The organism is Nonomuraea sp. H19 (assembly GCF_052068215.1).
Taxonomy (GTDB): domain Bacteria; phylum Actinomycetota; class Actinomycetes; order Streptosporangiales; family Streptosporangiaceae; genus Nonomuraea.
The window spans coordinates 394,855-449,424 of record NZ_JBQHCV010000007.1 but is presented as its reverse complement, the minus strand read 5'-3'; the positions used below and the strand labels follow the sequence as shown (position 1 = coordinate 449,424).

The following is a 54,570-nucleotide window of genomic DNA, read 5'->3' as shown; positions in this document are numbered from 1 at the left end:
GCACGCAGGGTGTCGTCCGAGCCGACCACCTCGAACGTGACGTCCGCCCCCTCGCCGCCGGCCAGGTCGGCGAGGTCCGCGCCGGTCTCGGCGGCTCCCAGGCGCAGAGCCATCTCGCGGCGAGCCGGGGACCGGTCGGCGGCGACGATGCGCCCGGCGCCGTACCGTGCGGCGAGCTGGGTCACGAGCAGCCCGATCGGGCCCAGGCCGAGAACGGCGACGCTCTCGCCGGGGCGGATCCCGGCCCGGCGCACCGCGTGCAGGGCGACGGCGGCCGGCTCGAACACCGCCGCCTGCTCCAAGGAGACCGGCTCGGGCAGCCGGTGCAGCATGTACGCGGGCACGGTGGCGCGCTCGGCCAGCCCGCCGTGCCCCATGAGCCCGGCGAACCCGAAGTGCCGGCAGATGTTGTACTCCCCTGCTAGACACCGTGGGCAGCGACCGCACCGGTAATGCGGCTCCACCGCCACCCGGTCCCCTGGGGCGAGGCCGGTGACACCGCTGCCGATCTCGGTGACGGTGCCGCAGAACTCGTGCCCCAGGATGAGCGGGGCGGCCACGCCGGACTCCGGGTGTGCCTCGCCCACGGGGACGGCGTGCGGCCCGTCGGCGTATTCATGAAGGTCGCTGCCGCAGATTCCGCAGTAGGCCACCTCGATCGTCACCTCGCCGGGGCCGGGTGGCGTCACCGGGACGTCCTCGACGCGGACGTCCTTGGCCCCGTACCAGAGCGCCGCCCTCATGCGGCCGCCCGGCGGCGCAGCACGGCGGGAGCCGTCTCCTTCAGCGCGAAGCACAGCGCCACCACGACCAGCGCGCCACCTGCGGCGATGAACATCGCGGCCTGCAGCCCCCACCGGTCGGACGCCCAGCCCGCGACCATCGGCCCGAGAAAGCCTCCGGCCAGCTCGCCCACACCCATGATCACGCCGAGCGCCGTGGCCAGCGCGCCGCGCGGCACCGTCTCGGCCGGGATCGTGGCCATGAACAGCGTGAAGCAGCCGAGCCCGGTATAGGTGACCACCATGATCGCGCCGAGCAGCACGGGGCTCTCGACGTAGACCACGGCGAGCGGGCAGCACACCGCGAGTACTGTGAACCCGATCAGCGCCGGTTTGCGTCCGATCCGGTCGGAAATGCCTGGAGTCGCGAATCCCCACAGCACCCACGCCACCCCCAGACAGGTCATGACGCCACTCATCGTGCCGGGGCTGAAGCCCTTGACCGAGGTCAGATACGTCGGGGTGAAGGTGATGATGGTGACGAACCAGGTGAGGTAGCAGCAGGCGATGAGCATGCACACGACGATGTTGCGCAGCTTGAGCACCTCGCCCAGCGGCACCTTGACCGCTGCCGCCTTCTCCTGGGGCGCCTCGGCCGGCGTTCGCGGAGACCGCTCGCGCACGAACTTCCAGATGAGCGCGGCCATGACCAGCCCAGGGATGATCGTGACGTAGAAGGCGACGCGCCAGTCGTATGTCTCCGCGATCCAAACCACGACCAGCGGCGCCAGGATACCGCCGAGCAGTCCTGCCGACGAGCCCTGCAGCAGGCCCATGTTGAGGCCCCGGCGGCTCTCCCGGGACGCCTCGACCATCAGAGACTGCGCCATCGGCAGCACCGCGCCCTCGGCCGTGCCCATCAGCGCCCGCGCCACGAGCAACCCGGCGAATCCGCCCATGAGCCCGGACGAGGCGGAGAACAGCGAGAACAGCACCACGGTCACGATCAGAATCGGCTTGCGCCGGCCGAGCGCGTCGGACAGGCGGCCGGCGAACATGCCGGCCAGTGCCCAGGTGAGCGCGAGCACGCCGGACAGGGTGCCGAGTTCGGCGTTGGACAGGCCGAAGTCTTTGTCCATGTACGGCGCCAGGAACGACAGCGCCTGGCGGTCGAAGAAGACGAACCCGAAGGACAGGAAGAGGATGACGAGCAGGCGGATTTCGTACCGGTCGGCCGCGCGGGCGTCCGGCGCTGCAGTGGTGTCAGTCATGACGGTCTCACTTCAAGGGGGGTGCGCCGCGGCTCAGCGGAACAGGGAATTGACGTAGTCGGCGCCGATCCCGACCTTCTCGTAGTGCTCGCGGCACATCTTGATGTAGTCGTGCACGTCGAAGAAGCCGTCGGGCTCGCCGTGCTCGTCCAGCCAGATGAGCGGGCCCTTGACGATGAAGAACGTCTTCATCGGCTCGTCGCTGTCGTAGGCGATCAGCGTGTGCCCCTCGCCCGGGGCCTCGTAGACGAAGTCGCCCGCGGTCGCCGTCCAGGGCCGCTCCAGGTAGCCCCACTTGCCGGAGATCGTGTACGCGAACACCTCGTGCGGGTGGTAGTGCCGGTTGACCAGCCCCGCCTCCTTGGCCCGCAGGATGTCGGCCCAGCTGTTGTCCTTGACGTTGATCCACAACGGTCGGGAGCCGACTGTCTCGGTGAACGGCACGTAGTAGCGGTCGTCGTCCGTGGCGACCTTGGACAGGTAGACCTCGGGCAGAGCGTCGGGGCGGAAGGAGTTCTCGATCGGCTTGAGGTCCTTCCAGAACTCTCCGGTAGGCATGTCGGGCATGTGAATGGCCCCTTTCGTTGCTTGTTTCCCGGAAGTGAATCCTGGAGGGGCCGGTGCCGTCTTTCCCGTGGAAGACCTGGCCGCTTGCAGATTCCGGACATCCGCCGGCGGCGGGCACGATTGGGCTCGCGCCCGCCCGGCACGGTCGCGACGTTCGGGTAGGCCGGCATCGAGGTCCTTCACGCATGCCAACGCGACTGCTGACCACCGGTGGTCAGCTGGTCGAGCTCCGGGCGCACCTCTCCCAGCCCTCGTGCCACGCGCAGCGCGTGCGGTTCTCCACGCCGGATGCCGCGATCGTCATCCGGACGGCCGACAAGCCCACAAGCCGAGGCTTTGTCTGGACGCTGCCGCTGACCTGTGAGGATTTCGCCGGCAAGGAGAAGGTCGGCTACCTGTCCTACTACTCTTTCTTGGCCGCGGATGCCCCGGCTTTTATTTCGCATCCACGCCGACGACTATGAGGCACTTCCGGACGAAAGCCAGCTGTGGTGCGTCTATTGCGCCATCGCGAGTATCACCAAGAATTCATCACCCAGCAACGACTCGACCGCGCCCTGCGGGCGGTCGGCGACCTGAGCGTACAGCTGGTGGGCCAGGCCCGCCAGAGCATCGCTTATGTCCACGCCTTGTGTGCGGCGCTCCGCGGTTTACAGCGTCCTGCGGACACCAAAGATCACTACACCGTGGCGCAGGCCGACCAAAATGCCGCAATAGATCGAATAGCAGTGGGTCCGGAGCATGCGTGACTCACACCTCTTCAGAACCAGATCCTGCCGACCGGGCTGCCCATCGGCACCTCTCAAGAAGCCCTCGACTGCGCCTGCGATCTCTTGTGGCAGAGGGGCCGGTAGTTGTTGACTGTGTTCTGGTCGCGACCATGTAGGCCATAAGCGAGCCCGTCTTGCCGCTCGCCTTCTTGACGATGCGCTTGCCGGCCGGGGTGTGGCCGACCGTCACCGACGCGATCCAGCGTTGCCGCTTTTCGTCCCAATGTACCGATCAGCTCGCCTTAGATCGCCAGAACCTTGGCCTTGGCGCGTTCGTACTCCTCCGGAGTGAGTTCCCCGTGGTTTTTGAGGTCGGCCAGCCGTGTGAGTTCATCGGCCTGGCCGGTGGTTCGGTCGGCAGCCCGGCGTTCGGCGGCCTCGTAGTAACGGGACTCGCGTTCGCGCATCGCGGCGACCTCGCGCCGGCCCATCCCCTTTCCGCGCACGATCAGGTAGACGAAGACACCCAGCAGCGGCAGAACGATGACGAAGATCGACCAGCCGGCCTTGGCCCAGCCACTCACCGTGTCGTCGCGGAAAAGGTCGCCGAAGACCTGGAAGAGAAGCATCAGCCACACAACCCAGAGGAAGAACCACATCATGGTGGCGAAGATGTTGAGCAGCGGATAGTCGTCCATTTCGGTTGTCCCTCCTGTGGTCGAGCGTGCCAGGAGCGGCCGACCCCCGCCGTCATCGGAGAGCGGTCGAGTCCGCGGCCCGGCGGTTGTACATCGTCAAGGCCCAGATGACCAAGACGTCCAGCACGATGATCAGCAGGGTCCAGATCGGGTAGTACGGCAGGAACAGGAAATTCGCGACGGCGCTCAGCGCGGCGAGGACGATGCCGACCGCGCGTGCCCAGGGCTGGCCGGAGAACACGGCCAGGCCGGCCAGGAAGACGAGGATGCCGACGGCGAGGTGGACCCACCCCCACGCGCTCACGTCCCATCTGAAGACGTAGTCTCCGCGGAAGACGTAGACGTCGTCCCGGGAAATGGCGGTGATCCCGGCGAGTGAGCTGAACACACCGATCAGCGTCATGATGCTTCCGGCGAAGTAGGCCAATCCCGTCACCCAGCCGGACGTGCGATGGTTTGTTACGTGGGACATATCGGTGCTTCCATCCTTGAGTCAAGCCATGCGCGACGTACTCATTTCCTGCCCCTACCCGCAGGTCAACCACCAAATCAGAGATGGAACCGCCCCGAGTCCGGGCGATCAAACCATGGCCCGCGTGATCGTGATATTGACGACATCAGGTCGGAGGCCCACAGTAGATCGCGGTTCAAGGCACTCACCATCAGGACGATCTGAATGGCGTCAGTGGTCATGATCTGGTCACGTTTCCCTGTTCTGGCGTTCATTACCGGGAGGGCTGGCTAGACGGTCACTTTCGGGAGATTGGGTCGCCCGGCGACGGCTCAGCAGCGCTGCGATGGGGAGGGTTGCGGCCAGCCCGCTCAGCAGCACGGCTGCGAGCGCTCCCAGGATGGCAGGCTCGTTGCCGAAGGCGATGCCGACGGCGGCGAGCGCCGGCCCCGCGTTGCGCACGGCCGCGACTCCCCCCATGGTGGTACGGCGTGCCCACGGTCCGGTGGCCAGCGCAGTGCCTAGAGCGAAGGCAACGATGGCGAAGACGAAGCCCGCGAGCAGGCTGAGAGAGCCGATCAGTTCGACGACGTCACGCCAGTTGCCCAGGAGCATGCCCGCCAGCACGATGAGGAACGTCACGTTCGACGTTTTGGCGGCCGCAGGATGCCAGGACAGCGCTGTGAGCGGCGCGTAGTGGCGCACGACCAATCCCACGGCGAACGGGACGAGTTGCAGGACCATGACGGTCAGCATCAGTGCGGGGACGTCGAGCGCGACTCCGCCGCCCACGTTCGCCGCCTGGAGGATGACGTTCACGGTCGGGCCGAAGGTGATGCTGCCGACGGCGGAGAGCAGCACTTGCATGGCCGCGCCCGCGGCCACGTCCCCGTTCTGCACCATGCCGAGTTTCGCCCCGAACGGCCCACCAGGTGAGGATGCGATCAGAAGCAGCGCGATGAAGGACGCCGAGGGCAGGCCGAACAGCGCGGCAACGCCCCAGCCGAGCAGCGGGACGGCGACCAGGTTGGCCAGAAGCACCAGCAGGAGCAGCAAGACGTTCGAGAACACGGCGCGTAGGGCCGGCAGCGTCGCTCCGAGACCGGCTGCGAACATGGTGGTCGCTATGAAAATCACGGTGACGGCGTTGAACAGCAGCTGCAAGGTGTTCATGAGGCTCCCCGGTCGTCGTGCCAGAGCCGCGTCGTCATGCTCAGTCGGTGAGGTCGCCGAGCCAGCGCAGCGCGGCCAGCCCTGGCATGAAGCAGTATTCGCCACCACGCGTGACGACGAAGCGCGGCAGTGAGAGCAGGCGCCGCCGTACGGGACGCCGGGGAATGGTGAAGTCGCCGGTGCCGTCGTGGGAGCCGGCGAGGGGGTCTTTTGCGCCGCCGGAGCCGAAGAAGACGCCGTCGTTCATCCATTCGGACTGGACGAACTCGAACTGCCGCCCGAGATGGGCCCCGACGAAGGCGAACATCAGTCCCCGATCGACCCCGTCGTCTTCGAGGACTCCTTCGGGCAGCGGTGGGCCGTATGCCGTTCCGCGTCTGATCATGCGGTGCAGTCTGGGCTCTCCGGCCACCGACGAGTCGCGAGGGTTGCCGCGGCGGATGTGACTGCCCCCGGGAGTCGTGAAGCCGCCCGGATCGTCCTGATGGAACAGGAACGCGTTGTTGCGGCTCGAGTCCGCACCAAGTCCGGGTTGGTCTTGGGACGGGCTGAGCGCCAGCGGTGCGCCGCTGCGCCAGCGCCCCATGATCTTCGCTGCCAGCAGTTCCTCGTCGTCGGGACTGGTGGAATTGTCCTTCAGGTAGCGGCGGAAGAGGGCGACGCGCTGGTGGAGTTTGCGGAAAACCACGTAGGTGCCGTTGCGTCCGAGCACGTCGGGCTGCGGGGTCTGGATGCCGCCGAGCTCGTCGCGGTAGCCGAGCACGAACTCGCCGGCCTTGAGTGGTGTCTCCAACGGGTTCGAACCGGCTATGCCGCTGCCTTCGACGGCAGGATGGCTGATGCCGTCGCGGTAGCCGAAGGGCTCAGTCTCGGTGGGCAGCGCGTGGCAGTTCTGGCGCCAGATCGCCGTCACGCCGGTCAGGGCGTCATAGGCGGGGCGGGCATGATCGATGGCCGCCTCCAGTTGCGTGCTGTCAGGCGCGAGCGCCACCAGCACGACGTGGACGTCAGACGTGCCAAGCGGGGACTCCCAGTTCTCGGGGCTGCTCTCGCCGATGTCGCCCAGCGCGTTGGCCCGTGCGGCCATGCCTTGCCGGAATTCCCAGGCGAAGGTGTCCAGCCATTCCTGAGCGACACCGAGTGCTTTGAGACCGTGGTACGTGAGGGCGATGCTGACCCAGGTCTCACCCAGCGGGCTCACCGTGTCGGCGGCCGAGGTCGCCACGGCGCTCGCGCGCCGCATCAGCTCCCGCCCGTGCTCGCGGTCGTCGATACGGAACAGGATGTAGGTCGCCGCGTACGGTGTCGGCCGGGGGCTGAGAACTCCGCGCTGGATGTCGTCGAGTTGGAGCTTGACGTGGGTTCGCTCGCTCACCGGAACCCGCCTTCCTGTAGTGCTACTTCGCCGAGACGATGTTGTTCCAGAAGGTGCGCAGGCTCTCATCGACGCCGAACAGCGAGCTGAAGATCGTGGTGTCGGCGAAGATCACGTCACCGGCCCGGTCACCACTCGGTGGCATCCACAGAAACATGTTGAACTCGGTGTTCCCGGCTTCGGTGAACGGGTGCGGCGGTCTTGACATGTCGATCGGCTGCCTGCCCAGCACGTGGATCACGTTCGGGTCGTCAGTGGTCACGGCATAGTGCGGCAGGTGCATGTGGAAGTTGAAACTGGACACGCCTTCCAGCCACCCCTTGGTGTCCAGATCCCTCGCGATGGACAGGGGGGCGCTCCTGTTGCCCTCCGCCACCGCGGGACGGAGCCCGTAGCGGTTCTCGACGGGCACCCCCAGGCCGGCCATCAGCGATCGGGTGTATCTTCCGAAACGTTGCCGGCGGGGCACCAGCGCGTCGCCGTGATGGTGATACTCCATGTCGCGCACCGCCATGTCGTCCGATGCGCCGACGTCGTGGTGCGGCCCGAGAGCAAGGCAGGTTCCTTCGCGGGTGAGCCATTCGCGCACCGCCTCGATCTCCGCCGGCGTGGCGTCCTGCCCGGTGATCATGTGGTCCAGCCCCCACACGAACAGGGTGTCGGTGTCCGCCAGCACCCGCTCGTCCAGCGGCGTAGGGAAACCCGCCTGATCGACGCGTTGATACACGGGCACGGCGTATCCGGTGGCCTCTTCGACGAACTGCTGGAAGGGCAGCCAGCCCCAGAAGAACAGCTCCAGCCCGCCCGCGATGCCTTGCTGGAACCGCAGCGGATCCGACCATTTCGGGTCCTCGTAGGCCGGCCACGTCACGCGGCGCACTTCGGTCATCGTGGAGAACCGGTTGTCCAGCTCGGCCACGTCCCTTCCCGCCTCGGCCGGATAGCTCCAAGCCACGTAGATGCTCAACCGACGCCGACCGGGGCTGTACGGGCGCGGCGCATGGTTCTGGTTGTAAGTGCGCGCGGTTCTGGACTCGCTCATCTCGCCTCCAGGTAGCGCTGGCGGATGTCACTGCATCTGATCGAGCATCTCCGACAGAGCGCTCTTGATCCGTAGAGCTTTCTTGATCTCGTCGACGGTGAAGTACGGGTACTCGCCGTACTCGATGAAGCTCGGGCAATGGTGCTCGCGGACGAATCTGACGAACGCCTCCGGGTTGGTCTTCCAATCCTCGGGGAAGCCCTCGAGGTTCTCGAAAGCCGTGTTCACTCCCGCCCGGGTGAAGATTGCGATGGCGTCTTCGGTGTACTTGTCGAAGTCGGTGTCGAAGATCCCCTGATACATGAAGCGCGTGTCGTCGTCGAAGAGCACCCAGCGCAGGTAATGCAGCTTCAGCGGTGCGAGCAGGCGTGGGTCGTCCTCCAGCGCCTTGGCGAGCGCGTAGCCGTAGTCGCGGATCGCATCGGCTCGGCCAGGTTTGACCTTCGCGATGATGGTGAACCCGTAACAGGCCGGAGTCTTCGGGTAGACAGGGCCGTACTTCCCCTGCTCCAGATGGTCGGTCTCCTTCGGGATGACGACCGCCTGCGGCCTGATCTCCATGCCGATCCCCCTTCGTCGTCCTGGCCCAGGGGGGAGGCTAAAGTGGCCTGACCAGGACAATTATCTCATAGTGCGGTGGTGTGTGGCAGCCTGTGCACCCACGACCGTAGAAGCCGCTTGCCAGCGCCCGCACTACAAGCTTCATGACGCCTCGTGCTGAAATCCGACCGCGTCCAGTTCGAGGCGGCGGATGGCGATGTAGGCGGCGCACCCCACGATGGCGGCATAGGTGGGGAAGGAAAGGGGGATCCGGGCGAGGTCTTCGACCCGCATCCGAGCGGTCATCGCCGCAGCGGCCAACTGGGTGGTCTCCACGGCACGCTCGCTGACGACATGGCAGCCGAGGATCTGGTTGCTGGTCGATGAGCTTGCAGGGCAACGGCGAGCCATCGGTTTCGATCACACGACCGACCCTCCGTACGGGTAATTCGGCCAGGCTGGTCAGCGATGCCGTTGGATTATTCGAGGATTATTATCGGGATCCCAGCAGCCACACTTGTGAATTCAGGTGCAGCGCTTTTCGCAAAATTTTAAGGTCGAGGAGGCAATACTGTGTCAATGACCCTGGACATGCGCGCCGACGTACTGATCCGTGACGAACACGGCCACGTCCTTCTTGTGGACCCGGCATACAAACCTGACTGGGATCTTCCGGCGGCATGGCGGAAGCCGACGAGGCGCCCGCCGCAGCAGCCCAGCGAGAGCTCAAGGAGGAGCTCGGCCTCGACCCTGAGATCGGCCGCTTGCTGGTCGTGGACTGGGTACCACCCCATGGACCGTGGGACCACTCCCTGATGTTCATCTTCGACGGCGGGATCCTGAGACACCAGCAACTCGCAGAGCTGAATGTCATCGACCGCGAACTCTCCATCCTCCGCCTCGCCGATCCGGCCGAGATGCCTGAACTACTGCGGCTATGTATGGCGCCGGGTTCACGCCGCACTCCACGCGCTCTCCGCCAAACTGGCGGTGTATTGCGGCGGAAATCCCTCGGGGGTTGACGGCTCTGGGCTTGTCGTGCAGCCATTGATCAGGAGTACGGAGTGCGCTCCCGCCGTAGCGACGCGACGTTCCCGTCACTTTCGGCAGTGTCAACTTTCACCCCCCGGGCAGAGCTGTTCGGCGATGACGACGGCATCCTGGTGACCGCATGCCTGAGCGCCCCGAGCATCACATTGCCAGGGCGCGGTGAATCGCTCCGACCTGACCGGGACCAGGCTCGGCACCCTGCTGGACGGTACTACGGCCAAGGCGATCATCACCGATTCAACGTCGTCACCTGGACAGCCTTCCGAGGGGCCACGCGAGCGCTGGTTATCGGGCTAGCGGGAGGGGATGGGTGGCGCCGGTCACGCGGCGGCGTACAGTGGCGCTCTGGTCGAGATCGGGGCGGAGCCGGACTCCGTGGCCGGGGGCGGTTCCCGGGCTCAGCCGGCCGGCGGAGATGTCCGGCAGGCCGGTGACAAGCTGCGGGTACCAGCTGGAGTAGTAGGCCCTGGTGGTCTCCTGGATGAACACGTGTGGCAGATGGACGGCCAGGTGCGCCGAGGCGGCCAGCACCACGGGCCCGCTGCAGTCGTGCAGCGCGAGGGGCATTTCGGCCGCGAGCGTGCGCTCGGCCAGAGCCAGGACTTCGCTGATCCCGCCACACCAGCCGAGGTCGGCGATGAGGACGTCCACCCCGCGCCGATCGAGCAGAGGGGCCACGGCCGTGCGGCCACCCAGCGTCTCACCGGCGGCGATCGGAACCGGGCTGGTCGCTCGCAGTTCGCCGAGCTCGGCGTAGCGATCCGGCCGTATCGGGTCCTCGACCCACAGAGGGTCGAACTCCGCGAGCGCCGCCAGAATGACCCGTGCCGCGGAAGGCTCCCACAAGCCGTGCAGTTCCACGAGGAGGCGCATGCGATCACCGACGGCGTCGCGCACCTTGCGCAAGGGGCCGAGTCCGGCATCGAGGTCGGCCCGGCTGATCTCGCGTCCCGCCGAACGTTCGGCGTAGACGTCGAAGGGCCAGATCTTCATGGCCGACACCCCCTCGGACAGGAGATCCTCGGCCAGTCGGTCGGCGTGGTGGAGGAAGCCGTAGAGGTCCTCGTGGCGACCCTCGCCGGCCACTCCCCAGTTGGCCGACTTCTGGCCGCTGGGGTGGCGCATGTAGTGCGGGCCCGCGCAGGTGTTGTAGATCTGCACGTCGCTCCTGACCCGGCCGCCGAGTAGTTCGGTCAGCGGCAGGCCGGCCTCCTGACCCATCGCGTCCCACAGTGCCAGGTCAACGGCCGACAGCGCGCGGACCTCGGCGCCGCTGCCCAGGTAGCCGACATAGCCCTCCAGCTCCGTCAGCAGCGCCCGCAGCTCGTCCGCGTCCCGCGGCATGGCGCGTCCGACCAGGGCGGGCGCCAGGACCTCGTGGAGGTGCGCCTCGGCCGCGGCGGTCCCGTAGTAGGTCTCGCCCAGCCCGACGATTCCCGAATCGAGGTGCACCTGAACCAGTAGCAGGTTGGGCAGTTCCTCGACGACGAGTGTCTCGATGCCTTCGATGCTCATGGATGTCTTCATACCGGCCAGACTGGTCTGACCGCAACTGTTGGTTGATGCCCTGGCATGCTTGACGAAACTTCCCGTTTACCTAGATGGTGGTCAGACCGGTTAGCCCGCAAAGGAGTCTGCGATGCCGTTGACGACACGTACGATCGCCGGCCTGGCCCTCATAGCTGCCACCGTGACGGCCTGCGCCCCTGGCGCCGCACCCGTCGAAGCCCCCGACGCGGGCAAGGCCGTGTCCAGTGCGCTACCGACCGAGCCGGTCACGTTGACACTGAGCCACTTTGAGGAAGGCGGCCAGGGAAAGGCGATCGAGCAGCTGGCCGCCAAGTACCAGCAGCTTCACCCCAACATCACGATCAAACCGACGTACACGGCCTTCGCCGACTACGGCAAGAACATCAAGCTGCAGATGTCCTCGGAATCGGCGCCCGACATCGCCCAGGCCGGCCAGGCGCAGACGATGCAGGGCCCGCTGGTCCAGGCGGGCCTGCTCCGGCCGCTGGATGAGTACGCCAAGCTGTACGGCTGGAGCGAGCGGTTCAAGCCGGGCCTGCTCGACCAGGCCCGGTTCTCCAAGGACGGCAAGACCTTCGGCACCGGCGAGCTGTACGGCATAGCCTTGGGCGGCAACCTGGTCGGCATCTACTACAACCGGGACAAGCTCGCCAAGCTCGGCATCACCACTCCCTTCAAGGATCTGGCCGCCTTCCAGGACGCGCTGGCCAAGGCCAAGGCGGCGGGCGAGACACCGATCCAGCTCGGCAACCTGGAGGCCTGGCCGGGCAATCACGTGCTGTCCGACCTGATCGCCCAGTACGAGCCGCACGAGAACGGGCTCAACTGGGTCTACGGCCGCAAGGGCGCCACCTTCGACAGTCCCGGTGTGCAGCAGGCCACCAAGACCCTCGCGGAATGGGCCAAGGCCGGCTACATCGACTCCTCCGCCAACGGCACTTCCGACAGCGACGGCGTCGGCAAGTTCGTCAAGGGCAAGGGCGTCTTCATGGTCTCCGGCAGCTGGAACCGGTCGCGTATCGACGAGAACATGGACGGCAAGGCAGGATTCACCGCGATGCCGCCGGTCAAGGCCGGTGACCCGGTCCGCGCGACGGGCGCGACCACCTCGCCGTTCAGCATCTCCGCCAAGACCAAGTACCCCGACGTTGCCGCCAACTTCATCGACTTCATGACCCGGCCGGAGAACGCGGCCACGCTCTTCCAGGGCGGTTACCTGCCCGTCGCCGAGCGTGACGCGGGCAAGCCCAAGGCGGGCAGTGCCCAGGAGGGTTTGGTGGAGACCTGGCAGCAGGTTCTCGCCGACGACGGGCTGGCGCTCTACCTCGACTGGGCGACCCCGTCGATGGGCGACACCCTCTTCCCCGCGGTCCAGCAGCTGATCGCCGGTAAGACGACGCCGGACAAGCTCATCTCCACGGTCCAGGAGAACTGGGCCGACGAACGCGGCAACGGCTAGGGCGATATGAGGGCCAACTCCAGAGTCGCCTACCTCTACATCCTGCCCGGTTTCCTGGTCTTCGCGCTGTTCGTTCTGGTGCCGCTGGGGCACACAGCCTGGCTGTCGCTGTACGACTGGGACGGCATCACCCTCGGCACCTGGACCGGGCTGGACAACTACACCGAGCAGCTGGCCGATCCCGACGTCCGCACCGCTTTCAGCCACTCGATGGTGTTCCTGTTCTTCTTCGCCGCGCTGCCCGTCGGCCTGGGACTGGTGCTGGCCTCGGTACTGTCGCGGTTCCGGCTGCGCGGGCTGGGCTTCTTCCGCACCGTGATCTTCCTGCCCCAGGTGGTGACCGCGGTGGTGGTCGGCATCTCGTGGCGGTGGATGTACGCCGACGAGGGGACCATCAACCAGCTGCTGTCCGCGGTCGGCCTGGACGGGCTGGCCCGCGCCTGGCTGGGTGACTTCACCTGGGCGCTGCCCGCGCTCGGGCTGGTCGGCACCTGGGTGATGTCCGGGCTGTGCATGGTGTTGTTCCTGGCCGGCATCAGCAAGATTGACGCCAGTCTGTACGAGGCGGCCCGCGTGGACGGAGCCGGTCCAGTCAGGGAGTTCTTCGCGGTGACCTTGCCAGGACTCAAGCAGGAGATGGCCGTGGGGCTCACGCTCACCACGATCGCCGCGCTGCGCTCCTTCGACCTGGTCTACGTCACCACCGGTGGCGGCCCCGGCAACGCCACCAACGTCCCCGGTTTCGAGATCTACAAGCTGGCCTTCCGCCAGGGGGCCGTGGGCGAAGCCTGTGCGGTCGCCGTGATGCTCACCGTGCTCATCTTCACCGTGGTCCTGTTGATCACCCGGTTGCTGCGGGAGAAGCTGTGAACGCCCGTTTCGAACGGCTCGGCGCCTACACCTTCCTGTGCCTGTTCGCCCTTGCCGTATTGCTCCCCCTGTTCAGCATCCTCTCGGTCGCCCTGCAGCTCCAGGGGGCGCCGGTCACCGGCCTGAGCTGGCCGGACGATCCGCAGTGGGGCAACTTCGCGCGGGCGTGGACCACCGGCTCCTTCGGCGACCTCATCACCTCGAGCGTGATCGTCGCGGTGGTGGTGGTCCCGGTCGCGACGCTGCTGTCTGTGATGACCGGGTATGCCTTCGGCACCATGCGGTTCCGTGGCAGCACGCCGCTGTTCTACGTGATGCTGATCGGCATCGTCATGCCGTACGAGGCCACCGTCGTGCCGCTTTACTACGACCTGCGCCAGTTCGGTCTCACCGACAACTACCTGGGCCTGATGCTGCCCGAGATCGGGTTGTCGGTGTCGTTCGGCACGTTCTGGATGCGGGCCTTCTTCCTTTCCACGCCCCGCGCGCTCATCGAGGCGGCCCGCATGGACGGCGCCAACTCCTTCACCGTCCTGTTCCGTATCTTGCTGCCTGTCGCCCGGCCCGCCGTCACCACGCTCATGGTCCTGTTCTTCGTCTGGAGCTGGAACGAGTTCCTGCTGTCGCTGGTGCTGCTGCAGGATCCGGCCGTCCGCACCGCGCCCGCCGGCCTCGGTCTGTTCGTCGGCCAGCGCACCACCGACGTCGCCGGACTGTCGGCCGGGGCCCTCATCGTCACCGTCCCCGTCGTCATCGTCTACCTCTTCCTGCAACGCCATGTGATCCGCGGCATGCTGCAGGGCGCCGTCAAGGGCTGACCCTTTCGAGGAGAAGGAAGGCTCCGTACGTGTCCCACACCATCGACTTCCGGTTCGCGCCCCCCTCGCGCTGGACAGCGATCTGCCTGCCCGACGACCCGCACAAGACCCTGGTCCGCGAGGACGGCGCCCTGCTCTACGGCTTCACACAGACGCACCTCGCGGCCTGGCACTTCGCCACCGTCGTGGAGTTCTCCGCCCAGACCGCCGACCGGCCCCTGTCGGTGACCCAGCGCACCGAGTCCGCCGCACGCCCCATCGTGGTCACCACCATGCGCTACCCCCGGCTGGAGCTCACGCTGACCGCCTTCGCCCACGAGCACGACGGCTTCCGCGCCGATGTCGTGATGTGGGAGCTGACGCACATCGGCGACGACGGCGAGGTGCTCACCGGACTGCACATCGACCACCACGACCGCGACGCGGTGCTGACGGGTGGCACGACACCGTTCCACGTCGCCTACTCGGTGGCGCCCGAGCAGGCTCCTGCCCAGCCGACCTGGCCGGACGACACCGCCGAACAAGACGGCACGCCGCTCGGCCCTGTCGCCCTGGTCCACCGGCCGCAACGGCTCCATCTCGCCCACCCGACCGGATTCCGCCCCGCCACCGGCCTTGACGTCACCCCCGAGATCCTGCGACCAGGCGGGCGTACCGGCGGGGCGCTGGTCCTGCCGCAGCCGGCCGTGGCCGAGACGCCCGCCATCGCGGACCTGGCCTGGGCCGAGGCCGCCCTGACCCGTGCCCGCGCCTTCTGGGACGAGCTTCCAGCGCTACGGCTGCCGATCACCGTGCCCGACCCGGCCCTGCAGGACCTGCTGGTGGCCTGCGTGCGCAACCTGCTGCAAGCGCGGGAGATCCGCGACGGACTGCCGGTGCCGCAGGTCGGCGCCACGGTCTACCGCGGCTTGTGGATCGTCGACGGCCATTTCATCCTGGAGACGGCCCGCTACCTCGGCTTTGCCGCCGACGCCGATGCCGGTGTGCGGGTCCTCCTGCGCCGGGCCAGACCCGACGGCTCCATCACCGGGTTGGAGCTGGCACCGCACATCAAGGAGACCGCGATCGCGATCGCCACGCTGGTGCGGCAGTCGGAGCTCAGCGCCGACCCGCGCGGCGCGCTCAGCTCGCACTGGCCGGTGGTGCTGCGCGCCATCGACCACATCGCCTGCCTGCGCCGCCAGGCGGACGCGTTGCCCACCGGCCACTCGCTGCACGGCCTGATGCCGCCGGCGTTCGCCGACGGGGGAGTGGCAGGCGTACGGGCGGAGTACACCACCACGCTGTGGACGCTCGCGGGGCTGCGCGCCGCGGTCAGGGGAGCGACGATGCTCGGCCGCGCATCCGATCGCGACGCGATTCACGCGCAGTACCTTCAGCTGCGCGCCAACTTCGACACGGCGGCCCGCCGACACCGCGAGGAAGGACTCGCGTACCTGCCCATGATCCACCCGGAAAGCGGTTCGCATCACTACCACGCGGGTCCCGTCGATGCCGACGTGGCCGCATGGCATCGGATCCGGCCCGGCAGCGCCACGTGGGCGCTGTGCCAGGCCATCTGGCCGGGCGAGGTGTTCGAGCCCGGCCACCACGTGGTCACCGACCTGCTGGAGCTGTTCGACGCGCTCGATGACGAGCAGGGGATTCCTGCCGAGACCGGCTGGCTGCCCTACCGCGCCGTCTGGCCCTACGCCGCCTCGTTCGCCGCGCACGCGTGGCTCTACGCCGGCCGTGCCGACAAGGCGGTCGACTACCTCTACGCCTTCGCCAACCATGCCGCGCCCACCCGCGTATGGCGGGAGGAGCAGTCACTGACCGCCACCGGCAACGGGCAGCTGTGGGGGGACATGCCGCACAACTGGGCCTCGGCCGAATTCGTGCGGCTGGTCAGGCATCTGCTGCTGTTCGAGCGGGACGACACACTCGAACTGCTGCCTGCCGTACCGGCTGGGTGGTTCGGGGCCGGTCAGACCATCGAGCTGGAGCGCAGCACCACCCGCTTCGGGCCGGTCAGCCTGCACGTCACGACCGAGCACACGGACGTGGTCACGGTCACCGTCCGCTACACTCGCCAGGGCGGCGCCCACCCGGCACCGGACCGGCTCTCCCTGAGCCTGCCCCTTCCCGAGGGGGCCGCGGAGCGGCCCACCGAGATCACCGTCGACGGCCGCGCGGTGCCGCCCGCCGACGGGTGGATCCCGCTGGCCACAGTCGACGACGTCACCGTCCGTATGACATACCGTCGGCTATCATGATCAGGGACGTTTGCCCCCGGCGGGGGCGGGAAATAGCATCCGGTCTGACCGCAGGGTGCTGTCGGGAGGATCACCGGTGACGATTGACGCCGTTCCGCGTGACATGTTGTCCACATATCTCGAGGACGCTCTGCTCACCGGGAAGATCAGCCCGGGCAGCCGGCTTCCCTCCGAGCGGCTGCTGGCCCAGCGTTTCGGGCTCAGCCGCCCCTCCGTCCGTGAAGTCATCAAGGAACTGCAGGAGCGTGGGCTGGTCCGGGTCATTCCCGGGCGCGGCACGTTCGTCCGCGAGCCGAGCAGCGTCGACAGCATCCGCCCGCTGGAGGCCTATTACCGCCGGCGCAACGCCACCCCGCGCGAGGTGACCGACGCGCGGATCATGCTGGAGACCCACGCCGCCGTGCTGGCCGCGCGAAACGCGACCGAGGACGATCTGACCGCGCTGCGCAAGATGCTGAGCGCCTTCGAGATGGCCGGCAACGTCGTGGAGAAGGCCCGCGCCGACATCGCCTTCCACATCCTCATCGCGCGGGCCGCCCGCAACTCCGTGCTGGAGGTGATGTTCCTGTCGATCGCTGGGCTCACCTTCGAATACATGCTGCGCAGCCTCGCCGACCCCACGATCGTCCGCGAGGGCGCCCCATACCACGACGACATCCTGGCGGCGATCGCCGACCGCGACACCGAACGGGCTCGCCGCGCCATGGAGGGTCACCTGTCAGTGGCGCACTACCACTACGGCGAAGACCTTGACCAGGGGCTCGACACGCTCGCCCGCCGCGAGCTCACCCGGCTGATGGGGCCGGGTGTGTCACTCGACGGCATCATCGAATCGGTGCTGAGCGCGCTCGACGGGCCGGGCGACGACCTGCTGCGACTGGAGCCCAACTCCCGTCAGCGCTAGTCAGTCCTGGTTGAACAGCGAGCAGCCCCCGTCGGCCAGCAGGGTCGTGCCGGTGATGTAGTCGGCGTCGGGCGAGCACAGGAACGCGGCCACCCTGGCCACCTGCTCGACGGATTGCGGAACTCCCAGCGGAATGGCCTGGGCGGCCCGCGCGGCGTAGGCGGGCTCGTTGTCGAACTGCCACTTGGCCAGGCCCGCGGCCACGATTCCCGGCGCGAGGGCGTTGACGAGGATGCCGTGCGGAGCCAGCTCCTTGGCCATCGACCGGGCGAGCATCGCCACGCCGGCCTTCGACGCGCTGTAGGCCGCGATCTCCGGCCACGGCACCGTGCCGACCCAGGATCCCGTCAGCACGATGCGCCCGCCAGATCCTTGGGCCACCATGCGCCGTGCGGACGCCTGGGCCGTGTGGAAGCAGCCGGTGAGATTGATCGCCAGCTGCTGTTCCCAATGCTCGACAGAGATCTCCAGGAACGGGGCGGATTTGACGACGCCGGCGTTGGCGATTGCGATATCGAGATGTCCGACCTCGTCGATTGCGGCGTCCAGGGACGGCCGATCGCGCACGTCGGCCTGCACATAGCCCACCTTGCCGTGCGCGGATGCGGTGGCGATCCACGGGCGGGCCTCCGCCGGCGACTTCACGTCCAGGAGCGTGACGCGAGCTCCCCTGCGAGTCAGCTCGGCGGCCATCGCGGCACCGATGTCTCCTGCGCCACCGGTGATCAACGCGGAGCGTCCCTCTAGTACGGGCATGATCCATGCTCCTTTGGTTTGACCGGTCAAACCAGAATCCTATGCCGGAGAGGAGGTGTTCCCCTCGAGGCCAGCCGGTGAGAGGCGCAGACTCCGCGGGATTGCTGACCGCGGCGGACGTGGAGTTCATCGATCCGGGACGTGGGCGAGGTCCTGCTGACGCGGGACGATGAAGCATGACACGCCCAGCTTGCTGTTTCGCTTGGCGGCTCGCGGCGTCGCGCGGGCAGGTGAGCGGCCGCGGAAGCAAGCCGTCCCACCCGCCTGCCCGACGTGGTCAGCGTTGCGGTTGCTCGGCGAGATGGTCCAGCTCGCCGGCCACGTCCGGAATGGTCCGAACGCCGATCGGCGGGTTGTCCGCCGTCTGGTGCAGGCCGGGGTTGCCCGCCTCCACCGCGAACGACGCACGAGTCGAGATGGGTGCCCCCGGCCGCGTAACGTAGGGCACGATCCGGTAGTCGACGGTCAACGTCTCCGGAGTCGCCGTGGCGCGCACGTAGCCCCGCTGAACGTTGTGGAACTTCAGGTGCGGATTGGCGGCGAGGAACGTCTGCCCCAGCCCGTCCTGGTCGGCGCCGTCCTTGCCGGAGGCGATCGAGGTCCCGGCGAACTCCACGCCCATGACCGGAGAGTTCGGGTCGTCGAAGTCGGGCTTGAGCTCAGCCGCCAGGCTGCGGTGGATGTCACCGGACAGCACCACCGGATTGCGCACGTTGTGCTCCACCATCCCCGACAGCAGCCGGGCGCGGGCGGAGGCGTAGCCGTCCCACAGATCCATGCCGAAGGCCTGCACGTCGGGACTGGCGTCGTGGTCGAGCGGCGCCATGAGCAGTTGCTGCGCCAGCACGTTCCACGTCGTACGCGAGCGCGCGAGGCCGTCGAGCAGCCACTCCTCCTGCCTGGCGCCCAGCATCGTCCGGTTCGGGTCCAGCCGGTCCGCGCATCCGACGTCCAATCCGTCGCCGCACGGCTGGTCGTCGCGATACTGGCGGGTGTCGAGCACGTTGAAGGTCGCCAGCCTGCCGAAGGACGCGCGCCGATAGAGCCGCATGTCAGGCCCTCCGGGCATGGAGGAGCGGCGCAGCGGCAGGTGCTCGTAGTACGCCTGGAAGGCGGCGGCCCGCCGTTGCAGGAAGACCTGCGGGTCCTGGTCGGGCTCGGTGTCGATCTGGGAGATGTCCTTGGCCCAGTTGTTCTCCACGTCGTGGTCGTCGACCGTCACCATCCAGGGGAACGCCGCGTGCGCGGCCTGCAGGTCAGGGTCGGTCCGGTAGAGGGCGTGCCGGTTGCGGTACTCCGTCAGGGTGAAGGTCTCCTTCAGGTACTGCTCGGGCAGGCTGAGCCCGCGCACCCCGCCGGTGGCGCCCACGCCGTACTCGTAGATGTAGTCGCCGAGGTGGAAGACCACGTCCAGGTCCTCCTGGGCCAGGTGCCGGTAGGCGGTGTAGAAGCCCTCATACCAGCACTGACAGGAGACGAAGGCGAACGCCAGGGCGCTCACGTCCGCCCCCGGCGGAGGCGCGGTCTTGGTCCGGCCGACCGGGCTGATCTCGCCGCCCGCGCGGAACCGATAGAAGTACTCCCTGCCGGGACGCAGGCCGTGCAGCTCAACGTGCACGCTGTGCCCACGCTCCGGTCTGGCCAGGCTGATCCCCTCGCGAACGACACGCCGGAACCGGTCATCGGCGGCGACCTGCCACTGTACCTGTACGGCCTGATCTGGCATACCGCCGCGGCCGTCCACGGCGAGCGGCTCAGGAGCCAGCCTGGTCCACAGCACGACCCCGTCGGGCGCCGGATCGCCCGACGCCACCCCAAGGGTGAACGGGGTGCTCGCGGCAGCCGCCGTTCCCGTCCCCGCCCAGCCCGGTATTGCTGCGGCCGAGCCCGCTACCAGCGTCGCTGTGAGGAATCCTCGACGGCTGTACCTGTTCATGCGCGAGCTCCTGTCGATCATGGGCCTACCCCACCATGACTGCAGAAGCCGAAAGTGATCAAGAGGTTGAAATATCGTTGCTTTGTGCTAAACGATCCTCCGAGCTGGCCGACGGTGACCGGTTACCACTGATGCGTCACGGACTCCGACTCCTGATCAGTGGCTGCACGACAAGCCCAGAGCCGTCGACCCCCGAGGGGTTCCGGGCGAGACCACTTCAGGGCTGGGCACGCTGCCAGAACAAGGGAGTCAGCCCACGCCGGTCGGCAGGCTTGAGCAGCTGAGCCAAGGCGGGATCGGCAAGGACGCCTTGCAGCATCAGGGTGTCGATGTAGACGAGCGCCGCCTGGAGGATCCGCAGGCACAAGACGGTCATCATCAGCTCCTCGTGCCGATTCGTGCGATGCCCGAGAGATGCGGCGCAGCTTCGTCTCGCTGCTCTCCGACTCTGGCGTCCCCCTTGAGGACATCGCCCGCCTCGTCGGCCACAGCAGCACGACCGTCACGAGGTCGCGCTCTCCCTCGAGGTGGCGGAGGAGGGCGCTACCGCCGGATGGCCACTCAGCGGCTTGCCCGGGCTTGCCAGCCGCATGGTCCGACTCGTGCGGCGTTGCGATGCTCTGTCGGGGCGCCCCTTCGGCCTGATCGCCGGCCTAGCCGCTGAATTCCCTGCCGAAGTCGTAGGTTCGCCAGCGGTCGGGCCGGACCCGCACGGTGACCATCGTCCGCACGTAGTCCCTGATGCCGGCGAAGAACCGCTCGCCCGCCTCAGGGCCGAGGTAGCGGATCGACCACCTGCGGTACTCGTCCGCGTCGGTCGGCTCGTAGCCCACGACGGTCCCTTCGAGGGAGACGTACTTGTACGGCATCGCCTCCTGCTGGGCCGTGAATCCGATCTGGCCCGCCTCGCGGATCAGCGCCATCTTGACGCTGTCGGAGCTCGTGGCGAACGTGAGCTCGCCGCCGGGCTCGTAGCCGTACCAGATGGGCACCGCCATGGGCGGCCGCCCGCCGGAACCGGCCACGCTCAGCACTCCGATGTGCGTGTCCGCGAGAAAGCTCTCCCGTTCGGCCGTGGTCATCTTTGTTGACATGATCTGTTCCTTTGTCCGTTCGTCTGTGGAAGCGGGAAGTCAGAGCCTGACCAGCATCTTGCCGACGTTGCCGCCGCGCATCATGTCCAAGAAGGCGGCGGGTGCCCGCTCGATGCCCTCGGCCACGGTCAGCTCGGTGTGCAGGGAGCCGTCGGCCAGCCAGCCGGCCGCCTTTCCGATCCATTCGGGGAACAGGTGGAAGTAGGAGTTGATCAGCATGCCGCGCAGGGTGGCGTCCTTGGCGGCCAGGGTGAACAGGTTGCTCGGCCCGGGGACCGGCTCGGCGGCGTTGTAGGAGCTGATCGCGCCCACCATCGCGATCCTGCCGCCGTGACGCAGTGCGTCGATGGCCGCCACCAGGTGGTCGCCGCCGACGTGGTCGACGTAGACGTCGATGCCGTCGGGGGCGGCCTTGGCCAGTTGCTCGGCGACCGAACCGGCACGGTAGTCGATCGCGGCGTCGTAGCCGAAGTCCTGCACGAGCTTCTTGGCCTTCAGCGTCCCGCCTGCGGAGCCGATCACTCGGGAGGCGCCGAGCTTGCGGGCGAGTTGCCCGGCGATGCTGCCCACCGCCCCGGCCGCCGCCGAAATGAGGACGACGTCGCCCTCCCGTACGGGGGCGACCTGGGTCAGGGCCGCGTAGGCGGTCAGCCCGGTGGTGCCCAGCGCGCCCAGCCACGCCTCGGCGGGGGCCAGGGCGAGGTCGGCGACGGTCGCGGCCGCGGCGTCCACCGCGGCGTACTCGCGCCAGCCCAGGAAGTGCACGACGGTCGTCCCCACCGGGATGTCGGCCGAGCGCGAGGCCACGACCTCGCCGATCGCCGAGCCGTCCAGGGGTGCGTCGAGCTGGAACGGCGGCAGGTAGGACTCGGCATCATGCATCCTCTCGCGCATGTAGGGATCGACCGACATCCAGGTGTTGCGGACCAGGACCTGGCCCTCGGCCAGGTCGGGCAGCGCGGTGGTGACCAGATCGAAGTCCTGCGGGCGCGGCTCGCCGAAGGGGCGGGCGGCCAGGTGGATCTCACGGTTCACGGTCATGGTGATGCTCCTCGTTCGTGTGGTGCTCTCTGCTTCGGGCTCCACTCTGGACAGGGGCGCGCACGATCGGCTGGGGGTTCGCTGCGGGGACTGTGACCTGGCGAAGGGCGTCTCTTCTGGAGGACTGGGCTGGGCGATTCCCACGTCGATCACGACGGCGGTCGCGGCGACCGCGGCGGTCGTGCTGGCGGCCCTGCCGCCGGATCCCTCACCTCCGCCCGCGGCCCAACCGGCCCAGAAAATTTCACCCCAACCAAAACCCACCCCCAAGCCCAAGAAGACCCGGAAACCCACGCCAACACCCACCCGGAAGCCCACCCCGAGAGCGGTCCCGGGCACCCGGATCACCTACGCCGGCCGTTGCGCCGGCGCGATCAGCGGCCGGATCGCGGCGCCGCGCTGCACCGACGAACGGACAGCGTGGCGCACCAACGGAGACCCTCAAGGCTTCCAGCTCGTCAACATCATCAGCGGACTGTGTTCGACAGCGGGAGAGAAGTACGACGACGTCTCCTTCAACGGCGGCGGTATACGTGCGGTCCGGCTCTCGCGCTGCTCCGACGCCCCCGACCAGCGCTGGCACACACCCACTTTCTCCGATGGAGGGCGCGCCCCGTCGGTGGAACGGGATTCCGGACAGGCCGATCGCTTCCTTGCCCGGCCCCCGGCTGAGCCACGAGAACGATTGACAGTCAGGTATGACTGTGAAACGGTTCGCGCATGGCGTCGGGTGTGCGGGCCGCGCAGCGTGAGGCAACACGGCAGCGGATCGTTCAGGTCGCGGTGGAGTTGTTGATCGAGCGCGGACTGGCGGCGACGACAACCGTCGAGGTGCAGCGCGCAGGTGGGTTCAGCCGAGGTGCGTTGCTGCATCACTTCCCGACGCGCGAGGCGATGCTGGGTGCCACGATCCGGCTGCTGATGGAGCGCAATGAGGCGGCGGTGCGGCGGGCCGAGGCCGACGTGCCGGCCGGCCTTGATCGTGTGGAGCGCGCGATCCGGGTGCTGTGCGCGTCGATGGTGCGCCCGGCGTTCGTCGCCGAGTTGGAGTTGTGGGCGGCCGCGCGTACGGATCCGGCGTTGCGGGAGGTGCTGCGCCGTGAGGAGTCGCGGGCGCGTGTGGATCTTCACCGGGTGGTCGGCGAGGTGTTCGGCGAGGATCTGTCGTCCGGCGAGCGTTACCCCATGGTGGCGTCGCTGACTGTGCAGTTCCTGCGTGGCCTGGCCATTTCCGATGTGCTGCGCGGTGAGGGGCGCACTACCGAGCGGCTGATCGCCGACTGGGTCGCGGTTGCCCGGGCCATCCTGGAGGGGAGCAACCCGTGAGTGATGTCATCGGCTATGAGGTGCGGGAGCGCAAGGCCTATCTGACGTTGAACCGGCCCGATCGGCTGAACGCGATCACGGCGGAAGTGGCACGCAGGCTGAAGGAACTGGTCGATCGGGCCAACGACGATCCGGCGGTGCATGTGATCGTGCTCCAGGGCGCGGGGCGTGCGTTCAGCGCGGGTTACGACCTCAAGCAGTACGCCGAGCACGGCGATCTGACGCAGCCGCCGGTGTGGGATCCGATCAGGGATTACCAGCACATGAAGCGCAACACCGACGACTTCTTCAGTCTGTGGCGTTCACTGAAGCCGACCATCGCGAAGGTGCACGGCTACGCGGTGGCCGGGGGCAGTGATATCGCGTTGTCCTGCGATCTGGTGGTGATGGCCGAGGACGCCCGGGTCGGTTACATGCCGGCGCGGGTGTGGGGCTGTCCGACCACCGCGATGTGGGTCTACCGGCTCGGTGCCGAGCGGGCCAAGCGGATGCTGCTGACGGGGGACACCATCGACGGAACCACCGCCGCCGCATGGGGTCTGGTGCTGCAGGCGGTCCCGGCCGCCGAACTGGACACCGCGGTGGAGGCGTTGGCCGACCGCATCGCCGGGGTCCCGGTCAACCAGCTGGTCATGCAGAAGCTGATGATCAACCAGGCCTACGACAACATGGGCCTGCACGGCACCCAGATCCTGGCCACCCTGTTCGACGGGATCACCCGGCACTCCCCTGAGGGCCGTTGGTTCCAGGAATTCGCCGCACAACACGGATTCCCCGCCGCGGTGCGATGGCGCGACTCCGGCAGGCCGATCCCCGACGGCGGCGGCCCCATCCCCACCACAGCCGAAATCGACGAGGAGTGAACCCATGGACCTCGCGTACTGGCCCGCCGACACCAGCCGGCCCGTCCTGGAACTGTCCACAGGGGACCTGTTGCGCGAAGCCGCCAGGGACGCCGGGGACCAGACCGCCCTCATCGAAGTGGCGCCACCCGGCACGCCGTCGCCGGCCGGTGCCGAACGCACGGACCGCCGATGGACTTACCGGCAACTGCTGGCCGACGCCGAGCAATGCGGACACTGGCTGCTGACCCGGTTCGGACCGGGCGAGCGGATCACCGTCTGGGCGCCCAACATCCCCGAGTGGATCATCCTGCAATACGGCGCGGCGCTGGCCGGTGTGATCGTCGTGACCGCCAACCCGGCGCTACGGGCGGCAGAACTGCGCTACGTCCTTGAGCAGTCCCGCTCAGCGGGGCTGTTTCACACCGCCGGGTTTCGCGGTAGCGACATGACCGCGATCGCGCGGGAAGCGACACCGGGACTGCCCGAGCTACGCGCCACATTCTGCTTCGAAAACTGGCAGGACACCGTACGCACCCACCAGGCAGCCGGCTCCCTGCCGATCGTGCGGCCCAGCGACCCCGCCCAGATCCAGTACACCTCCGGCACCACCGGATTCCCCAAGGGCGCGTTGCTGCACCACCGCGGGCTGGTCACCAACGCCCGGTTCATGATCGACAGGACACAGCTTCCGGACCGGGGCACCATGGTCTCGGCGATGCCGTTGTTCCACACCGCCGGCTGCGCGATGGGCGTGCTCGGCTCGGCGCACCAGCGAGCCGCCTACGTCCTGTGCCAGCTGTTCGACCCCGTGCTCGTGCTGACCGCGGCCCAAAACCACCACGCGGACCTGCTGGCAGGGGTTCCCACCATGCTCATCGCGATGCTCAGCCACCCCGCGTTCGACCAGTTCGACCTGTCCCGCCTGTCGCGGGTGCTGTCCGGCGGCAGTCCCGTTCCACCCGAACTCGTGCACCGGGTCGAGCGCCGTTTCGGCGTCCAGTTCACCACGGTGTACGGCCAGACCGAACTGTCGCCGGTGGTCACGCAGACCAGACCGGACGACTCGCCCGACGACAAAGCCGCCACCGTCGGGCGGCCGCTGCCGCAACTCGAGGTCGCCGTCCGCGACCCGGTCACCGGCGACACCGTGCCCGTCGGCCGGCAAGGGGAGATCTGCGCCCGCGGCTACCAGCGCATGCTGGGCTACTTCGACATGCCCGAACGCACCGCCGAAACCATCGACGCGGATGGCTGGCTGCACACCGGCGACCTGGGCACCATGGACGACCGCGGCTACCTCCGCATCACCGGCAGGCTCAAAGACATGATCATTCGCGGCGGGGAGAACATCTACGCAACCGAAATCGAGCAGGTCCTGTTCACCCACTCCGGCATCCGCGACGTCACCGTGCTCGGCCTGCCCGATCCCACCTGGGGCGAGATCGTTGCCGCGGTACTCATACCCGCCCACCCCGACCAGATCCCGGCAGTCGCCGAGCTCCACCAGCTCTGCCGTGCGCACCTGGCACCCCACAAGACGCCCACCCGCTGGTTCCACACCGCCGAACTACCACTGACCGGCTCCGGGAAGATCCAGAAATTCCGCCTCCGCGACCAGATCGACCAGGCCGAAGTCGAGGAACTGCGCAGCGAGCCCTGAGGGCTGCGCCGAAGCACACACCGTGACACGCTCAGCCGGCGTAGCTGAGGTTGCAGAAGTTCACCCAGCCCTTGACGCCGGTGGCGGAGTTGCGGCCGTAATACCAAAGATCCTGGCTTTCGCCGCCCTGGCAGACGTAGCGTTCGCCGTTCAAATCCCGCTCGGCTACGAACTCCTGGTTGCGATATCCCAGGCCCATGCGGACCGAACGCGGGTTCGGCTGACTCCAAAGGATCACTCCGTCGTACAAGAAGGTGAAGCGCTCCTGAGCCGTCATGGCATCCGCAGTGGTGGACGGCGTGACGGCGAGGGTCACGACGGCTGCCAGCGCGAGGAGGCCGGATGCGAGGGTACGCAGGATGCTCCTTGATCGTGGTCACGCGATGAGGGCTAGCAGGCCCGTGTGGACGAGTAGGCGATCTCGCCGTTGAGCCCACCCTGGTAGCCGGGGGCGATGGTGTCGGCGAGTTGTACGTAGTTCGGATAGGTGTACAGGCAGAACGTGCGGCTCGTCCGGTTCCAGGCCGCGAGGGGATTGAGCACGCCGAACGGCTCGAGATCCGGCGCGCCGGACCGGAACGCGGCGATGGTGCCGTTCCCGTCGCGTTCGGAGAACAGGCATAGGTGGTCGTTCGGGCATCTGCCGAAGCCGTCGGCGGCGCGTGCCGGAGTTGTGAGGGTGAGCGGCGTGAACGCGAGAGTGAAGGCCAGCACGGTTCTACGGATGCTGAACATGTGATCGCTCCCAGCGACTAGAATAATTGCTTAGCGTAATCACGATGCAACCCGAAGTCGCCGGGCGCTATCGATTTATTGAGGGCTCGCCGGGTGCTGACATCAGGGGTCGAGGAGAATACGCGCAGGACTGAAACGGTAAGGCGGGAGATCAAGCCGGCCCATATGGAGGATGACCTTCCGCTCATCAGCCCATTTGCTTCTTTCGGGCGTCAACTCTCTGCATACGCGACTTTTGAGGAGTTTCGGTGACGGATCGTTCGGACTCGATCGAATCGATGGAGCAGCTCGCTGTGGTCTGGCGTGCCATGGTGCTCGACCGGGATTCGAATGCGGATGTGCGCGACCTTCCGGGCATCGCCGTTCGCTGGGCCGACTGCCGGTTCGCTTTCTGGAACTGCATCACGTTGACCGATGTCGGCGCGGACGCGATGCTCGTCGAGCAACGTCTGAGCCAGGCCGCGGACATCATGCGCTCGAAGAAGCATCCGGGCTTCCTGTGGATCTTCGAGGACCTTCTCGATGGCGAGGCACGCGCAGCGCTGGGGGCAGCGGCCGAGCAGGCAGGCCTGGAGCACGCCTTCCCCGGCACCGGCATGGCCGCAGACCTGCTCCCCATCCCCGAGCCGGTCCACCCCGACCTGACGTTCGTGCGCGTAACCACTGACGAACAGCTGCGAGCCTATGCAGACCTCAACTCGCGCGCCTACGGGTTCCCGCTGGAGGACGGCCGCGACGGACTCGCCGCCTCCACGCTGTGGAAGAACCGGGTGTACGCCTACCTGGGCATGCGGGACGATGTTCCGGTGACGTGTGCTGGGACGGTGGAAGCAACAGGCCGCCTCTTCGTCGTGCTCGTCGCCACAGACCCGCAGTGGCAGCGCAGAGGTTACGGCGAGGCGGTGACGCGGAAGGCCGTGTACGAGGGCGCCCGGGCCACCGGACTGACCCGCGCCACCTTGCACGCGACCGTCGCCGGGGCGTTTGTGTACCCGCGTATCGGCTTCAAGCCGAACTCACCGATGCAGTTCTACAGCCTGAAGGGCTGATCCCACCGGCACGGCTGCCGTATACGGCAGCTTCGGGCCGATCACCGTCGCCCCCCGGCCTGCCGGTGGACGTCCAGCGACCTCCGTCGCCGACTCGCGTAGTCCTCAAGGTCAGCCACGGCGGGACTCGAGGAAGGCCAGCGGTTGCCCTAGGGACCAGGGGCGGCCGCCGGCGTTCTCGCGTCACCCGAGTCGGGGATCAGTCGCTCAGGTCAGGGAGCAATCGTGGCGTGAGGGCGGCGTGATGGGCCGACTCGTCGCATCGGCCTGGCCCTGCTCGGTGGCGTCGTGCTGGCTGGCCGCCCAGGAGGCGAGCAGGGACAGGTTGTCGTGTGAGGCCGTTTCCGGTTCGGCGGTGTAGGTGATCATCGTCAAGCCGGGTTCGGCGGCCGGCCGGAGAAGCTCGTAGCGCAGTTCGAGCGCGCCCACGACCGGCTGCTGCTGGAAGTGTTTGACGCCTCGGCCGTAGGCGCGCACGTCGTGGCGGGCCCACAGCTGGCGGAAGGTGTCGCTGCGGATGGACAGCTCGCCGACGAGGTCGGTGAGGGCACGGTCATAGGGCGTGGCGCCGGCGGCGGCGCGCAGGTGGGCGGGGAGGTCGTCGGCGACCTGGTCCCAGTCGTGCCAGAACTGCCGGGCGCGCGTCGAGGAAGGTGAACCGGGCGATGTCGGCGCTGGGCGGGGACCGATGTAGAGCACGCTGTACAGGGCGCGGGCAAGAGGGTTGGTGGCGATCACGTCGAGGGTGCGGGTGCGGGCACCCCGACGAGGGCGTCCAGGACCGTCTGCAGCTGCGGGGGATCGCCGGTGATGACCGGCGCCGCCGTCCTGCTCGCCGCCGCGCTGATCGTCTGGGCCCTCGCACGGCCGGCGCCGGCCCGCGCCTGAGACCACCGCTCACAGCGCGGTACCCGTCTCCTCGGCCAGCGTCTGCAGGAGGCGGTCTTGGAACGCCTCGTCGTGGACGGCGCGGTGCGGCTGCAGCCGCTGGTGGTGGTACCAGTACCCGCCGGTGGTCAGAGCCTCGGGCTCGTCGCTCGATGCGAGCCATTCCTGCTTGCGATGGCCGAGCTCGAGATCGTCCGGCGCGTTCGGTCCGCCCATCTTCGTCGGCACTCAGCCCGGATCGACGGCGTTGCTCAGCAGCCCGGGGCGCAGGCGCGCCATCGCGGCCGCGAGCGTGGTGACGAAGAGCTTGCTGTCGGCGTACGAGCCCGCGCTCTCGCCCCGCCAGTCGACCCCGGCGAGCGAGGGACGGCCACTGAAATGCGAGCCGCTGCTCAGGTACACCAGTCGGCGCGGCCCGCGCAGCAGGGCCGTGAGCAGGTATGGTGCGACGATGTTGACCGGCATGACCGCCCGTCCGCTCCACCCGCCGGCGTCGTGGATGACCGCGTCGAGCGGCTTGGCGTCGTTCAACTCCGCGGCGATGCGCCGTACGGCGTCACGCTCGGTGAAGTCGCCCACCACGATGTGCGCCCCTCGCTCGGCCAGCGCGTCCAGGCCCGCTGCGCGCTCCTGGTTGCGGGCGTGCACCACCACGTCGTGCCCCGCGGACAACAGTGAGTCCGCCGCGGCACGTCCAAGGCCGTCCGCGGAACCGGTCACCAGGATCCGGCTCACGAGCGCACCGTCCCTCGGACGATCGAGGTCAGGACGGTCCGGCCGGGCGACACGGCTGCGGGCCCGAGTGCCGCGCGCACCGTTGCCGGCAGTGTGCGCACGCCGGCAGGTGCATCGAGCGGTGCATCGAGAGATCCGCGGAGGGTCGGCTTGTCCCGCTCGTCGACCCGGACGTCTCCGGCACCGTGGATGACTGCTCCCCGCATGGGAGTGTCTCCTTCCGTTCTTCGGCCGCCCGCCTGGGCTTGGACAGGCTTCAGGGCGGCGTGTCTTGCCGCCGAGCGGGGAGCCGCTCTGCGGGCTTGCCGCACGGGACGAGCCGCGACGGCTCCTCCCGCGGGGGCTCAGGCTGAGAAGACCTGCTTCGCGGTCATGATCGCCGTCATGGCCTTCGGCCAGCCGGCGGGACGAGCGCGGCGACGGTGATGGTGATGGTGAAGCCCGGCGAGGTGGGGCGGGTCGCAGAGATGCCGGAGGGTGAGTGGTGCTTGATTGCTGCTGGTTCCGAGGCGGTGGGCCACTGGTCAAGGGGCTTGATTGTCAGCTGAGATGGTCCTTCGGGACTCGTGCGCGCCCGGCTCCTGCAGGGCTCCCAGGAGAGTGAGCGCTTCGGCGCTCGGGCTGCCCGGCTCGGCGCTGAGCACGACGAGCTGCTGGTCGCGGGCGTCCGGCACGAGCAGCTTCTCGTAGTGCAGTTCCAGCGGTCCCACCTGGGGGTGGTGCAGGCGCAGCGGGCCGCGGGCGGGGGCGCGGACGTCCTGGCGGGCCCACAGCCGCCGGAACGGCTCGCTGCGGACCGACAGCTCGCCGACGAGTTCCGTCAGCCGGGGGTCGTCCACGTCGGGGCCCACCTGGCGGCGCAGGCAGGCGACCAGCCCCGCCAGATCGTGTTCCCCGGCGCCGTGGGTCTGCGCCAGTCCCGGCTCCAGGAACATGGCCCGCACCACGTTGGTGCCCGGTGCGTACGCCGGCGACAGCGCTTGGGCCAGGCCGTTGGCGGCCAGGACGTCCATCAGCCGGCCCTGGACGTAGGCCGGGGCGCCGAAGGCGGACTCGAGCAGCCGCCGCAGGCCGGGCACCACCCGCTCCGGGGTCCGCCGCGGGCGGCGGCGCGGCTGCTGCTCCTGCTTGGCCAGGCGATGCAGGTGGTCCCGCGCCGCCTCGTCCAGTCCCAGCGCGCCGGCCAGGGCGTCCAGGACCTGCGGCGAAGGGCGCCGGTCGCGTCCCTGCTCCAGTCGCAGGTAGTAGTCGGCGCTGATGCCGGCGAGCAGAGCGAGCTCCTCGCGCCGCAGCCCGGGCACCCGGCGACGGCCCTGACCGGCGGGCAGCCCGGCGTCCTGCGGACGCAGCAGCTCGCGGCGGGCGCGCAGGTAGTCGCCCAGGACGGTGTGCTCCCGGCTCGTCATGCGCCCCAGCTTATGAGCCCGCGGAGGTGTTCAGCCTGGTCCTGCCACCCCCAGGATCGGCGGAACCCTGGCAAGCCGGCCCGGTCGCCGCCAAGGTTCAGGTCCATGTTCACATTCAGCATGCGAGGACGTCACCATGGCTGAGCGGAGCCTGCACGGCACGACGGTGATCATCACCGGGGCAAGCTCCGGCATCGGCGCCGCGGCGGCGCGCCGGCTGGCCGCCCGCGGCGCCACCGTGGCCGTGGTCGGCCGCTCGCCCGAGGCCACCCGCGCCGTGGCGGAAAGCGCGGGCGCGCACGCCCACCTGGCCGACTTCGGCCGCCTCGACGACGTCCGCCGCCTCGCCGGGGAACTACTGGAGCGCTATCCCCGCATCGACGCCCTGGCCAACAACGCCGGCGCCCTGTTCTCCTCCCGCGCCTTGACCTCCGACGGGCACGAGCGCACCTTCCAGATCAACCACCTGGCGCCGTTCCTGCTCACCGCCCTGCTGCTGGAACGGCTGCGGCAGTCGCCGGACGCGCGCGTCATCAACACCGGCAGCGACGCCTACCGGCACGCCAAAATCGACCTGGACGACCTCACCACCGCCCACCGCCGCTACCGGATGATGCGCGTGTACGGCATGACCAAGCTCGCCACACTGCTGTTCACCCGGGAACTGGCCCGGCGCGCCGCGGGCACGACCGTGACCACCGCCGCCTTCCACCCGGGCCTGACCGCCACCAACGCCTTCCGGGACAACCGGCTGGCAGCGCTGCTCATGCACTCCCGGTTCAGTCCCGCGATCACGCCCGAGCAGGGGGCCGAGCCGCTGGAGCACCTGGTCACCACCGACGACCCGGCAGGCGTCAACGGGCGGTTCCTCAACCGGCTCGACATCGAGGACCCGCGCGGCCCACAGGCGCGCGACGCGGCGCTGACCCTGCGACTGTGGGAGGTGTCCACGCGGCTGACGAATGCGCCGGATCTCGGATATACCGGACAACCTGGTCACCGCTGTTCCCGGGCGGAGAAGGCCGCGGCATTTTTCAGAACTCCTGGCTGAATCGCCGGTTACGCCCCGCCACAGCTTTCCCTTCCGGTTCTCCGTCGACCTTAGTCGGGGACCTGTCCGGAAGATCAGGGGCACCTCATGGCCGCGATCCCCGCACAGGACGGACGATCGCGCATGAGACCGCCGTAACCGCTTCGCCGGATTTCTCGACCGGTATCGTCCTCTGCGTCTAGCATGATCGGGTAGATGGGCGCGGAGAGGTGTTGCATGGCTGATCCCAGCGAGCACGATGACGTGCGCGGAGCCGGTGAAGCCGCGGTTGGGCTGATCAGTGCTGCGGTGGGCCGCGACGGCCTGCTGGAGGGCCTGCGCCTCGACCCCCGGGCGCTGCGCCTGGGCTCGCACGACCTGGCCGAGCAGATCGTCATCGCCGTGCGGGCGGCCCAGCACGATCTCCTCGATCAGATCGGCGACGGCGGCGCGGAGCCGAGTGCGCCGGCGGGGATGGAACCCGAGACCCTGATGCGACGGCTGGACGAACTGGAGATCCAGGCCGAACGTGACTTCGCGCGGTTGACGTCGTCGCTGGATGAGACGCTGCGCCGGTTGGAGGAAAGGTGAACGGGGAGCCGTACCACCAGGTGCTGGTGATCGACGCCTACGGCCGGTTCTCCTCCGGACGCTGCTTCGGAACGCTGGCCCATGAGCATGCGGACTTCGTCGCGGGGCTGCGAAGCGAATGGGGCGATGAGACTCCGTTGCCGTATGAGGAGTTCGCCGTTCCGTACCTGAGATTGAGACGCCATCTGCTGGACGAGTGTGAGCGGCTCGGCGAGGACCTGCGTCGCGTCGGCGACGGCCAGGTCGTGATGGCCGAGCGGAACGTGCATACCGAGTTCGTCAACACGATGAGTTTTCTCGACATGATGAGCGACCTGCCGGCGGGACCGGCTCAGACATGAGCCTGATGACTGAGCCGGCGGTCGTCATCGGTCTCGGCCTCCTCGGCATCCCTCCGCTGCCCGACACCGCCTTGCTCGACAAGCACATCGGCGAGCTGGAGCGGGCGGCCGCCCATCATCGGCTGCTGGCCCACGCGGGCGGGCACGCCTACCGGCTGGCCGACACCAACCAGGGGCCGGCCACGGACGCCTTGCACGCCTACATGACCAGTCCCGACGGCGCCCTGCCCCAGGCGTCCGACCTTGCCGACCGCCTCGCCACCGCGTCCGGCGGCCTGCGCGTCTCGAAAGCCATCATCGAGTGGGTCGGAGGGCTGCTGGCGGGGGTCGCGGTCGCCGCCGGCATCGTGGTCGCGTTCGCTCCGCACCTGCTCCCTGAGCTCGCGGTCAAGGCCGCGCGGTTCAGCGCCATGCTCGGCAACGCCCTGAGCCGTGTCGGGCGCATCTTCGCCGGCCTGTTCAAGACGTCCAAGGCGCGCCGGGTCGATGCCGGGCAGGCCACCGGATTCCTGCGCAGGCCTGGCCGTACGGCACAGACCACGTGGGAGCCCGACTACCTGGCGGTTGCCGCGGACAGGAACACGCCCGTGGACGACATCCTGGCCGAGGAGGCGCGTCGGCCGGGCAACCGTTGGCGCACCGAGAGCACTCCGGTGTACCACGGCTCTCCGGCCTCCCCTGACCGGATCTTCGAGCAAGGCATCCGCCCGTATTATCCGGGCGAGCGGGTCTACACCTCCCTGGACCAGGAGGTAGCAGAGGGCTATGCCAGGAGCGGCTACACCTATCGGGTTCGCGCTTCCGGCGGCTTCGCCAGGGGCGATGCCCAGGAAACGGTCACCTTCCCCGGCGGAGTTCATCGCCGCTTCGTGGAGGGCGCCCACGAGCACCGAACCGATGACTTCATCCCCAATCCGCATTTCGATCCCACCTAGCTACTTGCTCCTGAAGAAGTCCTCGAGGTAAGCACTGTGATCGCCGTCCACGCACGTCACGGCCGACGGCGGGCCCCCGTTCGATGAGGAGTGCGAGGCCGCCGCACCGCACGCAGGAGATGAGCGGCTGACCGAAGGCGCGCCTGATGAGGCGGGCCAGGTCATCCAGCAGGTGTTCGCCTCCGCCAAGGCGCCAGCGGAAGCCGAACCGCTACGGCACACCTCGTGTTACGGCACGTCCGGGACCAAGCAGGAACCAGGCGGTGCCGTTGGTGGACCGCATGGGCACTGGCCCGGCGCCGGGGCCGGGTCAGGCGGTGCGGCGGGAGCGGGCCAGAGCCAGCCCACCGAGGACCACGGCGATCGGCCCGACCACCAGGTCCACGTAGCCCCCTACTATTCCGTAGCCGGTGCCGGGACCACCGTCGGCGGCGGCCACGACCAGCGCGCCGATGACCGTGCAGGCCAGCCCCGCCGCCAGCGCCACGATGGCCCCCCTTCTCCCGGTGCCGGTGCCGATACGGCCGGCGGAGCGGGCCAGAGCCAGCCCGCCGATGACGATGCCGGCCAGCCCCAGCAGCGCGGCCACCGCGGACCAGAGACGCCCAGCGGTCAAGGCGTAAGCACCGACGGGCTGGACCAAAACGTGCGCGGCTGCCGGTGTGGCGAGCCCCACGATTCCGAGCAGGGCGGTTGCGGCGGTGGCTAGCAAGTGACGGACGGACATGAGGATCCTTTCTGTCGAATGACGGGCGTCGGCAGCGTGTGCTGCGCGGTGGATCGCCTATGCCGGTCGAGGTGCCGGTGACGAGCGCGAGCGCCTGGGAGGGTTTCACGGCATCGCATCGATAGGGGGCGAGGACGACCTCCGCGCCCCTCCGCAGGACGGTCCTGTGAAAGGCGCGGTGATGCCGTTCAGTCGTGCGTGCCGGAGATGAAAGCCGAGTCGATGCTGCCATCGGTCAACAGTTGTCGCAGCGCGCGCTGCATGGTCTCGGAGTCGTTGAGGCGCGGGAACGGCTCGCCGGCGGGGGCGTCGACGCCCAGGAACCGGCAGAGCGGCTCCCAGCCCTCGCGGACGTCGAACACCAGGAGGCGATCCGCGGGCAGGCTCTTCTGGACAATGGCCACGTGACGGTGGAACGCCGCCACCGCGATCTCTTCGTCGGGCATGCCCCGCTGGAAGTCCCAGGTGTCGCCGAAGGTGGACTCTCCGATGAGATCGAGAACCGGGCGGAGCCTCTCCATCGTCCTGAGTACCGCGGCCCCCGCTTCAGGCAGATCCGGCGGCACGTCCCGGCGGGTGGCGATCAGAGCCTGCATGCTGACATACCAGCGATGCGGATCGCGGACGGTCAGGACGACCTTCGCGTCCGGGTAGACCTCCGCCTGCTCGCGCCAGAAGAAACTGGCCGGCCAGTCCTGGGTGGATCGGTAGCCGTCGAGCACGCTGTCCCAGTCCAGCGGCAGGCCGGAGGCGGCGGGCAGCCACCGGCCGACGTGGTCGGGATTGCTCCCGATTTCGGCCATGTGGTAGCAGGGACCGAATCCCAGCCTTTCCAGCGCGGCCTTCATCGATCTGGTTCCGGTACGCGGGAATCCCGCGCCGATCACGTGCAACACGTCAGCCTCCTGCTGCTGCGGCCGCGGCGTTCACCTTTCGGCAGACGTTGACCGCGGCCTTGACGTAGGTGTCGGACTAGTAAGGCAGCCGCACTTGTCGATGTAGAGCTGCCTGCATGTACGTACATACGGCCAAGATCACGAGAAGCGGCCGCCGTGCGATGATCGAGGGTGTACGGTCATCAGGACCTCGATCGCGCGCTTGTATTCGCTGCGGTCAGCCGCTCAGCTCGGTGCGGCGGGAGCGGGCCAGAGCCAGCCCGCCGAGGACCGCACCGACCAGGCCAAGCACCAGGGCCAAGGCGCCGCCGAATACTCCGTTGCCGGTGCCGAGACCACCGTCGGCGACAGCCAGCTTCACCGCGCCGTTGAGCCCGCCGGTCAGCCCCACCACCAGGGCCACGATGGCTCCCCTCCTCCCGCCGTCGCCGATGCGACGGACGGAGCGCAGCGCCAGCCAGCCGATGACCACGCCGCCGAGCGCCACCAGTGCGGCCACGCTGGCCCAGATTCGCTCAGGGGTCCCGAGGAAAGTATCGACACCCTGGCCCGCGCATTCTGCCGGCGTCGTACAGACTGGCGAGGCCGCCTGCGCGGCAAGCGCAAACAGGACGGACATTGAGGATCCTTTCGGTCGCATGACGGGCGCCCGCAGCGTGTGCAGGGCGGTGACTCGGCCTATGCCGGCCGAGGCTCCGGTGACGAGCGCCAAAGGGGTTATACGGAATCGATCATTGCGCGTCGAGGCATCCGCAGCCTCCGACAGCGGTTGGCAGCGTCTACGCAGTTCTGCGTAGACGACTCGTGCCCCGGTACGCCCGTCGTCGTAGGCGGCCGCGCGTCGGCGAGCTGCCCGAGCGCAAGAACGGAGACCTGGACGCCGTCGCGGAAATGCCAGTACGCCATCCACGCGATCTCCGCTCGCAGGCTCGAAGGGGCCGTGCATCTTCAAGACCCGCCCGCGACTGCAGGAGATGCGCGCAGCCCAGTCCTGGATGCCAGGGCCGATCGCAGGTGATGACACCTGATCAGGGCGAATGATCAGGTGTCACCGGGGGATTTCGCTGTTGGTCAGCACCAGCAGCGCGCGTAGCGGCATGGTGGCCTGAACTACGTCCACGGAGCTTGGTGATAACTGAAGAACTCGCCAGTTCTTCAGTTATCACCGGGACCTGAGCCAGCCTCTTCTCCGTCATCAACAAGCGCGGATGGTGACCCTCTGTCATCGTCGCAGTCAGGCCGGGCCCCTTTTCACCTGCGAGAACAGGGCGGAGCTATCTCATTGGTGGTTGGTCCTTGTCCCTCATGTGATCTCGTGGCACGCCTGGATCAGATAATCGTGACCTGGCCGTCGATGACCTTTACTGGGATTTCGATCAGCGGTGCGCGCGCCGGCCCTCCGGTCACCTGTCCGTTCTCATCGAAGGTGGAGCCGTGGCAAGGGCAACGAAACCCGGGTCCGACGTAGGAGATCGGGCAACCCTGATGGGTACAGGTGGCGTTGACCGCCAGGAACGTGTCCGGGGCTGGGCGCAGGAGATAGGCAGGTGCCCCATTTGGCGCGGTGAAGCTCTTCGACGATCCGACGGCGATGTCGGCGGTGGCAGCGATCACCGGCCCGCTCCCCGCCCCTGGGCTTGCTGAGTCCCTCGGCGAGACCACGGGGCGCCGTGCGAGTGCCAGCGCGCTCCCCGCGGCCACTCCGACAGCGGTCGTCGCTGCCGCGATCAGACCGCCCCGCAGCACGGTACGTCGCTCGACGTCGTCCTGTACGACCACACCTTCGTCCGGCGTGCTGCGCATCGGCAGACCGAGCTTGTGACGCACCCTCGCACGCAGCCAGGCGGTCAATGACAACACCCCGGCATCGCCCATCATCAGCAGTGGGGTCCATGCGAAAGCGAAAACGATGTCGGCCCCGTAATAGTACGGTCGGGTCGTCCAGCTCACCGTCAGGAAGAAGCTGACCGACAGGAGGACGCCGCCGAGGGCGGCGAGCCGGGTGAACAGTCCGAGGAGGGCACCGAGTCCGACCGCGATCTCCCCGAAGGCGATCGTCAGGCCTGTGACGATCGAGTGGTCGGCGGCCAGCGATACCAGTGGGCCGATCGGGGACGTCTCGGCGGCGTCCAGCATCTGGGCGTGGACTCCAAGCGGCGCGGTGTCATCCAAGTAGTGCGTGTCGAAGAGCTTGGAAAGACCGGCGTACACAAGGGTGCCACCGAGAAAGGCGCGCAGCGGCAGCAGTGCCCAGAGCGGTGACTGCATGGGGGAAACCCCGTGCATCCGAGTCATTCGGCAGCTGAGGTGATCATGAAGCCGGTGCACATTTCGTCGCTTGAGCCGTCGCCCCAGACCACGTATCGCGGTGGGAGCTTGCTCAGCGCCGGCAGTTGCTGCCGCAGGGTGGCGTCGTGGGTACAGGTGACCCGCAGCGTATCTCCTGGCTTGACGTCGACAGGGGTGGGCAATGGCCGGGTTTTCTGATTGTCGAAGTCGAAGTCGGGGACGTCGAGCAAGGTCTGAGCCCGGGCGGTGCCGGGATTGAGTTCGACCTTGATCGAGCGCCCGAGCATGTGCATGTGTCCCAACGCCGCGTACACCGTCATGGGCTGTCGTATCGGATAGTCGCAGTGCTGGGTGTTGCCGGGCACCGGCTTGCCGTTGCCGCAGAGTTCCAGCAGTTGCTGCGCAATACCCCCGACTCTGTCACCGAAGCGCTTGGTGACATCCGCGACCGACGCGGCGCGGTCGCACAGCACACCGGACTCACCACTGGCGCAGGGCAGTTCGATCGGTGCCTGCAGGGGGAGTGTGCGTAGCGGTTGGGTGGCCGCTGTGCCGTCGGTCAGTCGCAACCGGACGCTGGACTGGTCCGTTTCACCCGTGCGGCCGTCGGTGGCCAGCAGGTTGTAATGCGCCTGAACGACTATCAGGCTGCCGGGCTTGATGGGGAAGCCGACATCCTGCTTAAGGACGGTCTCCGTGCCGTTGGGGGTCCAGGCGCTGGCATAGGTCCCCGATACCTGGCCCAACCCGGTATCGCCGAAACAGGTCCAGCCCGGGCCCGGCGTCTCGGCGTCCTTGGCGTGCGCCCGTGTTGCGGCCTCGGGTGCGACCACCTGGACAACGGCGTGGTGCACGATCTTCGCGTTCTGGGGCTGGAACAGGGCTCCGGTCAGGAACATCGGCTTGGTCACGTGTGGATCGATCAGCAGGCACCGGTAGTCATCGGTGCCGCCGTTGGGAGCGGACGGCGTATAGGACTCCGGCATGGTCAGGTCTAGGAACCGCTCGCCGGTTCGCAACGGCTGCGATGCCGCAGGCGAGGAGGTGCCATGGCCAGTGTGCGGTGCGTCCGCCTCAGAATCTGCGGAGTCCGGCGCACAGGCGGTGAGCCCCATCGCCATGGCCGCCGAACACGCTGCCAGGGCAATCATTCGCCGGTGCTTCATCCGTTTCCTCATGATGACCTTTCGTGTCTGGCAGTGTTTCCAGGAGATTCCTGGCTTCATGGGCACGCCCATCCCGGCAAAGAACTGTGCTGCGACGGCCAGCGGCAGCGTCGCCAGGCTGGTGAAAGCTCTACGCACGACACGCCCCTTCAAGTTGTCCGGATTCACGACCTGTGCCGGCTCGGCGATGGCATCCAGCTGACGGGCCGTACTCATGGAGGTGTTCGTAGATCTTTCGCGGATTCCATCGTCGCGTTGTCGAGCGGCCGCGGCCTCCAACAGCGGATGGCAGCGTCTACGCAGTTCTGCGTAGAGACCTCGTGCCTGGCTACATCCGTCGTCGTAGGCGGTCGCGCCTCTGGGCGGAGTGTTCTCGCGCGCGGGAACCGTAGGATCGCGGCATGAAACACCGCGCCGTGTCGTTGCGCCTGCCCGTGCCGGCACAGGAGGTGTTGCTCGCGCTCTTCATCACCGTGATGCAGGTTCAGGGCACGATCGTCCGCAATGCCGGCGAGGTGGTTCAACGTCCCCTCACCGACCTCGGCAACCTGGGATATGTCCTGCTGATCGTGAGTGGCGTGGTCGTCGCCGTCCGCCGCCGGTGGCCGGTGCCGGTGTTCGTCACCACCGCGCTCGCCAGCTTGGTGTACTACGGCCTCGACTTCCCGGACGGGCCCGGCTGGATCGGGCTCTTCGTCGCCCTGTACACCCTCGCCGCCTACGGTGACGGGCGCCGGTCGCTGGTGATCGCCGGCGTGGGCACCTCGGTGCTCGCCATCGGCTGGCTGGTCGCCGCGACCGACATCGAGCCACGCGCCGCCATCGGCTGGGTGTTCTTCCGGATCGGTGCGTCGGTCATGAGCGCGGCCCTTGGCGAGTCCGTCCGGTCCCGACAGGTCATCGCGGCCGAAGCTCAGGAGCGCGCTGAGTTGGCTGAACGGACTCGCGAGGAGGAAGCGCGGGCGCGTGTGGACGCCGAACGGCTCCGCATCGCGCGCGAGGTCCACGACACTGTCGCGCACGCCATAGCGATCATCAACGTCCAGTCCGGTGTCACCGCGCACGTGCTCGACAAGCGGCCGGAAGTGGCGCGCGAGGCGCTGCGAGCCATCGAGCAGACCAGTTCCCGGGCGCTGCAAGAGATGCGGGCCATCCTCGGCGTACTCCGTGGCGACGACGGTGACGACAACGAGGGGCGGGTGCCGTACCCCGGGCTCGGGCAGATCGATGAGCTGACCGCCAAGGCGCGCGAGGCCGGAGTCGACATCGAGCTCAAGGAGACCTCGCCCGCGGCGCCGTTGCCCAGTGCGGTGGGAAGTGCCGCCTACCGCATCCTTCAGGAATCGATCACCAACGTGATCCGCCACGTCGGCCCGACTCGGGTGACGGTGGCGCTGAACCCCGGGATCGAGGCCTTGGAGATCCGCGTGACCGATGAGGGCCGCCGTGCCGCCCCAGGCGATGACCCCGCGGACCCGCACCTACCGGCTCAGCGTCCGGCCAGCACCGGCAGCTCGGCCAGGCCCGGCCGCGGGATCCCCGGAATGCGCGAACGCTGTCAACTGCTGGGCGGAGAACTCGACGCCAGGCCGCTCCCGGGTGGCGGGTTCGAAGTCAGGGCACGGCTGCCCCTCGCGCCGACCGGGTCGCGCCTATGAACGCGGCGGCCGCCTCACCGTTGACCAACGCTCAGATCAAGGTGCTGCTCGCCGATGACGAGGGTCTCGTGCGATCCGGGTTCAAGGTCCTGCTCGACCTCGAGGACGACATCACTGTGGTGGGAGAGGCCACCAACGGCGCCGAAGCCGTCGAGAGGGCCCGCGCCACCCGGCCCGACGTCGTCCTCATGGACATCCGCATGCCTAAGGTGGACGGGATTCAAGCCACCGCCCAGATCGCCGGGACGCACGGGTTGGAGCAGGTCCGAGTCCTCATCCTCACCACCTACGACACCGACGAGTACGTCTTCGACGCCCTGCAGGCCGGTGCCAGCGGATTCCTGCTCAAAGACGCCGGGCCGGCCGAGCTCCTGTATGCCATCCGGGTGGTCGCCACCGGAGACGCGCTGCTCGCGCCGCGGATCACCCGACGCCTCATCGGCCAGTTCACCGCGCGACGAACAGCCGCCCGGGCCGCGGAGGACCGGCTCGCGGTGCTGACCGAGCGCGAGCGCGAAGTGCTGGCCCTGGTGGGGCAGGGCCTGAGCAACCACGAGATCGGTGCCGAGTTGTTTCTCAGCCCGGCCACCGCGCGCACCCATGTCAGCCGCGCCATGGCGAAACTGGGTGCGCGCGACCGTGCGCAACTGGTCGTCATCGCTTACCAAACAGGACTGGTCAGCCCTGCGATGTAAGGCACGGCCACGCCGCGCTCGCGGCCGGATGAGAGAACACCAGCGGCACGCCGTCTCCGCCACTGGCGGCATAGCGGATGGTGCGACCACTCAGCGAAATTGCGCCAGCGCGGCGTCCAGGTGGCGGGTGTTCCACAGCGTGATGCAGTTGAGCACCAGTCCGAGCGCGCCGAGCTGGTCTTCCATCCCGGTCTGACAAGCGTGGCGCAGTTCGCCCCGACGGCCGTGGAAACAGGTGCTTGGCCAGGTCGTGGCGGCCTTCCTGGAGGCCCCCTACGTTGACCGACCCTTCATCGAAGCAACTCAAGTTGACTATCGCCTATTTAGTCAACTACGGTTGCTTGCATTCCCGATGAAGGACGTCCCACATGAATCTTCCCCATGCCGTACTCGGCGTGTTGCTGACCGGAGCCACGCTCCTGCCAGGCCCCACGACCACTGCCCTGACCCGCTTCTACGACCAGTCCGTCGAATGGGTGACCTGCGGCGACCCCCTCCTGGACCACGTGGGCGCCCGATGCGCTGAGATCACGGTCCCGCTGGACTACTCCAAGCCGCGGGGCAAGACGATCAAGATCGCGATCTCCCGCATCAAGGCCACCGACCCGGGGAAGCGGCGCGGCGTCATGCTGTCCAACCCCGGTGGTCCCGGCGGTGCGGGCCTGAACTTCATGGGCTACATCAGCCAGCGGATGACCCCCGAGGTCACCTCCCGTTACGACCTGATCGGCATGGATCCACGCGGCGTCGGCAGGAGCGCGCCGGTCGACTGCGGCTGGCCGATCGGGCACATGCTCTGGTCGGCCGGGCCGACCCGGGCGAGCTTCCGCCGGGCCGTACAGACGCAGGCCGATCTCGCGCAGCGGTGCGCGCGGCGGGAGGGCGACCGGATCGCCCACATCACCACCCGGAACACCGCGCGGGACATGGACGTCATCCGCGCCGCCCTCGGCGAGGCGAAGATCTCCTACTTCGGCATGTCCTACGGCACCTACCTCGGCGCGGTCTTCACCCAGATGTTCCCGCAGCGCAGCGACCGCTTCGTGCTGGACAGCGCGATCGATCCAGCCCAGTACATGGCCGGATCGATCAGGAACAGCGGCCCGGCCAATGAGGCCGCGCTCGACGACTGGGCCGCCTGGACCGCGAAGCGCGACCCCGAATACCACCTCGGCACGACGGCACGCCAGGTGCGGGCCCGCGTCGAGAGCTTGATCAAGGCCCCGATCCGCATCGGGGAGCATCTCGTCGACGAACGCTTCCTGCCCATGGTCATCTTCACCCTGCTGCCCGACGCCAGGGAGAACGCCCGTCTGGCCGCGCGGGTGCGGCTGCTCGCCGAGGCGGCCGAGGGCAAGCCGGTCCGCCCGAGCGAGGACCTCGAGCAGGAACTGCAGTTCATGTTGTACGGCAAGCCACAGGGCTACTCGAGCCAGGCCGCCGTCATCTGCGGCGATGCCGGAGTGCCACGTGACCCCGCGCGGTACTGGCGCGACATCCAGCGCAGCCGGGCCACCCAGCCGGTGTTCGGGCCGTATGCGAACAACATCACCGCCTGCGCCTTCTGGCCCACGCCCCGCGAGCCCGCGACCAGGGTCGGCAACGACGTCCCCGCACTGATCGTCCAGGCCACCGGCGACACCCGCACGGTCTACCAGGAAGGCGTGAACCTGCGCCGGGCGATGTCCGCCGCACGCCTGGTCACCGTGCGGGACGTGCGCATGCACGGCATCTTCGGCCGCCTGCCCAACACCTGCGTGGAGACGGCCGTGAACACCTACTTCACCAACGGCACCCTGCCCGCCGACGATCTCACCTGTCGCGCCGACCCGTCCTGACCAAGCGGGCTGCAACCAGCCGACCCTGGCGTCGGTCAGCGGCTTTCCAGCTCATCTGCCTGGCCCGCCGCCGCCCCGACGGGCCGGGAGTCGATCCCGGCAGGCAGCGTGTACGCGTTCCTGGCCGAGCATCGTGATGAGCCGACTGGCCGCGGCCGGCGGGGTGCTGCGGGGCCGGGCTCGGCGGGTGCTGGACCCGGCGGTGCCGGACGACGCGGTCGCCACCCAGGACACCGTCACCCAGCTGATCGCGCCGATCCGGAGGGTGGCCGACAGGTGCCGGGCGCTGCACAGCTGATCGCCGCGCGCTGTCACCAGCCCCACCACCTGCTGTCCATCCCCAAACAACGTGTCAAAAGGCTCCTAGCCGGGCGCCACGGGTGTCGGCGGCAGGCCGGCCTGCTGGTGGTCATGGCCGGCTTCGAAAAGGTGTGCGCAGGCGGTTGCGGCGGCATCGCCGTCGCCGGCGACCACGGCGTGGGCGAGCGACTCCAGCCGGCAGGTCGAGACGACGGTTCCGTCTTCACGCGGCATGGCGCTCGACAGGAGATCGTCGAGGTCCGCCAGCAGGCCAGGACCGGCGAGCCGGCGTACGCGCTGCCAGACGCCGGCGAACTCGACGGGCCGGCCGTCCGGACCCAGCAGGGCCAGGCGCAGGCTTCGGTCCGGGTGCGCGGCCGCGCCGCGGGCGAGCCCCGCCATCACGGCCGCGCGCGCCTGGGCGATCTCGACCGCGTCGCGGCTCTCCAGCAATGGCGGCAGGTCCGGATCCGCATCCTGTGAAGTGGGTGGAAGCACCACGGCGCCGTTGCCGTGCTGCACCTCCACCCGGCCCTGGACCTCGAGCGCCACCAGCGCACGGCTCAGGGTCGCACGGCTGACGCCGAGCTCGGCGGCCAGCAGGCGTTCTGGAGGCAGCCGGTCCCCTGGGGAGAGCCCCTGGGCTTCGATGAAGCTCGCGATGTGGTCGGCGAGTTGCTCGTACAACCGCGGACGCTGAAGGCGACCAGGTGTGGCGGTGGTCTGCTGACGCTTCTTGGTCACGGAAACAGTGTATTGACAATGAGGCCTGGTGGAGCAGAGGCTAGGCCAATCCGGAAATGGGATCGTAACCGGGCAGTCACCCAACAGAGGAGGTCCCGGTGTCATCCGAAGTCGTCGCACTGGTCGTGCTGGTGCTGGTGTTCGTGGTAGCCGGTGTCAGATCCATCAACATGGGTGCGCTGGCCCTGGTGGCCGCGTTCGTCGTGGGCACCACCGTGTTCGGCGTGGAAGTGGCCGACGTGCTCAGCGGCTTCCCGGCGAACCTGTTCGTCATCCTGGTCGGGGTCACGTACCTGTTCGCGCTCGCCAAGAACAACGGCACCGTCGACTGGATCGTGCACAAGTCGATCGTCGCGGTCCGCGGCCGCGTCGCCCTGGTGCCGTGGGTGATGTTCGTGGTGTGCGCAGCGATCACCGCGATCGGCGCAGCCAGCCCGGCGGCGGTGGCCCTGGTGGCGCCGGTGGCGATGGGTTTCGCGGCCCGGTACCGGATCAATCCCGTGCTGATGGGCCTGCTGGTGGTCCAGGGCGCTACGGGTGGAAGCTTCTCACCGATCGGCATCTTCGGCGCGATCACCACAGGCGTGGTCAGCAAGAGCGGGCTTGCGAGCAGCCCGGCCATCCTGTTCCTCAGCGCGATGGGCGCGTGCGCGCTGATCAGCCTGATCGCCTTCGCTTTCCTCGGCGGCCGGGAGCTGCTTCGGCGCGGGCGCGAAGCAGCCGAGACCGAGGCCATGGTGCTCGCGGAGGCGGGTGCGGGGTCGGCCGCCGCGGGGCGCGAGCCGCGCCGCGGCTCTGGTCACGGGGGAACGGGCGATGACGACCTTCCCAGGCTCGACGCACCCCGTGCGCTCACGCTGGCCGGCCTGCTCGCCCTCGGGGTGGGAGCTCTGGCCTTCGGACTGGACGTCGGCTTCCTCGCGCTGGCCGTGGCGGTCACGCTCACCCTGATCTTCCCCTCCGCCGCTCGGGGCGCGGTCGACAAGATCAGTTGGGGCACCGTGCTTCTCATCGGCGGCATCGTCACCTACGTCTCGCTGCTGGAGGAGCAGGGCACGGTGAAATGGCTGGGCGACGGCGTCGCGCACGTCGGCACCCCGTTGCTGGCCGCGTTCCTGATCTGCCTGATCGGCGCGGTGGTCTCCGCGTTCGCCTCCACGACGGGGATCCTCGGCGCGCTCATCCCTCTCGCCGTGCCGTTCCTGCAGACGGGGCAGGTCAGCGCGATCGGACTGATCACGGCGTTGGCGATCTCGTCGTCGGTGGTCGACTGCAGCCCGTTCTCCACCAACGGCGCGCTCGTCGTCGCCAACTCCGACACCACGGTCCGCGACGAGGTGTTCAAACGCCTGATGGCCTGGGGCATGACCATCGTCGTGGTTGCGCCCGTGCTGTCCTGGGCCGCTCTGGTCCTGCCCGGGTGGCTGGCATGAGCGCGGGGCCGCTGGCGGGATACGTCGTCGTCGATCTCACCAGGGCGCTCGCCGGGCCGCATGCCGGGATGATGCTGGGCGATCTCGGAGCTCGGGTGATCAAGGTGGAGTCGCCCGGCACCGGCGACGACACGCGCGGCTGGGGACCGCCGTTCGTGGCGGGCGAATCGACGTACTTCCTGTCCTGCAACCGCAACAAGCAGTCGATCGCGCTGGACCTGAAGGGCGAGGACGGCCGGGCGACTCTGGAGGCGCTGGTCCGCAAGGCGGACGTGCTGCTGGAGAACTTCCGCACCGGCGTGCTCGACCGGCTCGGGTTCACCACCGCCCGGCTGCTCGAGCTGAACCCGCGGCTGGTGGTGCTCTCGATCACCGGGTTCGGGCACGACGGGCCGGAGGCGGGCCGGGCCGGCTACGACCAGATCGCGCAGGGCGAAGCGGGCCTGATGTCGCTGACCGGGTCCGGGCCTGATGATCCGCAGCGGGTGGGGGTGCCGATCGGCGACCTGCTGGCCGGCATGTACGGCGCGTTCGGCGTCGTGTCCGCGCTGCTGGAGCGGGAACGGACAGGACGGGGCCAAGTCGTGCGAACGTCCTTGCTCGCGAGCATCGTCGGTGTGCACGCCTTCCAGGGCACCCGGTGGACCGTCGCCGGCGAGGTCGGTCGCGCGCAGGGCAACCATCATCCGTCGATCGCGCCGTACGGGCTGTTCCGCTGCCGGGACGGCGCGGTGCAGATAGCCGTGGGGAACGAGAGCCTGTGGCGGCGGTTCTGCGCGGGATTCGGGCTCGATCCGCAGGAGCCGGGGATGGCGGTGAACGCCGAGCGGGTGGCGGCCGGGCCGGCTCTGGTGGCGCGGATCGAGGAGGTTTTCGCCGGTTTCGATGGCGATGAGCTGCTGGCGCGGCTCGCCGAGATCGGCGTGCCCGCCGGCCGCGTACGTGGCCTGGAGGAGGTGTACGCGTGGGAGCAGACCCGCTCGCAGGGGCTGCTCATCGAGGTCGAGCACCCTCACCTCGGGACGGTTGCGCTGCCGGGGCCGCCTTTGCGGTTCTTCGAGGCGGCCGGGCCGGACGGAGAGCGGGAGACCACCCGCGCCGACCATGCCGCCCCGCCCTTGCTCAATGCTGAGGAGCAGGTGATCCGATCCTGGCTGGAGGGCACGTGACCCGGCTGACCGCGCGCGAGCTGATCGAGCTCGCGGTCGACGGCTTCGAATGCTGGGACCAGCCGCTCGGCCCGGCGACCGATCCCGACGTCGCCGCGGCGCGCGAGCAGACCGGCCTGGACGAGGCCGTGATCACCGGAGCGGGCCGGCTTCGCGGCCGCCGCGTCGCGGTGATCGCCTGCGAGTTCGGCTTCCTCGCCGGATCCATCGGGGTCGCCACAGCCGAACGCCTGGTGGCCGCGGTGGAGCGGGCCACCAGGGAGCGACTTCCGCTGCTGGCGGCGCCGACCTCCGGCGGCACCAGGATGCAGGAGGGTACGGTCGCGTTCCTGCAGATGGTGAAGATCACCGCGGCGATCGTGCACCACAAGGCCGCGGGCCTGCCGTACTTGGTCTATCTGCGCAATCCGACCTTCGGCGGCGTGTTCGCCTCATGGGGCTCGCTCGGTCACATCACGGTCGCCGAGCCGGGCGCGCGGATCGGCTTCCTCGGCCCGCGCGTCTACCAGGGCCTGTACGGTGAGCCGTTCCCGGAAGGCGTCCAGGTCGCGGAGAATCTGTACCGGCACGGCCTCATCGACGCCGTGCTGCCGCCCGAGGCACTGGCCGACATCGCCGACCGCGCGCTGCGCATCCTGCTCCCGCGTGCGGACGGCCCGCCCGAGGCCGCGGACCCGCTGGAGGAGCCCTTGCCCGACGTGCCCGCCTGGGAATCGATCATCGTCTCCCGGCGGCCCGACCGGCCCGGCGTCCGGCAACTGCTCCGGTACGCCGCAACGGACGTGCTGCCGCTGTACGGAACCGGCGCAGGGGAGAAGGACCCCGGCCTGCTGCTGGCGCTGGCCCGCTTCGGCAACGCGCCGTGCGTGCTGCTCGGCCAGGACCGGCGAGGCCAGACGGACACGAGCCCGATGGGACCGGCCGCGCTCCGCGAGGCGCGCCGCGGCATGCGACTGGCACACGAGCTCAACCTGCCGCTTGTCACCGTCATCGACACTCCGGGCGCGGCCTTGTCCAGCGAGGCGGAGGAGGGCGGGATGGCCGGGGAGATCGCCCGCTGCCTGGCCGAACTCGTCACCCTCGAAGCGCCGACGCTCTCCTTGCTGCTCGGGCAGGGCAGCGGCGGAGGCGCCCTCGCGCTCATCCCGTGTGACCGGGTGCTCGTCGCGCAGCACGGCTGGCTCTCCCCGCTGCCTCCGGAGGGCGCGAGCGCCATCGTCCACCGCGACACGCGGCACGCTCCTCAGATGGCGGCGGCGCAGGGCGTCCGGTCCGCCGACCTGCTCGCCAACGGCATCGCCGACCGGATCATCCCCGAGCATCCCGACGCCGCCGACGAGTCGCAGGAGTTCTGCCGGCGGGCGGGGCGCGAACTCGAACGCCAACTCCTCCAGGTGCTGCGGGCCGACCCCGCCGAGCGCCTCGCCGCCCGCCTCAAGCGCTATCGCGCCCTCGGCACCGCCGGTCGCCCGGCCTGACCCGCCGCCCACCGGCCCTCGCTCGGCCATCCTCTCCTGAGAGGGCACCGGCAACGCCCGCCACAGCACAGCTGTGCCCCCGGCTTGGCTCCGCGTCGGGACGGACCCTACGTGCCGAGGGGGGCGTGTGGCTCCAGCAGGTCCTTCAACGCGGCCGTCATCGCCGCGACGAGGTCGCGGTGCGGGTCGATGAGCCACTGAAGCTGGAGCCCGTCCCATAGGGCCACGAGAGACTCGGCGATGCCTCTGGGGTCCCTGGCGTTGGAGATGCGGCCCTCGTCCTGGTCCCGGCGAACGGCGATCGCGAGTAGGCCGATCGTCGTCTCGTATCTCTCACGGAACCACTCATGCGCCGGATGGTCCGGAGCCGACGACTCTGCGGCCATGAGGGCAAGCAGCCTCAGCATCTCGGGCCTTTCGAGGTTCCGGCGAACGTACTGCAGCACGGCATACGCCACACCCTCCTTCTGGCTGTCCACTTCGAAGGAGTCGGCGTGCGCGGAGTCGGCGTTCTCGAGGACGGCCACGAGCAGCGCGCTCTTGCTCGGGAAGTGATGGACGACGCTGGTCAGGCTGAGGTCGAGTTGCTTCGCGATCTCCCGCAGCGACCCGCCTCGGTAACCGCGTGCCGAGAAGACGGATGTCGCGGAGGCGACGATCTCGGCTCGGCGGCGCGCGCTCTTGGCGTAGGGGCCCCGCCGAGTGCCTGGTCGACTCGCCGTCTCATCGGTCATGGCACCAACCCTATGGGTCCTTGCGGTTACGCCGGTGAATTCGCGGCAAAGAAAATGTAGCAACTGTTCGGTTTTTGAGGTAGCGTCTCGCTCACCCACACCACGACGTACGGAAGAAGCGGTGACGCTTCCCTCGGGTGGAGAGGAACGGGACATCAATGTTCACCTCAACTGTTGCGAAAACACTCGTCGGCGGGCTGGCCGTCGCACTGCTTATGACCGGCTGCGGCCGGTCGGAAGCCCGGCCGACGCAGGCCGATGCGGGCGCCCCCATTGACACCAAACCCGCCGGCGGCACCATCACGGTGTGGGCGATGGGAACGGAGGGCGAGCTTCTGCCGAAGCTGGCCGCCCAGTTCAGCCAGGCGAACCCCGGCGTGAAGGTGGAGGTGACCGCGGTTCCCTGGCAGGACTATGCCAAGAAGGTGCAGACGGCGATCGCCTCAGGAGACACTCCGGACGCCACCATGGTGGGTGCGGTGGACCTAGCGGCGTTCGCGTCCACGGGCGGGCTGGACAAGGTTCCGTCCGGCCTCGTTGACTTCAGCGTCTTCTACCGCGGCGCCGTCCAGAGCACCACCTTCGAGGGAGCCGAGTACGGCGTCCCCTGGTACGTGGAAACCCGCTCCCTGTTCTACCGCAAGGACATGGCGCAGGCCGCCGGAGTCTCCGCACCCAAGACCTGGGACGAGTACGGCCCGTTCCTCAAGGCCCTGCAGAAGCAAGGGGCCAAGTGGGGGCTGTCCCTGCCCACCGGCGCCACGGGGACCTGGCAGGGCGTCGTGCCGTTCATGTGGCAGGCCGGAGCCCAGGTCATGGACGAGGACGGGACCAAGTTCACCTTCGACACGCCGGAGGCGCTCAAGGGACTGGAGTTCTACCGGTCGTTCATCGCGTCGAAGATCTCCAGCCCGAACGGCCCGGTGAGCCTGGGAGAGATCGAGCCACAGTTCGTCGCCGGGTCCACTGCCGCGCTCATCTCCGGCCCCTGGGAGGTGAACCTGCTGAAGTCCGCCGGCGGTGCATCCTTCGTCGGCGACAAGGTGGGCATCGCGCCGCTCCCGTCGGGACCGAAGTCCAACGCCGGCTACATCGGCGGTGGACAGTGGGCGGTGTTCAAGGACGCCAAGAACCGCGAGGGCGCATGGAAGTTCATCCGGTGGATGGCCAGTCCTGACGTTCAGAGGACGTGGTATGACCTGTCCGGAGACCTGCCCGCCATCGAGTCGGCCTGGAACGAGGGGAAGCTCGCGAACGACGCGACTCTGGCCGTGTTCCGTACCCAGCTGAAGACGGCACAGCCTGGACCGAACACCACGACATGGCGGCAGGTCACCGCGGTCCTGGATGCCGAGTTCGAGAAGGTTGCCAAGGGCGTCTCCTCACCGCAAGCGGCTCTGCGGGAGATCCAGAAAAAGGCGTCGGCGATCGGAACCGGAGCGTAGGAATGGCCTCTCTCGCCTCCGTGAAATCCGCACCGAACCCGGCTGCCGGCCCACGGCGGACGGGGCCACCGGGGGCCGTGTCAGAACGTGCCCGGCGCACATTGATCGCCTGGGCCTTCTGCGCACCCTTCGTCGCGCTGTTCGCCACCTTCGGTGTATGGCCAGTCCTCTCCTCGCTGTCGATGAGCGTCACGGACATCACGGCCCGGGACATACGGACCCCCTTCAGCGTCGACTTCGTGGGCCTTGCCCACTACACCGAGCTCTTCGGGGATCCGACCTTCCTGCGGGCGGCTCTCAACACGCTCTACTTCGTCGCCGTGGGAATCCCGCTGACGATGATCATCGCCCTGGCCCTCGCCGTCGCGCTCAATTCCGGGATCCAGCGCGCGAAGGGATTCTTCCGGGTCGCCTACTTCGCGCCCGTGGTGACCAGCATCGTGGCGATAGCGGTGGTGTGGAGGTACCTCTACGAGCCGGACGGAATGATCAACTCCGTCCTTGCCGTCGTGGGAATCCATGGGCCGGACTGGTTGAACGACCCCAACTGGTCCATGCCCGCGCTCATCCTGATGGCGGTCTGGCGCCACTTCGGCATCCCTATGGTGATCTTCCTGGCTGGACTGCAGTCCATCCCCGAGGATCTGCTCGAGGCGGCTCGCGTTGACGGCGCCAGCCGCCGGCGCGCCTTCCGCAGTATCACCCTGCCGCTGCTCAGGCCGGTCACGCTGGTGGTCGCCGTGCTGCTGAGCATCGGTTACCTGCAGTTCTTCGAGGAGCCGTTCGTGATGACGAGTGGCGGCCCGCTGGACAGCACCACATCGATCAGTTACTACGCCTACGAGCAATTCGGCTTCGGCAATTACGGTATGGCCTCCGCCGCCTCGTACGTGCTGGTGGCCGCGATCGCGCTGCTCAGCCTCCTCCAGTTCCGCATCTTCCGAGCGAAGGCATGACATGACCACCACGACCGCGAGCACCGCTGCGGCCGCGTCCGGCCTCAGCGCACGCAGGCCCATCCGGCCCGCCCGCATCATGCTCTACGGCGCCCTCACGTTGGGCCTCCTCGCGACGCTGGCACCGTTCGCGTGGATGTTCCTGGGGTCGATCAAGCCGACAGGGGAAATCGTCGCGCATCCGAGCGTCTGGCTGCCCCGTTCTCCGACGGTCGGCAACTTCGAACAGTTGCTGTCGAAGCAGAACTTCTCGGTGTACTTCTTCAACAGCACGCTGGTCGCCGTGACATGTGTCGCGGGAAATCTGCTCTTCTGCTCCATGGCGGGGTACGCCTTCGCGAAGATGGAATTCGCCGGGAAACGCCTCCTGTTCGGCCTCGTCCTCACGATGCTGATCGTCCCCGGCGTCACCACTTTCGTGCCGCTCTTCGTCCTGGTCAGCAACATGGGACTGAGCAACTCCTATCTCGGGTTGATTCTGCCCTTCCTCGTGACACCGCTCGGCGTGTTTCTCATGCGCCAGTTCATCCAGGACATCCCGGATTCTCTCGTCGAAGCGGCCCGCCTTGACGGCGCCGGTGAAACACGCATCTTTCTCAGGGTCATCGTCCCGCTCTGCCGGCCCCCGCTGGCGACACTGGCGATCCTGACCTTCCTCGGGCAGTGGAACAACTTCCTGTGGCCGCTGGTGATCGCGCAGACCGAAGATCACTACACGCTGCCGGTCGCGCTCGCCCTGTTCTCGGTGGGCGCCAACGGCACCAACTACGGTCTGCTGCTCGCCGGCGCGGTCACCGTCGTCACCCCGATCGTGCTGCTCTTTCTGTTCCTCCAGAAACAGTTCATCCAGGGCATCGCCAACACCGGCATCAAATAGGACGGAACACCCGTCACAGCGAGCGGCCGAACGTCCAACAGCTCGACTGGTCCGCCCCCGCTGCTCGACGCCACCGACGACTCGACCACCGCGTGACCACCGCGCGGAGAAACGGAGAACCGACCATGCTTTGCCCGCAGGACGGCCCCACCCGCGAACGCCGCTCTCTAGCCGGCTTGTGGAGGTTCCGGCTGGACGCGGAGGGAGCCGGCCGCACCGAAGGCTGGTGGCGCTCGCCCCTCGCGGGGGCCGTGGACATCCCGGTACCGGCCAGCTACAACGACATCTACCCCGAGGCGACAGTCCGGGACCACGTGGGCGACGCCTGGTACCAGACGGATATGTGGGTGCCTGCCCGGTGGGCAGGGCAGCGCATCGTCCTGCGGTTCGACGCCGCGACCCACCGCGCGACCGTCTGGGTCGATGACACCGAGGTCGCCGAACACGAAGGCGGCTACACCCCGTTCGAAGCGGATGTCACCGCACACGTGCGACCGGGAGCCGAGAACCGCGTCACCGTCGTGGTCAACAACGAACTGAGCTGGGCGTCGATCCCGCCGGGCACCATCGAGGAGCGTCCCGACGGCCGTCGGGTGCAGCGCTACCTTCACGACTTCTTCAACTACGCGGGCCTGCACCGGCCGGTCTGGCTCTACACCACGCCTCCGGCGCACATCAGCGACATCACCGTGACCACGGCCTTCGACGACACCACCGGCGTGATCGGCTACCAGGTGGACAGCACCGGGGAGGCGGACTCGCTCCGTGTGTCGCTGCGCGACGCCTCCGGCGCCGAGGTAGCCGCTGCCTCCGGCGCGGTCGCCACGTTGCGCGTGCCTGACGTACATCCATGGGCGCCCGGCGACGGCTACCTCTACGAACTCGAGGTCTCACTGTTGAGCGCATCCGGGGAGGTCATCGATGGCTACCGCCAGCCGGTGGGCGTGCGCACGGTGGAGGTACGCGGGAGGCAGTTCCTAATCAACGGAACTCCCTTCTACTTCAGGGGGTTCGGCAAGCACGAGGACGCGGCGGTGCGCGGCAAGGGCCACGACGACGCGCTGATGGTGCATGACTTCGCCCTGCTGGAGTGGATCGGCGCGAACTCCTTCCGCACCTCGCACTACCCCTACGCAGAGGAGGTCCTCGACTACGCCGACCGGCACGGCGTGGTCGTCATCAGCGAGACTGCGGCCGTCGGGCTCAACCTCAACATCGGCGGAGGTGTCTTCAACTCCGGCAAACGCGTGTCCACATACTCCCCGGACACGATCGGCGAAGACACCCAGCGCGTCCACCTGCAGGCGATCCGGGAACTGGTGGCCCGCGACAAGAACCATCCCAGCGTCGTGCTGTGGTCGGTGGCCAACGAACCCGACAACGTCCAGCCCGAAGCGCGCGACTACTTCGCCCCACTCGCCGCGGAAACCCGCCGCCTCGACCCCACCCGGCCCGTGGCCTACGCCAACGCGCTGCTCGCGCCGCCGGACCAGTGCGTGGTCACCGACCTGTTCGACGTCGTCCTGCTCAACCGTTACTACGGCTGGTACTTCGGCCCCGGCGACCTGGAAGCGGCCGAGACCGCACTGGAGGCCGAGCTGCGGCAGTGGGCGGAGACGCACGACAAGCCCATCATCATCACCGAGTACGGCGCCGACACCTACCCCGGCCTGCGCAGCATCGTGCCCACCCCGTGGACCGAGGAGTACCAGGCCGACCTGCTCGACGTGTACCACCGGGTCTTCGACCGGGTCGACGCGGTGGTGGGCGAACAGGTCTGGAACTTCGCCGACTTCGCCACCACCGCGGGCGTCTTCCGCGTCGACGGCAACAAGAAGGGTGTTTTCACGCGCGACCGCCGTCCCAAGACCGCCGCCTTCCACCTGCGCGCCCGCTGGCGCAAAGACGAGTAAGTTCCTTCAGCATGGCCTGCGCCCTCGGCGCCGCCGGTCGCCAGGCCTGACCCGCCGCCCCGCCGGCCCTCGCTCGGCCATCCTCCTGAGCGATCTCACCGCGCGGGTGAAAGGGCGTGCCACTCCCGGCGCGAGCAAAGATCGGCGAGCAGCCGGTGCCGCCATTGGATGTTCTCCCTGCGGCTGACGTATTCGGGCGAGGCCGTGCACCGGGTGTTCGCCGCGGACGCATGGTCGACTGGACAGTGCCGTCATCTGACAGACTCGCCGGCGACCTGCAGTTGCATCAGCTGCAGCTGATCGAGATCGGCCGGGCTCTCAGCTCAGGTGCCGACCTCATCCTGCTCGATGAGCCCACGGCCAGTCTCGACGTCGAGGAGGCCGACCGGCTCTTCCAGGTGCTGCGGCACCTGACCGGCCAGGGAATCGGCTTCGTGCTGGTATCCCAC

Annotated in this window: 56 protein-coding genes and 3 pseudogenes (2 of these 59 cut by a window edge); 28 read left to right on the top strand and 31 right to left on the bottom strand. The window is 68.4% G+C overall.

What is annotated here, in order from left to right; translation table 11 throughout:
* The 3 genes in view from ACTMTI_RS18505 to ACTMTI_RS18495 are tightly spaced (at most 33 nt apart) and all read right to left on the bottom strand, a layout consistent with a single transcriptional unit that may run on beyond the window.
* On the bottom strand, positions 1–743 hold the 5' portion of the coding sequence (locus tag ACTMTI_RS18505) for a 2,3-butanediol dehydrogenase (protein WP_441121620.1). 295 nt of this gene lie to the left of the window's left edge; the window shows 743 of its 1,038 coding nt (coding positions 1–743); it begins with the start codon at positions 741–743; its stop codon lies off the left edge, out of view.
* Positions 740–1,993 carry an MFS transporter gene (locus ACTMTI_RS18500; protein WP_441121619.1) on the bottom strand — a complete coding sequence of 418 codons (1,254 nt, stop codon included), beginning with the start codon at positions 1,991–1,993 and terminating at the stop codon, positions 740–742. Before ACTMTI_RS18500 ends, ACTMTI_RS18505 begins: the two co-directional genes overlap by 4 nt.
* Before the next feature lie 33 nt (positions 1,994–2,026).
* Positions 2,027–2,560, bottom strand: a complete 534-nt coding sequence (locus ACTMTI_RS18495; protein WP_441121618.1) for a 2,4'-dihydroxyacetophenone dioxygenase family protein — start codon at positions 2,558–2,560, stop codon at positions 2,027–2,029.
* 185 nt (positions 2,561–2,745) lie between these two features.
* Here ACTMTI_RS18495 and ACTMTI_RS18490 point away from each other — a divergent pair, with 185 nt between their 5' ends.
* Both ACTMTI_RS18490 and ACTMTI_RS18485 read left to right on the top strand, forming a co-directional pair.
* A complete protein-coding gene (locus ACTMTI_RS18490; protein WP_441121617.1) occupies positions 2,746–3,024 on the top strand; it encodes a hypothetical protein in 279 nt (92 codons plus the stop codon).
* Positions 3,025–3,060: 36 nt separating this feature from the next.
* Positions 3,061–3,309, top strand: coding sequence for a hypothetical protein (locus tag ACTMTI_RS18485; protein ID WP_441121616.1), 249 nt, complete (start codon positions 3,061–3,063; stop codon positions 3,307–3,309).
* A 263-nt stretch (positions 3,310–3,572) separates the two neighbouring features.
* On the opposite strand, the gene ACTMTI_RS18480 is transcribed toward ACTMTI_RS18485, so the two are convergent.
* The 7 genes from ACTMTI_RS18480 to ACTMTI_RS18450 all read right to left on the bottom strand — a co-directional run bounded on the left by ACTMTI_RS18480 (position 3,573) and on the right by ACTMTI_RS18450 (position 8,960).
* Positions 3,573–3,968 (bottom strand): SHOCT domain-containing protein, encoded by a 396-nt coding sequence (locus tag ACTMTI_RS18480; protein WP_441121615.1) that lies wholly within the window; start codon positions 3,966–3,968, stop codon positions 3,573–3,575.
* 52 nt (positions 3,969–4,020) lie between these two features.
* Positions 4,021–4,440, bottom strand: a complete 420-nt coding sequence (locus ACTMTI_RS18475) for a DUF7144 family membrane protein (RefSeq protein ID WP_441121614.1) — start codon at positions 4,438–4,440, stop codon at positions 4,021–4,023.
* A gap of 228 nt (positions 4,441–4,668) precedes the next feature.
* Positions 4,669–5,592 carry a bile acid:sodium symporter family protein gene (locus tag ACTMTI_RS18470; RefSeq protein WP_441121613.1) on the bottom strand — a complete coding sequence of 308 codons (924 nt, stop codon included), beginning with the start codon at positions 5,590–5,592 and terminating at the stop codon, positions 4,669–4,671.
* Between the two features lie 40 nt (positions 5,593–5,632).
* On the bottom strand, positions 5,633–6,967 hold the full coding sequence (locus tag ACTMTI_RS18465) for a Dyp-type peroxidase (protein ID WP_441121612.1): 1,335 nt from the start codon (positions 6,965–6,967) through the stop codon (positions 5,633–5,635).
* A 22-nt stretch (positions 6,968–6,989) separates the two neighbouring features.
* Positions 6,990–8,009, bottom strand: a complete 1,020-nt coding sequence (locus ACTMTI_RS18460; protein WP_441121611.1) for a hypothetical protein — start codon at positions 8,007–8,009, stop codon at positions 6,990–6,992.
* A 27-nt stretch (positions 8,010–8,036) separates the two neighbouring features.
* Complete coding sequence (locus tag ACTMTI_RS18455; protein ID WP_441121610.1) at positions 8,037–8,570, bottom strand: hypothetical protein; 534 nt, start codon at positions 8,568–8,570, stop codon at positions 8,037–8,039.
* Between the two features lie 141 nt (positions 8,571–8,711).
* Positions 8,712–8,960: a hypothetical protein gene (locus ACTMTI_RS18450; RefSeq protein ID WP_441121609.1), complete on the bottom strand. Its 249-nt coding sequence runs from the start codon at positions 8,958–8,960 to the stop codon at positions 8,712–8,714.
* A gap of 269 nt (positions 8,961–9,229) precedes the next feature.
* Between ACTMTI_RS18450 and ACTMTI_RS18445 the strand changes: the two genes are divergently transcribed.
* The gene (locus ACTMTI_RS18445; protein ID WP_441121608.1) at positions 9,230–9,571 is read left to right on the top strand and encodes an NUDIX domain-containing protein; all 342 of its coding nucleotides are present in this window, start codon (positions 9,230–9,232) and stop codon (positions 9,569–9,571) included.
* Positions 9,572–9,884: 313 nt separating this feature from the next.
* On the opposite strand, the gene ACTMTI_RS18440 is transcribed toward ACTMTI_RS18445, so the two are convergent.
* Positions 9,885–11,114, bottom strand: a complete 1,230-nt coding sequence (locus ACTMTI_RS18440; protein WP_441121607.1) for a mandelate racemase/muconate lactonizing enzyme family protein — start codon at positions 11,112–11,114, stop codon at positions 9,885–9,887.
* 124 nt (positions 11,115–11,238) lie between these two features.
* Here ACTMTI_RS18440 and ACTMTI_RS18435 point away from each other — a divergent pair, with 124 nt between their 5' ends.
* From ACTMTI_RS18435 to ACTMTI_RS18415, 5 genes are all read left to right on the top strand, one after another.
* Entirely contained in the window at positions 11,239–12,588 is a 1,350-nt protein-coding gene (locus ACTMTI_RS18435) for an ABC transporter substrate-binding protein (protein WP_441121606.1), read from the top strand.
* A 6-nt stretch (positions 12,589–12,594) separates the two neighbouring features.
* Complete coding sequence (locus ACTMTI_RS18430) at positions 12,595–13,458, top strand: carbohydrate ABC transporter permease (protein WP_441121605.1); 864 nt, start codon at positions 12,595–12,597, stop codon at positions 13,456–13,458.
* On the top strand, positions 13,455–14,276 hold the full coding sequence (locus ACTMTI_RS18425) for a carbohydrate ABC transporter permease (RefSeq protein ID WP_441121604.1): 822 nt from the start codon (positions 13,455–13,457) through the stop codon (positions 14,274–14,276). The genes ACTMTI_RS18430 and ACTMTI_RS18425 overlap by 4 nt, the downstream gene beginning before the upstream one ends.
* A 29-nt stretch (positions 14,277–14,305) precedes the next feature.
* A complete protein-coding gene (locus tag ACTMTI_RS18420; RefSeq protein WP_441121603.1) occupies positions 14,306–16,531 on the top strand; it encodes a hypothetical protein in 2,226 nt (741 codons plus the stop codon).
* A gap of 76 nt (positions 16,532–16,607) precedes the next feature.
* Positions 16,608–17,435 (top strand): FadR/GntR family transcriptional regulator, encoded by an 828-nt coding sequence (locus tag ACTMTI_RS18415; RefSeq protein ID WP_441121602.1) that lies wholly within the window; start codon positions 16,608–16,610, stop codon positions 17,433–17,435.
* Here the strand turns inward: ACTMTI_RS18415 and ACTMTI_RS18410 are convergent, their stop codons facing one another.
* From ACTMTI_RS18410 to ACTMTI_RS18390, 5 genes and pseudogenes are all read right to left on the bottom strand, one after another.
* Positions 17,436–18,191 carry an SDR family NAD(P)-dependent oxidoreductase gene (locus tag ACTMTI_RS18410; RefSeq protein ID WP_441121601.1) on the bottom strand — a complete coding sequence of 252 codons (756 nt, stop codon included), beginning with the start codon at positions 18,189–18,191 and terminating at the stop codon, positions 17,436–17,438.
* A gap of 277 nt (positions 18,192–18,468) precedes the next feature.
* Entirely contained in the window at positions 18,469–20,127 is a 1,659-nt protein-coding gene (locus tag ACTMTI_RS18405) for an alkaline phosphatase D family protein (protein ID WP_441121600.1), read from the bottom strand.
* Positions 20,128–20,344: 217 nt separating this feature from the next.
* A pseudogene (locus ACTMTI_RS18400) lies at positions 20,345–20,518 on the bottom strand (Tn3 family transposase); the annotation flags it as partial.
* Positions 20,519–20,780: 262 nt separating this feature from the next.
* A complete protein-coding gene (locus ACTMTI_RS18395) occupies positions 20,781–21,221 on the bottom strand; it encodes a pyridoxamine 5'-phosphate oxidase family protein (RefSeq protein ID WP_441121599.1) in 441 nt (146 codons plus the stop codon).
* Between the two features lie 39 nt (positions 21,222–21,260).
* Positions 21,261–22,262, bottom strand: a complete 1,002-nt coding sequence (locus ACTMTI_RS18390; RefSeq protein ID WP_441121598.1) for an NADP-dependent oxidoreductase — start codon at positions 22,260–22,262, stop codon at positions 21,261–21,263.
* A gap of 720 nt (positions 22,263–22,982) precedes the next feature.
* Here ACTMTI_RS18390 and ACTMTI_RS18385 point away from each other — a divergent pair.
* From ACTMTI_RS18385 to ACTMTI_RS18375, 3 genes are read left to right on the top strand one after another with little or no spacing between them, the layout of a single operon-like run.
* The gene (locus ACTMTI_RS18385; RefSeq protein ID WP_441121597.1) at positions 22,983–23,588 is read left to right on the top strand and encodes a TetR/AcrR family transcriptional regulator; all 606 of its coding nucleotides are present in this window, start codon (positions 22,983–22,985) and stop codon (positions 23,586–23,588) included.
* Positions 23,585–24,451: a crotonase/enoyl-CoA hydratase family protein gene (locus ACTMTI_RS18380; RefSeq protein ID WP_441121596.1), complete on the top strand. Its 867-nt coding sequence runs from the start codon at positions 23,585–23,587 to the stop codon at positions 24,449–24,451. The genes ACTMTI_RS18385 and ACTMTI_RS18380 overlap by 4 nt, the downstream gene beginning before the upstream one ends.
* 4 nt (positions 24,452–24,455) lie before the next feature.
* On the top strand, positions 24,456–26,093 hold the full coding sequence (locus ACTMTI_RS18375; protein WP_441121595.1) for an AMP-binding protein: 1,638 nt from the start codon (positions 24,456–24,458) through the stop codon (positions 26,091–26,093).
* 31 nt (positions 26,094–26,124) lie between these two features.
* Here ACTMTI_RS18375 and ACTMTI_RS18370 read toward each other — a convergent pair whose 3' ends face one another.
* Positions 26,125–26,409, bottom strand: a complete 285-nt coding sequence (locus ACTMTI_RS18370; RefSeq protein ID WP_441121594.1) for a hypothetical protein — start codon at positions 26,407–26,409, stop codon at positions 26,125–26,127.
* Between the two features lie 74 nt (positions 26,410–26,483).
* Positions 26,484–26,828 carry a peptidase inhibitor family I36 protein gene (locus tag ACTMTI_RS18365; RefSeq protein WP_441121593.1) on the bottom strand — a complete coding sequence of 115 codons (345 nt, stop codon included), beginning with the start codon at positions 26,826–26,828 and terminating at the stop codon, positions 26,484–26,486.
* Between the two features lie 248 nt (positions 26,829–27,076).
* On the opposite strand from ACTMTI_RS18365, the gene ACTMTI_RS18360 reads away from it, so the two are divergent.
* Positions 27,077–27,877: a GNAT family N-acetyltransferase gene (locus tag ACTMTI_RS18360; RefSeq protein WP_441121592.1), complete on the top strand. Its 801-nt coding sequence runs from the start codon at positions 27,077–27,079 to the stop codon at positions 27,875–27,877.
* 207 nt (positions 27,878–28,084) lie between these two features.
* Here the strand turns inward: ACTMTI_RS18360 and ACTMTI_RS18355 are convergent, their stop codons facing one another.
* The 5 genes from ACTMTI_RS18355 to ACTMTI_RS18335 form a co-directional block, all read right to left on the bottom strand.
* Positions 28,085–28,771, bottom strand: coding sequence for an MmyB family transcriptional regulator (locus tag ACTMTI_RS18355; RefSeq protein ID WP_441121591.1), 687 nt, complete (start codon positions 28,769–28,771; stop codon positions 28,085–28,087).
* A 3-nt stretch (positions 28,772–28,774) separates the two neighbouring features.
* Positions 28,775–28,993 carry a hypothetical protein gene (locus ACTMTI_RS18350; RefSeq protein WP_441121590.1) on the bottom strand — a complete coding sequence of 73 codons (219 nt, stop codon included), beginning with the start codon at positions 28,991–28,993 and terminating at the stop codon, positions 28,775–28,777.
* Complete coding sequence (locus ACTMTI_RS18345; protein ID WP_441121589.1) at positions 28,994–29,500, bottom strand: SDR family NAD(P)-dependent oxidoreductase; 507 nt, start codon at positions 29,498–29,500, stop codon at positions 28,994–28,996.
* A complete protein-coding gene (locus ACTMTI_RS18340; RefSeq protein WP_441121588.1) occupies positions 29,497–29,706 on the bottom strand; it encodes a hypothetical protein in 210 nt (69 codons plus the stop codon). The genes ACTMTI_RS18345 and ACTMTI_RS18340 overlap by 4 nt, the downstream gene beginning before the upstream one ends.
* A gap of 318 nt (positions 29,707–30,024) precedes the next feature.
* Complete coding sequence (locus ACTMTI_RS18335; protein WP_441121587.1) at positions 30,025–30,906, bottom strand: helix-turn-helix domain-containing protein; 882 nt, start codon at positions 30,904–30,906, stop codon at positions 30,025–30,027.
* A 136-nt stretch (positions 30,907–31,042) separates the two neighbouring features.
* On the opposite strand from ACTMTI_RS18335, the gene ACTMTI_RS18330 reads away from it, so the two are divergent.
* The 4 genes from ACTMTI_RS18330 to ACTMTI_RS18315 all read left to right on the top strand — a co-directional run bounded on the left by ACTMTI_RS18330 (position 31,043) and on the right by ACTMTI_RS18315 (position 33,803).
* On the top strand, positions 31,043–31,957 hold the full coding sequence (locus tag ACTMTI_RS18330) for an SDR family NAD(P)-dependent oxidoreductase (RefSeq protein WP_441121586.1): 915 nt from the start codon (positions 31,043–31,045) through the stop codon (positions 31,955–31,957).
* Positions 31,958–32,173: 216 nt separating this feature from the next.
* The gene (locus ACTMTI_RS18325; protein WP_441121585.1) at positions 32,174–32,527 is read left to right on the top strand and encodes a hypothetical protein; all 354 of its coding nucleotides are present in this window, start codon (positions 32,174–32,176) and stop codon (positions 32,525–32,527) included.
* A gap of 20 nt (positions 32,528–32,547) precedes the next feature.
* The gene (locus ACTMTI_RS18320; protein WP_441121584.1) at positions 32,548–32,868 is read left to right on the top strand and encodes a hypothetical protein; all 321 of its coding nucleotides are present in this window, start codon (positions 32,548–32,550) and stop codon (positions 32,866–32,868) included.
* A gap of 5 nt (positions 32,869–32,873) precedes the next feature.
* Positions 32,874–33,803, top strand: coding sequence for a hypothetical protein (locus ACTMTI_RS18315; protein ID WP_441121583.1), 930 nt, complete (start codon positions 32,874–32,876; stop codon positions 33,801–33,803).
* A 310-nt stretch (positions 33,804–34,113) separates the two neighbouring features.
* Here the strand turns inward: ACTMTI_RS18315 and ACTMTI_RS18310 are convergent, their stop codons facing one another.
* The 5 genes from ACTMTI_RS18310 to ACTMTI_RS18290 form a co-directional block, all read right to left on the bottom strand.
* Positions 34,114–34,530 carry a DUF6223 family protein gene (locus tag ACTMTI_RS18310; protein WP_441121582.1) on the bottom strand — a complete coding sequence of 139 codons (417 nt, stop codon included), beginning with the start codon at positions 34,528–34,530 and terminating at the stop codon, positions 34,114–34,116.
* 188 nt (positions 34,531–34,718) lie between these two features.
* Positions 34,719–35,426 (bottom strand): sulfotransferase family protein, encoded by a 708-nt coding sequence (locus ACTMTI_RS18305; RefSeq protein ID WP_441121581.1) that lies wholly within the window; start codon positions 35,424–35,426, stop codon positions 34,719–34,721.
* 217 nt (positions 35,427–35,643) lie between these two features.
* Positions 35,644–36,045, bottom strand: a complete 402-nt coding sequence (locus ACTMTI_RS18300) for a DUF6223 family protein (RefSeq protein ID WP_441121580.1) — start codon at positions 36,043–36,045, stop codon at positions 35,644–35,646.
* A gap of 710 nt (positions 36,046–36,755) precedes the next feature.
* A complete protein-coding gene (locus tag ACTMTI_RS18295) occupies positions 36,756–37,694 on the bottom strand; it encodes a Rieske 2Fe-2S domain-containing protein (RefSeq protein ID WP_441121579.1) in 939 nt (312 codons plus the stop codon).
* A gap of 23 nt (positions 37,695–37,717) precedes the next feature.
* Entirely contained in the window at positions 37,718–39,097 is a 1,380-nt protein-coding gene (locus ACTMTI_RS18290) for a monooxygenase (protein ID WP_441121578.1), read from the bottom strand.
* Between the two features lie 185 nt (positions 39,098–39,282).
* On the opposite strand from ACTMTI_RS18290, the gene ACTMTI_RS18285 reads away from it, so the two are divergent.
* Together ACTMTI_RS18285 and ACTMTI_RS18280 are read left to right on the top strand one after the other, a co-directional pair.
* Positions 39,283–40,539 (top strand): sensor histidine kinase, encoded by a 1,257-nt coding sequence (locus tag ACTMTI_RS18285; protein WP_441121577.1) that lies wholly within the window; start codon positions 39,283–39,285, stop codon positions 40,537–40,539.
* Positions 40,536–41,234: a response regulator gene (locus ACTMTI_RS18280; protein ID WP_441121576.1), complete on the top strand. Its 699-nt coding sequence runs from the start codon at positions 40,536–40,538 to the stop codon at positions 41,232–41,234. The genes ACTMTI_RS18285 and ACTMTI_RS18280 overlap by 4 nt, the downstream gene beginning before the upstream one ends.
* 93 nt (positions 41,235–41,327) lie before the next feature.
* Here the strand turns inward: ACTMTI_RS18280 and ACTMTI_RS18275 are convergent.
* Positions 41,328–41,502, bottom strand: a pseudogene (locus ACTMTI_RS18275) (Tn3 family transposase); the annotation flags it as partial.
* A gap of 100 nt (positions 41,503–41,602) precedes the next feature.
* On the opposite strand from ACTMTI_RS18275, the gene ACTMTI_RS18270 reads away from it, so the two are divergent.
* Together ACTMTI_RS18270 and ACTMTI_RS18265 are read left to right on the top strand one after the other, a co-directional pair.
* Positions 41,603–43,072, top strand: coding sequence for an alpha/beta hydrolase (locus tag ACTMTI_RS18270; RefSeq protein ID WP_441121575.1), 1,470 nt, complete (start codon positions 41,603–41,605; stop codon positions 43,070–43,072).
* A 154-nt stretch (positions 43,073–43,226) separates the two neighbouring features.
* Positions 43,227–43,384: pseudogene (locus ACTMTI_RS18265) on the top strand (IS5/IS1182 family transposase); the annotation flags it as partial.
* A 51-nt stretch (positions 43,385–43,435) separates the two neighbouring features.
* Here the strand turns inward: ACTMTI_RS18265 and ACTMTI_RS18260 are convergent.
* Positions 43,436–44,116 carry a FadR/GntR family transcriptional regulator gene (locus ACTMTI_RS18260; RefSeq protein ID WP_441121574.1) on the bottom strand — a complete coding sequence of 227 codons (681 nt, stop codon included), beginning with the start codon at positions 44,114–44,116 and terminating at the stop codon, positions 43,436–43,438.
* Between the two features lie 98 nt (positions 44,117–44,214).
* On the opposite strand from ACTMTI_RS18260, the gene ACTMTI_RS18255 reads away from it, so the two are divergent.
* From ACTMTI_RS18255 to ACTMTI_RS18245, 3 genes are read left to right on the top strand one after another with little or no spacing between them, the layout of a single operon-like run.
* The gene (locus ACTMTI_RS18255) at positions 44,215–45,549 is read left to right on the top strand and encodes an SLC13 family permease (protein WP_441121573.1); all 1,335 of its coding nucleotides are present in this window, start codon (positions 44,215–44,217) and stop codon (positions 45,547–45,549) included.
* Entirely contained in the window at positions 45,546–46,718 is a 1,173-nt protein-coding gene (locus tag ACTMTI_RS18250; RefSeq protein ID WP_441121572.1) for a CaiB/BaiF CoA transferase family protein, read from the top strand. Before ACTMTI_RS18255 ends, ACTMTI_RS18250 begins: the two co-directional genes overlap by 4 nt.
* Complete coding sequence (locus tag ACTMTI_RS18245) at positions 46,715–48,196, top strand: carboxyl transferase domain-containing protein (protein ID WP_441121571.1); 1,482 nt, start codon at positions 46,715–46,717, stop codon at positions 48,194–48,196. Before ACTMTI_RS18250 ends, ACTMTI_RS18245 begins: the two co-directional genes overlap by 4 nt.
* A gap of 107 nt (positions 48,197–48,303) precedes the next feature.
* Here ACTMTI_RS18245 and ACTMTI_RS18240 read toward each other — a convergent pair whose 3' ends face one another.
* Positions 48,304–48,930, bottom strand: a complete 627-nt coding sequence (locus ACTMTI_RS18240; RefSeq protein ID WP_441121570.1) for a TetR/AcrR family transcriptional regulator — start codon at positions 48,928–48,930, stop codon at positions 48,304–48,306.
* Between the two features lie 158 nt (positions 48,931–49,088).
* On the opposite strand from ACTMTI_RS18240, the gene ACTMTI_RS18235 reads away from it, so the two are divergent.
* The 5 genes from ACTMTI_RS18235 to ACTMTI_RS18215 form a co-directional block, all read left to right on the top strand.
* Positions 49,089–50,375 (top strand): sugar ABC transporter substrate-binding protein, encoded by a 1,287-nt coding sequence (locus ACTMTI_RS18235; RefSeq protein ID WP_441121569.1) that lies wholly within the window; start codon positions 49,089–49,091, stop codon positions 50,373–50,375.
* Between the two features lie 182 nt (positions 50,376–50,557).
* Entirely contained in the window at positions 50,558–51,331 is a 774-nt protein-coding gene (locus ACTMTI_RS18230) for a carbohydrate ABC transporter permease (RefSeq protein ID WP_441121568.1), read from the top strand.
* A 1-nt stretch (position 51,332) separates the two neighbouring features.
* Positions 51,333–52,208 carry a carbohydrate ABC transporter permease gene (locus ACTMTI_RS18225; RefSeq protein WP_441121567.1) on the top strand — a complete coding sequence of 292 codons (876 nt, stop codon included), beginning with the start codon at positions 51,333–51,335 and terminating at the stop codon, positions 52,206–52,208.
* Between the two features lie 125 nt (positions 52,209–52,333).
* Positions 52,334–54,121, top strand: coding sequence for a beta-glucuronidase (gene uidA, locus ACTMTI_RS18220; RefSeq protein ID WP_441121566.1), 1,788 nt, complete (start codon positions 52,334–52,336; stop codon positions 54,119–54,121).
* Between the two features lie 245 nt (positions 54,122–54,366).
* Positions 54,367–54,570, top strand: partial view of an ATP-binding cassette domain-containing protein gene (locus tag ACTMTI_RS18215; protein ID WP_441121565.1) — the 5' end (the start) only. 879 nt of this gene lie beyond the right edge of the window; the window shows 204 of its 1,083 coding nt (coding positions 1–204); it begins with the start codon at positions 54,367–54,369; its stop codon lies off the right edge, out of view.

Bases quoted from the DNA above. Each gene is read 5' to 3' on its own strand.
- ACTMTI_RS18330 (WP_441121586.1), top strand. From the start codon at position 31,043: ATGGCTGAGCGGAGCCTGCACGGCACGACGGTGATCATCACCGGGGCA.
- ACTMTI_RS18395 (WP_441121599.1), bottom strand. From the start codon at position 21,221: ATGTCAACAAAGATGACCACGGCCGAACGGGAGAGCTTTCTCGCGGAC.
- ACTMTI_RS18240 (WP_441121570.1), bottom strand. From the start codon at position 48,930: ATGACCGATGAGACGGCGAGTCGACCAGGCACTCGGCGGGGCCCCTAC.
- ACTMTI_RS18295 (WP_441121579.1), bottom strand. From the start codon at position 37,694: ATGCAGTCACCGCTCTGGGCACTGCTGCCGCTGCGCGCCTTTCTCGGT.
- ACTMTI_RS18460 (WP_441121611.1), bottom strand. From the start codon at position 8,009: ATGAGCGAGTCCAGAACCGCGCGCACTTACAACCAGAACCATGCGCCG.
- ACTMTI_RS18390 (WP_441121598.1), bottom strand. From the start codon at position 22,262: ATGACCGTGAACCGTGAGATCCACCTGGCCGCCCGCCCCTTCGGCGAG.
- ACTMTI_RS18290 (WP_441121578.1), bottom strand. From the start codon at position 39,097: ATGAGTACGGCCCGTCAGCTGGATGCCATCGCCGAGCCGGCACAGGTC.
- ACTMTI_RS18375 (WP_441121595.1), top strand. From the start codon at position 24,456: ATGGACCTCGCGTACTGGCCCGCCGACACCAGCCGGCCCGTCCTGGAA.
- ACTMTI_RS18445 (WP_441121608.1), top strand. From the start codon at position 9,230: ATGGCGGAAGCCGACGAGGCGCCCGCCGCAGCAGCCCAGCGAGAGCTC.
- ACTMTI_RS18385 (WP_441121597.1), top strand. From the start codon at position 22,983: ATGGCGTCGGGTGTGCGGGCCGCGCAGCGTGAGGCAACACGGCAGCGG.
- ACTMTI_RS18335 (WP_441121587.1), bottom strand. From the start codon at position 30,906: ATGACGAGCCGGGAGCACACCGTCCTGGGCGACTACCTGCGCGCCCGC.
- ACTMTI_RS18430 (WP_441121605.1), top strand. From the start codon at position 12,595: ATGAGGGCCAACTCCAGAGTCGCCTACCTCTACATCCTGCCCGGTTTC.
- ACTMTI_RS18450 (WP_441121609.1), bottom strand. From the start codon at position 8,960: ATGGCTCGCCGTTGCCCTGCAAGCTCATCGACCAGCAACCAGATCCTC.
- ACTMTI_RS18470 (WP_441121613.1), bottom strand. From the start codon at position 5,592: ATGAACACCTTGCAGCTGCTGTTCAACGCCGTCACCGTGATTTTCATA.
- ACTMTI_RS18315 (WP_441121583.1), top strand. From the start codon at position 32,874: ATGACTGAGCCGGCGGTCGTCATCGGTCTCGGCCTCCTCGGCATCCCT.
- ACTMTI_RS18310 (WP_441121582.1), bottom strand. From the start codon at position 34,530: ATGTCCGTCCGTCACTTGCTAGCCACCGCCGCAACCGCCCTGCTCGGA.
- ACTMTI_RS18285 (WP_441121577.1), top strand. From the start codon at position 39,283: ATGAAACACCGCGCCGTGTCGTTGCGCCTGCCCGTGCCGGCACAGGAG.
- ACTMTI_RS18250 (WP_441121572.1), top strand. From the start codon at position 45,546: ATGAGCGCGGGGCCGCTGGCGGGATACGTCGTCGTCGATCTCACCAGG.
- ACTMTI_RS18270 (WP_441121575.1), top strand. From the start codon at position 41,603: ATGAATCTTCCCCATGCCGTACTCGGCGTGTTGCTGACCGGAGCCACG.
- ACTMTI_RS18325 (WP_441121585.1), top strand. From the start codon at position 32,174: ATGGCTGATCCCAGCGAGCACGATGACGTGCGCGGAGCCGGTGAAGCC.
- uidA (WP_441121566.1), top strand. From the start codon at position 52,334: ATGCTTTGCCCGCAGGACGGCCCCACCCGCGAACGCCGCTCTCTAGCC.
- ACTMTI_RS18410 (WP_441121601.1), bottom strand. From the start codon at position 18,191: ATGCCCGTACTAGAGGGACGCTCCGCGTTGATCACCGGTGGCGCAGGA.
- ACTMTI_RS18435 (WP_441121606.1), top strand. From the start codon at position 11,239: ATGCCGTTGACGACACGTACGATCGCCGGCCTGGCCCTCATAGCTGCC.
- ACTMTI_RS18475 (WP_441121614.1), bottom strand. From the start codon at position 4,440: ATGTCCCACGTAACAAACCATCGCACGTCCGGCTGGGTGACGGGATTG.
- ACTMTI_RS18280 (WP_441121576.1), top strand. From the start codon at position 40,536: ATGAACGCGGCGGCCGCCTCACCGTTGACCAACGCTCAGATCAAGGTG.
- ACTMTI_RS18480 (WP_441121615.1), bottom strand. From the start codon at position 3,968: ATGGACGACTATCCGCTGCTCAACATCTTCGCCACCATGATGTGGTTC.
- ACTMTI_RS18495 (WP_441121618.1), bottom strand. From the start codon at position 2,560: ATGCCCGACATGCCTACCGGAGAGTTCTGGAAGGACCTCAAGCCGATC.
- ACTMTI_RS18365 (WP_441121593.1), bottom strand. From the start codon at position 26,828: ATGTTCAGCATCCGTAGAACCGTGCTGGCCTTCACTCTCGCGTTCACG.
- ACTMTI_RS18500 (WP_441121619.1), bottom strand. From the start codon at position 1,993: ATGACTGACACCACTGCAGCGCCGGACGCCCGCGCGGCCGACCGGTAC.
- ACTMTI_RS18230 (WP_441121568.1), top strand. From the start codon at position 50,558: ATGAGCGTCACGGACATCACGGCCCGGGACATACGGACCCCCTTCAGC.
- ACTMTI_RS18340 (WP_441121588.1), bottom strand. From the start codon at position 29,706: ATGCGGGGAGCAGTCATCCACGGTGCCGGAGACGTCCGGGTCGACGAG.
- ACTMTI_RS18235 (WP_441121569.1), top strand. From the start codon at position 49,089: ATGTTCACCTCAACTGTTGCGAAAACACTCGTCGGCGGGCTGGCCGTC.
- ACTMTI_RS18490 (WP_441121617.1), top strand. From the start codon at position 2,746: ATGCCAACGCGACTGCTGACCACCGGTGGTCAGCTGGTCGAGCTCCGG.
- ACTMTI_RS18300 (WP_441121580.1), bottom strand. From the start codon at position 36,045: ATGTCCGTCCTGTTTGCGCTTGCCGCGCAGGCGGCCTCGCCAGTCTGT.
- ACTMTI_RS18225 (WP_441121567.1), top strand. From the start codon at position 51,333: ATGACCACCACGACCGCGAGCACCGCTGCGGCCGCGTCCGGCCTCAGC.
- ACTMTI_RS18405 (WP_441121600.1), bottom strand. From the start codon at position 20,127: ATGAACAGGTACAGCCGTCGAGGATTCCTCACAGCGACGCTGGTAGCG.
- ACTMTI_RS18440 (WP_441121607.1), bottom strand. From the start codon at position 11,114: ATGAGCATCGAAGGCATCGAGACACTCGTCGTCGAGGAACTGCCCAAC.
- ACTMTI_RS18455 (WP_441121610.1), bottom strand. From the start codon at position 8,570: ATGGAGATCAGGCCGCAGGCGGTCGTCATCCCGAAGGAGACCGACCAT.